Genomic DNA, 56,955 nt, shown 5'->3' with positions numbered 1-56,955 from the left:
ATACCTGGACTGAGGGACTTCCGTGAGGCCGCGCCGGGGACTGGACTGAGGAGTGAAGGAGCGAAGCGGATGAACGACGAGGGAAGGAGCCGGGTAAGAGCGGCCTCACCGCGACGCGCAGCGTCGCCGGTAGCAGGGAAGGAGCCGGGTAAGAGCGGCCTCACCGCGACGCGCAGCGTCGCAATCGGCACTGCCGAGCAGGCACTGCGGCGGCTGGAGCTCACCATCGTACGGCGCCTGGACGGGTTGCTACAGGGTGCCTACCAGGGGCTTCTTCCCGGTCCTGGCAGCGAGTTCGGCGACAGCCGGGTCTACGTGCCCGGCGAGGACGACATCCGGCGGATGGACTGGGCGGTGACCGCCCGCACGACGGTCCCGCACGTGCGCGACCTGGTCGCCGACCGGGAGCTGGAGACCTGGGCGCTGGCCGACCTGTCGCCCAGCATGGACTTCGGCACCGCCGACATGGAGAAGCGGGACCTGGTCGTGGCCGCCATCGGGGCGATCGGCTTCCTGGCGGGCCGGATCGGAAACCGCTTCGGCACGTACGTCCTGCACGACGAGTACGTCCACCGGATGCCCGCCAGGAGCGGCCGCCCGGCGCTGTACGGCCTGCTGCACTCGCTGATGGAGGCTCCCAGGGGTCGTGCCGTCACCGACGCCCCCGACCTGGCCGAGGCGATCGAGGTGATGGCCTCGGCACGGCGACGGCGCGGCCTGCGAGTGATCGTCTCCGACTTCCTCGACCCCGAACCCACGCTCGATCCCACCCTGGAGCTGCCCTGGGAGCGGCCGATCCGCAGGCTGGCCGCTCACCACCAGGTGATGGCCGTCGAGGTGATCGACCCCCGCGAGCTGGAGCTGCCGGCGGTCGGACTGGTCAACCTGACCGACCCGGAGTCGGGGCGAAGCCGCCAGATCCAGCTCACGCCCAAGGTCCGCCGGGCGTACGCGGAAGCCGCCGCCGCGCAGCGGGCGGCCAACCAGACGGCGTTGCGCCGCTGCGGGGTGGCCCACCTGGTGCTGCGCACCGACCGCGACTGGGTCTTCGACATCGCCCAGTTCGTACTGCGGCAGCGGCGCATGGCGTACCTGACCCATAGGCACCCGAGGTCGGGAGCGACACGGTGACTTTCCTCTCTCCGGCCTGGCTGTGGCTGTTCGCCGCGCTGGCGCTGCTCGTGGCGGGCTACGTGGCCGCCCAGTTCGCCCGGCGCCGCTACGCGCTGCGCTTCACCAACCTGCCGCTGCTGACGCTGGTGACCCCCTCGGAGCCCGGCTGGCGGCGGCACGTCGCCCCGCTGCTGTTCCTCGTCATGATGGGCCTGCTGATCGTGGGCTCGGCCCGTCCCGCCGATTCGGTACGGATTCCCCGCGACCGCGCGACGATCATCATCGCGCTGGACGTCTCGCTGTCGATGGAGGCCGACGACGTCCAGCCGAACCGGATCGCCGCAGCCAAGGAGGCGGCCCAGAAGTTCGTCGCGGACCTGCCGGAACGCTTCAACGTCGGGCTGGTCGCCTTCGCCCGCTCCGCCTCCGTCGTGGTCTCCCCCACCACCGACCACCAGGCGGTGAACACCTCCCTGGGCAACCTGAGCACCCGTGCGGGCACCGCGATCGGCGAGGCGGTGTTCAGCTCCCTGGACTCGTTGCGCTCCTTCGACCAGCAGGCGGTGACCGACCCCCCGCCCGCGGCGATCGTACTGCTGTCCGACGGCGACAACACCTCCGGCCGCTCGGTGGCGGAGGCGATCGAGTCGGCGATGAGCTCGCGCGTGCCGGTCTCCACGATCGCCTACGGCACCCAGGAGGGCACCGTCTCGATCGACGGGCGCGACGTGAACGTGCCGGTGAACAAGACCACGCTGCAGACCCTGTCGGACGGCACCGGCGGCCGGGCCTACGAGGCGGAGTCCGGCAGCCAGCTGCGGGAGGTGTACGAGCAGATCGGCACCTCGCTGGGTTACCGGACGGTCAACCAGGAGGTCACCCAGTGGTTCGTGGTGGCGGCGGTCCTGACCGGGCTGGTGACCGCCGGGGTGGCCCTGCTGCTGGGGTCGCGGCTGCCCTGAGCGGGTCCCCGCCATTGGTAACGTTCTACGACGTGGCACATTACTTCGAGGAGCGTCCCGAGACCGCCGGCCGTCCCGGCTCGGTCACGCTCGTGCTCCCCGACCTTCACCTGAAGCTGGAGACCGACAGCGGGGTCTTCTCCGCCGAGCGCGTCGATGTGGGCACCCGGATCCTGCTGGAGAGCGTGCCTCCTCCGCCGTCCGGCGGCGACCTGCTCGACCTGGGCTGCGGTTACGGGCCGATCGCGCTGACGATGGCCTCGCGCGCCCCCGAGGCGACGGTCTGGGCGGTGGACGTCAACCGCAGGTCCGTGGAGCTGTGCGCCAGGAACGCCAGGTCCGCCTCCCTCGGCAACGTGAGGGCGATGCACGTCGACGAGGTTCCGCCCCAGGTACGGTTCTCCGCCATCTGGTCCAATCCGGCGATCCGCATCGGCAAGGCCGCGATGCACGAGATGCTGACCCGCTGGCTGTCACGCCTCGCCCCCGACGGCGTCGCCCACCTGGTGGTCCAGAAGCACCTGGGCTCGGACTCCCTGCAGCGCTGGCTGAACGAGCGGGGCTGGCCCACCGAGCGGGTGGCCTCCCGCTCGGCGTACCGGATCCTCCGGGTGCAGGCCAGGTCGCAGGCGGACCCGGCGCGGTGAGCACGGTCATCCCGGCGGGCGGGACACGAGCCGCCCGAGAGACGAACGAGGAACGACGAGGAACGGTGAACGACCGATGACGGCGAACCCGCGCAGGCAGCTGCGCCCGACCGATGTCAAGCGCCTCAACCGCACCTGGCGAAGAAACACCGAGGGGCGGCTCGCACTGATCCTGGAGTCGGTGACCGGCCCGTTCAACGTCGGTTCCATCTTCCGCACGGCCGCCGCCTTCGGGGTGGAGCGGATCTGGCTGGCGGGCAACGCCACCCCGCCGACCAACCCAAAGGCGCAGAAGACCGCGCTGGGCACCGACCGCCTGGTGGCCTGGGAGGAGCCGGTGCCCGTCCTGGAGGCCGTACGGGCGGCCAGGGACGACGGGTTCACCGTGGTCGCGGTGGAGTTGACCGGCGACGCGGTGCCTCTGTCCGAGGCCAAGCTGGACGGCGACGTGTGCCTGGTGGTGGGCAGCGAGGACCACGGATGCTCCCCCGCGCTGCTGGAGGCCGTCGACGGCGTCTGCTACATCCCGCAGGTGGGCCGGGTCGGCTCGTTCAACGTCTCGGTCGCGGCGGCGATCGCGGTGGCGGAGGTCCGCCGCCAGGAGTGGTCGGGCAAGGCGCTGCCGGAGGACTGACCGTCATCGGTTCGGGCGCCCGCTCTCCTCCGTGCCCGAACCGGTGCCCGAACCGATGGCCGCGCGCCCTTCGGCTCCCTGCCCGTCCGGCCTCTGCCCGTCGTGCCCCCGGGCACCGTCGAGCGGGACCTTCTCGCCCCCGTAGACCCTGCTCATCCTGGCGCGAAGCCTGGCGAGCCGGCGGTGTTTTTTGGCCGCGGGGATCCCCTCCTCGTCCTCGACGGCCGTGGAGATGGTCGGGATCGGCCTCTTGCCCCGGATGAGGGCCTCGATGCCCTCGTTGGGCGGGACGTGCACCTCGATGTAGTCGCCCAGCGGCCGACGCTTGATCACGCCGGTCTCCACGCCGTGGCCGATCTGCGCGGCGTCGCGGCGCTGCAGGCCCAGGCAGATCCGGTAGGTGATGTAGTAGGCCAGGGCCGGCCCCAGGAAGATCATGACGCGGCCGGTGTAGGTCAGCATGTTCAGCGAGAGGTGGAAGAACGCGGCGATCTCGTCGTTCGAGGCTATCAGCCACAGGATCCCGTAGAACGTGATCGCGGCCAGGCCGATCGAGGTGCGGTGCGGGTTGTTCCGGGGACGGTCCACCACATTGTGCTCGCGGCGGTCCCCGGTGACCCACGACTCGATGAACGGATACAGCGCCAGGCCCGTCATGATGATGCCCGCCGGCACCAGCGCCGGGATCAGCACGCTCATCGGCAGCGTGAAGCCCAGGAAGTTGATCTCCCAGGAGGGCATCAGGCGGAGCGCGCCGTCCAGGAACGCCAGATAGAAGTCGGGCTGCGAACCAGCCGAGATGTTGGCCGGGGTGTAGGGACCGTACAACCAGATCGGGTTGATCTGGGCGAAGGTGCCCAGCAGCGCGATGACCCCGAAGGTGAACATGAAGAAGGCGCCCGACTTGGCCATGAAGGAGGGGTACGTCGGCCCGCCCACCACGTTGTCGTTGGTGCGGCCCTTGCCCGGCAGTTGCGTGTGCTTCAGCACCCAGGTGAGCATCAGGTGGGCGGTGATCAGCGCCAGCAGGACGCCCGGCAGGAGCAGGATGTGTATCGAGTAGAACCTGGAGATGATGTCCTCGCCGGGATACTGGCCGCCGAAGAGGAAGAAGGTGAGCCAGGTGCCGATCACCGGAAACGAGATCATCGTGCCCGCGGTGATCCGCAGGCCGACACCGGAGAGCAGGTCGTCGGCCAGGGAGTAGCCGGTCAGCCCCTCGGCCAGGGCCAGCATCAGCAGCAGCACGCCGATCACCCAGTTCAGCTCCCTGGGCTTGCGGTAGGCGCCCATGAAGAAGATCCGGAGCATGTGCGCCATCATCCCGGCGACGAACAGCAGGGCGGCCCAGTGGTGCATCTGCCGCATCAGCAGGCCACCGCGCACGTCGAAGCTGATGTTCAACGTCGAGGCGTACGCCTCGGACATCATGATGCCCCGCAGCGGGCCATAGGAGCCGTCGTAGACGATCTCGCCCATGGTGGGCCTGAAGAAGAACGTCAGGAACACGCCGGTCAGCAGCAGGACGACGAACGAGTAGAGCGGTATCTCGCCGAGCAGGAACGTCCAGTGGTCGGGGAAGAGCTTCCGCATGTTGCGCTTGAGAAAGGAGGCGGCGCCGAGGCGGTCGTCGACGAACCCGCTGACGCCCGCCACGGGCTTCGGAATGCTCCCGGTGCTCATGCGCGGCCTCCGTTCTCGTGGACCTCGGTCTCGACGTCGTGCTCCCGTGAACCGAGAACCAGCTGAAACGGCGAGGTCTGCCGTGGACGACCAGGTGTTTTTCATCATCCATGGTGATGAACAAGCCGATGAACAAGCCGAGGCAAAGACTCGCCGATCGGTCCGGTTCCGTGGTCTTGTGACCCAAATGTTCACCTGCCCGCGATGGCGAGCCCTGCTCACAGGGGGCATACTCCTGCACGTGCAGCGTCGTTATGCCTTCCTCGACCATCCCGCCCCACTCGCCTTCGCCCACCGGGGCGGGGCGGCCGAGGGAAGGGAGAACACCTTCGCCGCCTTCGAGCGGGCCGTCGAGCTCGGTTACACCTACCTGGAGACCGACGCGCACGCCACCTCCGACGGAGTGCTCCTGGCCTTCCACGACCACACGCTGGACCGGGTGACCGATCGCCGGGGACGGATCGCCGCGCTGCCGTACCGGCTGGTGCGCGAGGCACGGATCGGCGGCGTGGACGAGATCCCGCTGATGGAGGACCTGCTGGGCTCGTGGCCCGAGGCGCGTTTCAACATCGACGTCAAGGAGGCGGCGGCCATCGCGCCGCTCGCCGAGACGGTCAGGCGGACCGCCTCCCACAACCGGATCTGCCTCACCTCCTTCTCCGAGGAGCGACTCGCCCGCGCCCGTGCCGCGATCGGTCGCGAGGTGTGCTCCTCGCTCGGACCACGCGGCGTGGCGGCCCTGCGCGCCGCCGCCACCACCTCCGGATACGGCCGGCTGCTCGCCCGCCTGGCCCGCGCCGGGGTACCGTGCGCGCAGGTGCCGGTGGGCTTCCGCGGCCTGCGGATCACCACGCCCGCCCTGGTCCGCACGGCGCACGCGCTCGGCATGCAGGTCCACGTGTGGACCGTCAACAACACCGGGGTGATGGAACGCCTGCTCGACGCGGGCGTGGACGGCCTGATGACCGACAACATCTCCGGGCTGCGCGACGTGCTGGAGGCCCGTGGTCAGTGGCACCCCGGCCGTCTCGCCGCATGAACCGCGTGAACCGCGTGAGTCACATGAGCCGCCCCGGTGAGATGAGTGGCGTGCGGGCGCGTGACCGCCGGGACAGGCGGGACCCCGCGAGAGCACCGGCCCGGCCACCACGCGCCTGCCCTCTCGTGGCGACCTGAACGCACGACCGCGCGAGCGCCCCTGCCCCCCGCCCCCCAGCGAACCGAGGACCCCCATGACCTCCGAACAGGTCGTCGAGGAAACCCCCCAGGCCCGCCGCCGCGAACAGCGCGGCTGGTACTTCTACGACTGGGCGAACTCCGCCTTCCCCACCACCGTCCTGACGGTCTTCCTCGGCCCCTACCTGACGACGATCGCGGAGACCGCCGCCCAGGGTCGCCCCTACGTGGACGTGCTCGGGTTCGACGTGCGGCCCAGCGCCTACTACTCCTTCGTGGTGGGCACCGCGGCCATCCTGCAGATCATCCTGATGCCCGTGGCGGGCGCCCTGGCCGACCACACCGGCCGCAAGAAGGAGCTCATGGGGCTGTTCGCCTACCTCGGCGCCGGCGCCACCCTCTGCTTCTGGTTCGTCGCCGACGGACGCTACCTGCTGGGCGGCGCGCTGTTCCTGGTGGCCAACGTGGCCTTCGCCGCCGCGTTCGTGATCTACAACTCGTTCCTGCCGGAGATCGCCACGGCGGACGAGCGCGACCGGGTCTCCGCCCAGGGGTGGGGCTTCGGCTACCTCGGCGGCGGCCTGCTGCTCGCCTTCCACCTGGTGCTCTTCCTCAAGCACAGGTCCTTCGGCGTCACCGAGGCCGAAGCGGTACGCATCGCCCTGGCCTCGGCGGGCCTGTGGTGGGGCGGGTTCACCGTCATCCCGCTGCTGCGGCTGCGCAACCGGCGGGCGCTCGCCCCCGGCACCGAGACGACCGCCCAGGCCGTGACGGGCAGCTTCCGCCAGCTGGGCCGCACCATCAGGGAGCTACGGCGCTACCCGCTGACCTTGGGCTTCCTGGTCGCCTATCTCATCTACAACGACGGCGTGCAGACCGTCATCTCCTTCTCGGCCACCTATGCCGACAAGGAGCTCGGTCTTGGCCAGGAGGTGCGGATCGCGGCGATCCTGATGGTGCAGTTCGTGGCCTTCTTCGGGGCGCTGCTGCTCGGCCGACTCGCCGCCTCCTACGGGGCCAAGCGGGTCGTGATGGTCGCGTTGATCGCCTGGGTCGCCGTGGTGGCCGTGGCCTACTTCCTGCCCAAGGGGTCGGCCGGGCCTTTCTTCGCACTGGGATTCGCCATCGCGATCGTGATGGGCGGGACGCAGGCACTGTCGCGGTCACTGTTCTCACATGTGATCCCGCGGGGCAAGGAGGCGGAGTACTACAGCCTGTACGAGATCAGCGACAAGGGCTCGACGTTCCTCGGGTCGTTCACCCTCGGCCTGGCGCTCCAGCTGACCGACAGCTATCGCCTGGGCATCGTCTCTTTGGTGATCTTCTTCGTGCTCGGTTTCGTGCTGCTCGCCCTCATCGACCTGCCCAAGGCCATCAGGGCGGCCGGAAACCAGGTGCCGGAACGCCTCTGAGAACGCTCCGGAAAAGGGTTCCTTCACAGACCGGGTCAAGAACGTGCGATTGGATCACGCTGTCTGTGGGAATCCACACACGGTATCAAGCGTTGTACGCCGTGGGAGACGAACCCCTCACGACGGGGCCCTCAGGAGGCATTCAGACATGGGCGAGCGTGCGCTACGCGGTACCCGGCTCGGGGCGACCAGCTACGAGAACGACCGCAACACCGATCTGGCCCCGCGCCAGGAGGTGTCCTACACCTGCCCGAAGGGCCATCGATTCGACGTTCCGCTTGCCGCTGAGGCCGAGATCCCGGCGACCTGGGAGTGCCGCATGTGCGGTGCGACCGCCCTCCGGGTGGACGGCGAGGTGCCGGAGGCCAAGAAGGCCAAGCCCCCGCGTACGCACTGGGACATGCTGCTGGAGCGCCGCACGATCGAGGACCTGGAGGAGGTGCTCAACGAGCGCCTGGCGATTCTACGCGCCCAGCGCCGCAAGAGCGCCTGACGGATTCGAAGGGACGGAGACCTTCGGCCCCCTGACCAGGGGGCCGAAGGTCTCCGTCTTCTCCACTGCCTTCTCCGCTGCCCCGGTGACGACCGGGGCGCGAAGTGGCTCAGCCGATTAGTGCGGAATTGGTCCTTGGGGTCGGTTCGCTTTCTCCCTAAGGTCATTTCCATGACCACTCAGACCAGCAGAGAGACCACCGGCACCACCTCGACGACGGCCGGTGAGAAAGCCGCGGCGCTCCGGGCGCTGCACGTGCCGGGCCGACCGCTGGTGGTGCCCAACGTCTGGGACGCCGCGTCGGCACGTGCCGTCGAGGCCGAGGGGTTCCCGGTGATCGCCACCGGCAGCGCCGCCGTCGCCCCGGTGCTCGGCTACGACGACGGTGAGGAGACACCCGTCGAGGAGATGCTGGCCGCGATCGCCAGGATCAGCCGCTCGGTCGGCCTGCCCGTCACCGCGGACATGGAACGCGGCTACGGGCTGGAGCCCGCCGAACTGGTCGAGCGGCTCGCCGCCGCCGGGGCCTCCGGCTGCAACCTGGAGGATTCCGATCCGCGCACCGGTGCCATGGTCGATGTCGACGAGCAGGCGGCCTTCCTGGGCGCCGTCCGGTCCGCCGCGGCCGACGCCGGCGTGGACCTGGTGATCAACGCCCGGATCGACACCTACATGAACGGCACGGGAGACGCCGGGGAGCGGCTGGCCGAATCGGTGCGGCGGGGCCGCCGCTACCTGGAGGCGGGCGCCGACTGCGTCTACCCGATCTTCGCGGCCGAGGCCGAGGCCGTCCGCGCACTGGCCGAGCGGATCGAGGGGCCGATCAACATCCTGTTCCGTCCGGGTACGCCGTCGCTCGGCGAGCTGGCCTCCCTCGGGGTGGCCCGGGTGAGCTTCGGCCACGGCCTGCACAAGGCCGTGCAGGCGTACACGGCCCGGATGCTCACCGCGATCCGGGACGGTGAGAGCCCCTACTCCCCCGCGCTCTGATCCGGCGCCCCGCCGGGCTCAGAGGCTGAGCTTGCCCTCGGCTCCGCCGCACCACTCCACCAGCAGGACCGTGGCATCGTCCTGGAGCCTGCCGTCGTGGTGTTTCAGCACGCTGCGGACCAGGCGGCGCAGGGTCTCCGGCACGGGCAGGCCGTCGGCGTTGTGCCGGATGATGAAGTCGACGAAGCGCGGCAGACCGAACTCCCTGCCCGCGCGGTCGCGGGCCTCGACCATGCCGTCGGTGTAGAGGAGCACGCGGTCGCCTGGCTCCAGCTGCTCCCTGCACAGGGTCACCGGCAGTCCGAGGCCGAGGCCCAGCGGGTGGGCGGGCGGGCATCTCAGGGTGGTGACCCACCGCCCCCCTCTGATCACCACCGGCGGGTGATGACCCCGGTTGACCCAGGCGAACACTCCGGTGCGCATGTTCAGGTCGGCCAGAATGGCCGTGGCGAAACGGTTGCCCTGGCCGAACTCCTTGATCAGCACCTCCTCGATCCCCTCGCTGACCCGGACGAGGCCGACACCCTGGCGGCGCTGGTTGCGGCAGGCGGCCACCGCGAGGTTGGCGGTCAGCCCTGCCGACGCGTCATGGCCCATCGCGTCGAAGACCGCCAGCTGGACGGATTCGCCGTCCAGCCCGTAGTCGAAGGCGTCGCCACCGAGCTCGTACGCCGGTTCGAGCGCGGCACCGATCACCACCTTCTCGCCGGTGAAGGTGAGCGGCGGCAACAGGTTCCACTGCATCTCGGCGGCGACGTTCATCGGCCGGGTCCGCACCAGCCGGGCATAGGAGTCGCTCTGGGAACGCTTGCTCACCAGCATCAGCGCGACCACGGACGCCAGGTGCCGCATGTCCTCCTGCGACCGGTCGCCGTCGGTGTCCGGCCGGACACTGACGCGCAGCACCCCGAGGCGTTCCGTGCCGTCCAGCAGCGGCACCCACCATCGTCCCCCCTCGCCCGCGGCACCGGCGCCGGGCAGCACGCGCATCTCCTGGAAGGCACGCCCCGCCAGCGTTCCGTCGATCCGCAGCTCGGCCGACTCCCGCTCGGCGCTCTCCCCCCGGCCGGTCAGCGGGCGCAGCACGTCCTGCTGCAGGTCGGCCAGGTAGATCAGCACGTCGTACAGACCGACATGCGCGGCGTGCTCCTCGACGAGGGACGGCAGCCGCTCCACCGTGCCCAGATGGCTGGCCTCGACAAGTCCCGCGAGCATTCTCGCCCGTCCCCGGTGAGGCCCCACGTCGTTGCAGCCCACCTGCGGCGTGGATGGTGTGGATCCGTCCACGGCGACTCCTCGAGACCTCCAGCCCGCGCCGGACGCCGAACACGAACGGCTCATCCGACGCCTTCAGAAGAACCTCTACCCCCGCGAAGGGGATCAACCCGGCCCTTTCCCCGGGATCCGCATCCGCCGGCGGCCTGTCAGTCACCCCCGCACAGGGCCACGGCCTGCCGGTGCGGGTAGACGTGCTCCAGATCGTGTCCGGGCCGATCACTCCCGCCATCGGTGATCAGGACTCCATAACATCGCGATAGGGATTTTTTGGGAGATCCCTTAACGGGCGCCCCGCAAATACCTTGACAGCACCCCTCACAAGGAGTGTTCATGTTACGTCGAGGTACCCTCCTGGCCGGAGCCACCACCGTGGCCCTGTACCTGGCCGCCACCGTGGCGCCCGCCTCCGCAGCACCCGCCCCCCTCGCCCCCCAGCCTCCGGCAGCGATGCTCGAGGCCCTCCAGCGCGACCTCGGCCTCACCGCCGAGCAGGCCGTGCAGCGACTGGCCAACGAGCAGCGCGCGGCCGCCTCGGAGTCCGCCCTGAGCGGTGAACTCGGCGCCGACTACGCCGGTGCCTGGCTCAACGGCGACGCCTCCCAGCTCTCCGTGGCCACCACCGACGCCGCCGACGCCGCCGCCATCAGGGCCAAGGGCGCGCAGCCCGTGATCGTCGGCCGGACCCTGGCCGAACTCAACGCCGTCAAGGACGGTCTCGACCAGGCCTCCGCGGAGGCCAGGGCCGGCGCGTCCCTCTGGTACGTCGACGTCACCACCAACAGCGTCGTCGTCCTCACCGGCGACCAGGCCGCGGGCGAGGCCCTCGTCTCCGCCGCGGGCGTCGACAAGAACGCCGTCCGGGTGACGCTCTCCGCCGAGAAGCCCCAGCCCTTCGCCAACATCATCGGCGGCCTCGCCTACTACATCGGCTCCAGCCGGTGCAGCATCGGCTTCTCCGTCCGCAAGGGAACCACCCCCGGCTTCGTGACCGCGGGGCACTGCGGCCGGGCCGGCAACACCACCACCAACCCGTCCGGCACCTTCCAGGGTTCGTCGTTCCCCGGCAACGACTACGCCTGGGTCGCCACTCCCGGCCACACCGTGCAGCCGTGGGTGCGCGGTTCCGGCGGCGCGAACGTGATCGTCCGCGGCTCCACCCAGGCCTCGGTCGGCGCCTCGATCTGCCGCTCCGGCTCGACCACCGGCTGGCGCTGCGGCGTCATCAGCCAGCACAACACCAGCGTGACCTACTCGCAGGGCACGGTGAGCGGCCTGACCCGCACCACCGTGTGCGCCCAGCCGGGCGACTCCGGCGGTTCCTACATCTCCGGCAGCCAGGCCCAGGGCGTCACCTCCGGCGGTTCGGGCAACTGCACCGTCGGCGGCACCACCTACCACCAGCCGGTCAACGAGATCCTCTCGGTGTACGGGCTGACGCTCGTCACCGGCTGACCCCGCCTCCTCACCAGCTGCTCCCCGCGAGCAACCCCCCGATGGCCGAGGAGGCCCGCTAGAAATGTCTAGAATCACTCGCTTCGGTGTCGCCCTCATCCTGGGACTGGCCTTCCTGGTGGCCATCCCCGTCCAGGCCACGCTCGTCCACGCGGCTGACACTCGTACGGCGGCCGTACGCGTGCTCAGATACGACGCGAGCAGAGCCGCGGAGTTCCGGTCCGCCGTGGATCAGGCGGCACAGATTTGGAACTCCAGCGTCTCGAACGTGCGGCTGGTGGCCGGCAGCCCGGCGGACTTCGTGGTGCTCGCCGACAACGGCTGGCCTCGCGCGCAGCCCACCAGCCTGGGCCGCGGAACCGTGTGGATGGGACGGCAGGCGACCGCCGAGGGCCACAACCCGCTGCGTATCGCCACCCACGAGATCGGCCACATCCTGGGCCTGCCCGACCGGCGCACCGGCCGGTGCACGGACCTGATGTCCGGCGCGAGCGCGGGCACGAACTGCACCAACCCCTACCCGAACGCGGCGGAGAAGGCCGAAGTCCAGCGGAACTTCGCCGGGTTCGCCCCGGCGATCGACTTCGGTGAGATCTACGTCGACAGCCCGGAGCGCGTGGCGTCCTAGCTGATCATCCAGGTACCCACGGGCACCTCGCCGGTCCGGCCGAACCCATCGGCCGGGCCGGCGAAGGCGTGTCGGCTCGTGTTCGCCGGGAGCCCCGGCTCTGACCATGGGTCACGACAGGAGTTTCTCGAAGCAGTGGGAACCCGCGAGCCGTTCGTACGGAGGAAAGATCGGGACAGGGGTGTATCCCTCCCTCCGGTACAGCCTCACCGCGTCCGGCTGGCGGTCACCGGTCTGCAGGATGATCCGGGACGCGCCCAGCGCGCGAGCCGCGTCCTCCGCCGCGGCCAGCAGGGCTCGCGCCACGCGGGTGCCCCGATGCGAGGGGACCACGAACATCCGCTTGAGCTCCAGTTCTCCGCCGAGCCTGCGCAGCGCCACGTGCCCGACGGGAAGCCCCTCCGCCGAGTACGCGACCCCGCTGTAGGCGACGGTCTCAGGCTCGACGTCCATGCCCCGGGGCAGCAGGCCGGGGGTGGCGGCGAGCAGGTCGGCGTAGCGGGCGCCCATCTCCTCGGTCATGGCCTGGCGCAGCGCCACAGCCGCACCGTCGTCCCAGGGAACGGGCCTGACCGTGACCAGGCCGGCTCCCTTCGCGAACGCGGTCACAACAGCCCCACTTCCTCTCCGTTCCCGCGGTCACGGACCGTCCGGAACTTCCGCATGGCGCCGGCCCGGACCGGCGTCGCCCGCCAGGCCATCACATTCTCACAACTTTAACTCTACTTAAAAGGTAGGTAAAATAGGATTTTTTACCAATGTCCGCGGTGCCTCCCAGAGGATCGACCGCCGGGCGATGGGAAGGAACCGGAGGTGACCCGTTCCCATATCAGCGTCTCGGTGGACGCACACGCCCGGCCCGAGCAGGTCTTCTCCGTGCTGACCGACTGGTCGAGGCACGACGAGTGGATGGTCCTGACCCGGGCACGAATCACCGCCGGGAACGGCCGTAGCACCGGGAGCCGGCTGGCGGCCTTCACCGGCGTGGGACCTCTCGGGTTCCTCGACACCATGGAGATCACCGAGTGGGACCCGCCCAGGAGCGTGGGGGTCCGGCACACGGGGCGGCCGGTGCGCGGCACCGGGGTCTTCCGCGTGCTGCCCCGCGAGGGCGGCGGCAGCACGATCATCTGGGAAGAGGATCTCGACCTGCCGTTCGGCGCGGCCGGACGACTCGGCTGGCTGGCGGTCAGGCCGCTGAACGCCGCGCTGTTCCGGCTCTCACTGCGCCGCCTGGCCGCGCTCAGCGATCGGTGAGGCTCCGAGGACCGGCCGCCCCTTCGGAGGCGGCCGGCTCGTCACGGATGACCTCCCCGTGCAGGATCGGACCCGAGCCGGGCGGCCTCCCGGCGTCGCGCAGCACGTCGAAGGGCGAGCCGTCGCCGAACGGCGAACCGAGTCCGGCGCCCGCCGCGTTCCTGGCCATGATGGTGCGCACCCGGCGGGCGAAGAACCAGGCGCCGAGCCTGCGGACCACCGGCCGGGTGAAGGGCAGCAGGCACAGGACGCCCAGCACGTCGGAGAGGAAGCCGGGGATGAGCAGCAACGTGCCGCCCACGAGGGTCAGGCCGCCGCCGGCGAGTTCGCGGTCCGGCATCCGCCCGCTCTGCAGCGCGCTCTGAAGGTTGCGCCAGGCCCGGCGGCCCTCGCGGCGCACGATCCAGGAACCGAGCAGGCCCCCGGCGAGCAGAAGGGCCAGCGTCGTCCAGCCACCGATGACCTGACCGACCTGGATGAGCACCAACACCTCAAGGACCGGCACTACAAGGAAGGTCAGGACCAGCAGAAAGCGCATCTTTGCCTCAACTCATGCGACAGCCGTATGACATGACAACGCTGCGGAGCGGTCGTGCGTTCCGCGTTCGCTCAGCGTGGACGCGTCTTCGGCGGAGCCTTGGGACCGCACCCTCGCCGTACCCCGAGGATCAGCGACCGCGGCGGCGGCGCAGACGCGCGGGCAGGCCCATGACACCCCAGGCGGCGACCCGCCAGAAGGCTTCGACCACCACGCCGCGTCCCATCTTGCTGGTCCCGATGGTGCGGTCCACGAAGGTGATCGGCACCTCGGTGACGCGCAGCCCGTTGCGGACCGTACGCAGGGTCAGGTCCACCTGGAAGCAGTAGCCCTGCGACTCGACGTCCTCCAGGCCGATCTTCTCCAGGGTGGCGGCCCGGTAGGCACGGAACCCCGCGGTGGCGTCGCGGACCGGAAGGCCGAGCATGAACCGGGTGTAGACGTTGGCGCCGCGCGACAGGAACTCCCGCGAGGCCGGCCAGTTGACGACCTTGCCGCCGGGCACCCAGCGGGAGCCGATCGCCAGGTCGGCCCCGCGGGTCAGCCTGTCCAGCAGCTTGGGCAGTTCCTCTGGCCGGTGGGAGCCGTCGGCGTCCATCTCCACGAGGACACCGAAGCCCTCCCCCAGGCCCCAGCGGAAACCCGCGATGTAGGCCGCGCCCAGGCCCTGCTTGCCTCCCGGCCGGTGCAGCACGTGGACGTGGTCGTCATCGGCCACCAGCTTGTCGGCGACCGCCCCCGTGCCGTCGGGGCTGTCGTCGTCGACGACCAGGAGGTGCGCCTCGGGCACGGCCTCGCGCAGCCGCCGGGTGATCATCGGCAGGTTCTCCCGCTCGTTGTACGTCGGGACGATGACGAGCACCCGACCAAGCATCCGCTCCATCACGCGTCTCCCACCTGCTGATCGTCTTTTCGGATCACGGAGTGCCCCACGCCGCGCGTCCGGCGCCGCCAGGCGACGGCCACCGCGCCCGCACCCACAAGTATCAAGGCCCATTCGGGCAGCGCGCCCACGCGCGTGGCGATGGTCTGCGCGGTCCTGACGGGGACTGTCAGGACGTTCATGGCGGGCACCAGTTCCCCGGTGCGCCAGGCGATCGAACCGCTTGGAGTCACATATGCCGATATACCCGTAATTGCGGAAGTGATCACCGCCCGATTGTGCTCCACGGCCCGCAACTGGGACATGGCGAGTTGCTGCGGCGGCAGGTTGGTCAGTGCGTAGGTGGCGTTGTTGGTCTGCACCACCAGCGGCGAGGCGCCCGTCCTGGCGGTGTCGCCCACGATGCCGTCGAAGGCCACCTCGTAGCAGTTGATCGCGCCGATGGTCACCGGCCCCATCCTGAGGTCGCCGTCGCGGGTGCCCGCCACCGACTGCTTGCCGACCAGGGAGGCGCGTTCGAACAGGGCCAGCACGAGCTCCTTGAGCGGGGTGTACTCCCCGAAGGGGACCAGCTGCTGCTTGTCGTAGTGGGCGCCGGGCCCGGTCACCGGGTCCCAGACCAGACTGCGGGTCGCCCGGTTCTTCTCCCCGATCCCGACCACCGCGCCGACCAGGACGGGCACCCCGATGTCCTTGACCGCCGCGTCGATCTCGCTCCTGGCGAACTCGCTGCGCAGCGGATCGATGTCCGTGGAGTTCTCCGGCAGCACGACCAGGTCGGGGCGGGGGGTCCTGCCCTCCCTGATGTCCCGCGCCATCTGGTGCAACATCCTGGTGTGGTTGCCGAGGACCACGGCCGGCTCGTCGCCCAGCGGGTGCATGCCCCGGCCGGGGACGTTGCCCTGGATGACACCGACGGTCACGTTCTCGCCCTCGTCGCCGTACCTGGGGACGGCCAGCGCCCCGGCCGGCACGGCCAGCGCCCCGGCGAGCGGCCACGCGACGGCCCGCCCCCAGCGCGGGCCCCTGGCCCCTCCCTGTGCCGGAGACGTGCGCGGAGCCGTGAACGACCGTGACACCGCCAGCGCGAGCAGGCCACCGCACAGGGCCACCGCGAAGCTCACCAGCGGCGCCCCGCCGAGTGCCGCGTACGGAGTGAAGATCGACTCACCCTGGCTGAAGGCCACCCGCGCCCAGGGGAACCCGCCGAAGGGGAACTCACCCCTGGCCCACTCGGCCGCCACCCAGAGCGCGGCGCTCCACAGTGGCCACAGGCGCAGCCTGGCCACCAGGGCGGCGCCCGCACCCCAGGCGGCGTAGAAGACGCTCTCCATGGCGACCAGCCCCAGCCAGGCGTCGATACCGATCGGGCTCACCCAGCGCAGGCCGGGCAGCAGCAGGGCGAGCCCGGCCAGCAGGCCCAGCCAGGCGCCACGGCGCGGGCGGGTGCCGTGCACCGCCAGGAGCGCCAAGGCCATGCCGAGCGGAGCGAGGAACCAGAGCCCGAGCGGCGGGAAGGCGAGGAAGATCAGCAGGCCACCGGCCACCACGCCCGCGACGCGGGCGGGCAGTTCCAGACGGGAGGGGAGAGGCGAGACCGCCTCACCTGCCGGGTCGTCCGTCTCGGACGCCTCCGGCACCGGGGCGGCCGTCTTCTCCTGCACCACGGGCGGGGCTCCTTGCGATGTCGTACGGGCCGGCGACGCCCGGTCCTCCTGCCCGAACGCTACCGCCCAGCGGGCACGCCCCCAAAAAGTTCCACGACATATTCCTCATAAGCCCACCAGAACGCCCTGAAACCAGCAAACCCCCAGAAGGGCTCCCGTACCCGGCAACGGGGCGGTCCGAGGTGTCCTTCGACACCCCGGACCGCCCCGACGCTTGCGGCGCTCGCACGGGAGCGGGAAGAGAGCCCGGGCAACCCTTCGGACCGGTTCCGTCCCGTCGGCGGCGAGCGCGGATTGCCGTTGTCTACTGGGTGCCCGGACCCCTCCTGGGTCCAACCCCCCGCCCGGAAGGAGTGCCCCGCCTCGACGGACTGCCGGCCCTGCGTCTGGCTGAACGGACGGGGTCACCCCCGTCACGGGCGCAGGAAACGACGATGTCGGAAGGCGGCCGACCGGCCAGTCCCGTGCTGGACTGGGCAGCAAACTACCGAGCCCAGCGCAGATGTCAACCGTGTCACTAACAGCGGAAACATCAAGTTTTCGCAGCTGGGACATGATCGACGAGAGCCGTCAATGGTCTCATGTGATCCGATGTCTCTCAAGTCGAGCGAGGGCATCGGGAAGCGGACCGTCATGCACGACGCCAAGCCGCTGGGTCGCGCGGGTCAACGCCACGTAAAGGTCGCTGGCCCCGCGCGGGGACTCGCCCAGGATCGACTCCGGTTCGACCACGATGACCGCGTCGAACTCCAGCCCCTTGGCCTCGGCGACGGTCAGCACCGCCACCTGGGCGTCCAGGGCGGCGGACCCCGGACCGGCGACCGCGCCGTCGACGGAGCGGACCACCACCTCTCCGAGTTCCCGTGCGCGCGACTCGGGGACGATCACGACAAGTCGCCCACCCTCCACGATCTCGGCCTTGACGACGTCGCCGAGCGAGGCCGTCGGTGAGGCCGCCCACGGGCGCGTCCCGGTCTCCCTGACCGAGGCCGGGGCCTTCAGCGCCGGATCGACCAGGGTGAGCACGTCGGCGGCCACCGCCATCAGCTCCGCCGGGGTGCGGTAGTTGACGCTGAGGGTCTCCTCGCGCCAGCGCCCGGCCACGTAGGGGTCCAGGACCCGGCCCCAGGAGCGCGCCCCGGCCGAGGATCCGGTCTGGGCCAGGTCGCCGACGATCGTCATCGACCGCGTCGGGCAGCGTCGCATCAGCATCCGCCAGTCCATCGGCGACAGCTCCTGCGCCTCGTCCACGATGACGTGGCCGAAGGCCCAGCTGCGGTCCGCCGCGGCGCGCTCGGCGGTGGTCAGGAAGACGTCGTCGCCGAGATGACGGGCGGCGAACTTCTCGGCGTCCATGATGTCGGAGAGCCCGGTCAGCTCCAGGACCTCCTTGGCGTACTCGAGCTGGTGCTGCCGCTCGTCGAGCGCGGCGGCCCGCTGCGCCGCCTGCTCCTCCTCGGCCATCCAGGCCCCGGCCCGCAGCACCGCGGGGTCGATGTCGCCGAGCAGTTCGGCGGCCTCGTCCAGGAGCGGCACGTCGGACTCGGCCCACCAGTTCTCCCCCTTGCGGGGCGGCTCGCGCAGCATCAGTTCCCGCTCGGCCTCGCCGAACTCGGCGGCGGCGTGGTCGAGGCGCTCTCGGGAGGTGAACAACCCGATCAGGAGCTGCTGCGGCGTGACGTAGGGCCAGAGCCGGTTCAGGGCCGCCTTGACGGGCCGCTCGGTACGGAGCTCCTCGCGGATGTCGGCCAGCTCGTCGTCGTCGATCATCCCCTTGCCCAGCTGCCTGGCCGCCTGGCGGGCGAGCGCGTTGAGCAGGTGGCGGACGAAGATCGAGCGGGCCTCGTTGTGCGCCCGCCTGGAGCGGGCCGCCCTGTTGCGCGCCGCCTCCAGGACGTTGCCCTCCAGTCGCAGGGTGTAGCGGTCGAGGCGGATCTCGATCGGCTTGCGCGGCACCCGCTGCCGCTCGCGCACGGCCCGCGCGACGACCTGGGCCATCCGGGAGTCACCCTTGAGCCCGGCCACCTCCGAAGGCTCCTTGCGCCCGGGAACGACCCCCGGGTACAGCTCGGAGACCGTCGACAACAGCACGTCGGTCTCGCCCAGGGAGGGCAGCACCTGCTCGATGTAGCGCAGGAACGTCAGGTTCGGCCCGAGGATGAGCACCCCCCTGCGGGCCAGCTTCTCCCTGTGGGTGTAGAGCAGGTAGGCCGCGCGGTGCAGCGCGACCACGGTCTTGCCGGTCCCGGGACCGCCCTGCACGACCAGCACCCCGTCCAGGTCCGAGCGGATGATGCGGTCCTGCTCCGACTGGATGGTGGCCACGATGTCGCGCATCCGCCCGGTGCGCCGAGCGGCCAGGGAGGCGAGCAGGGCGGCCTCCCCGTTGAGGGTGGCCACGTCCTCGTCCGTGAGGTTGTCGAGATCCAGGAGGTCATCGTCGATCCCGATCACCCTGCGGCCCTTGGTCTGCAGGTGGCGGCGGCGGGTGACGCCCATCGAGGCCGCGGGGGTGGCGCCGTAGAAGGGCTGGGCGACCGGGGCGCGCCAGTCGATCAGCAGTCGGCGCTGGTCGTCGTCGGCCATGCCGATGCGGCCGATGTAGAGGGAGGTGTCGTCGGCGTTGTCGAGCCGGCCGAAGCACAGGCCGTTCTCGACCGCCCACAGGCGGCCCAGGCGCTCGGCGTACATCCCGGCGAAGGTGTCGCGCTCAGAGCGGTTCTGGTGCGTGCCCCCGCTCCCTCCCTGCGCGAGGACGCCGTCCAGCTGCCGCTGGGTGCGCTCGCGCAGCAGATCGAGCCTCGCGTAGAGAGCGGAGACATACTCCTGCTCCTTGGTCAGCTCGATTTGACGGGTTGCCGTCGCTCCATTATCGTTGCTAGTAATGGGATACTCCGGACCATTGCGCTAGTTGTTATGACAAACCATCACCCTAGCAGGTCCGTCGAGAAGTTTACCCGCCCCTGAGCCATCACAGCTTCATTGCGACGCCTCCTGCCCGCTTGACGGGGATCCGCCGGGTTCCTTACATTCACTCGGAGTTAGGAAAGTTTCCTAACTTCGCCTCATCGGTGAATGCGAGGACGCACACGGAGGGCCAGTGAAGCAGCCGACGCCGGGCACCCCGAGCCTGCTGCGCGCGATCAACGACCGCGCCGCCCTGCAGGCACTGCTGGAGCGCGGCCCGCTGACCCGCCCGGAGATCGGTGCCCTCACCGGCCTGTCCAAGCCCACCGCCTCGCAGCTGCTCATCCGCCTGCAGGAGGCGGGCCTGGTCGTGCTCAACGGCATCCGCGAGGGACTGCCCGGCCGCACCGCCGAGGTCTACCGGCTCAACCCGGCCGCCGCGTACGCCGCCGCGATGGACGTCACGCGCGCGGGCATCGACGTCAGGGTCGCCGACATCACCGGCGCCGTGGTCGGCGAGTACCACCTGCCCACTCCCGGCCGCTCCGGCGGCGACGCGGTGGATCGGGTCGCCGCCGCGCTGGAGGGCGCGGGTGCTCCGGAGACGCCGCGGTGCGTGGTCATCGGCGTGCAGGGCACGATCGACCCGGGCACCGGCAGGCTGGCCTACGCCACCAGCAGGGACATGCCCGGCTGGCACATCCCCGACCTGGTCCGCACCCTCGGCGACGGCCTGGGCGTACCGGTCGCGATAGAGAACAACGTCAACCTCGTCGCCCAGGCCGAGCAGGCGCACGGCGTGGGCCGGGGCCACCGGGACTTCGTGCTGCTCTGGGCCGACGAGGGCCTGGGCGCGGCGCTGGTCCTCGGCGGCCGGCTGCACCGGGGCGCCACCGGCGGCGCCGGCGAGATCGGCTACATGCCCACCCCCGGCGCGCCGACCGCCAGGGAGACCGGCCGCTACGCCAACCACGGCTACCAGGCACTGACCGGCGGCCCCGCGGTGCTCAAGATCCTCCGGTCGTACGGCGTGCGCGGCGGCGCCCCCGCGCAGGCGGTGCTGAACGCGGTGCGGGCCGCCGCGTCCACCGGCAGGCGCGCCGACGACGCCCGTGCCGGGCTGCGCGACATCGCCTCCCGGCTGGCGGTCGGGCTGGCCTCGATCACCTCGGTCATCGACCCCGAGATCATCGTACTGACCGGCGGGACCCTGCTCGCGGGCGGCGACACCCTGCGCGAACTCGTCGAGCACGAACTCCACGCGCTGACCATCCCCCGGCCACCGCTGCTGCTGTCAACCGTCGAGGGCAATCCCGTCCTCGCCGGCGCGCTGGATCTGGCCCTCGCGACCGCGCGCGAAGAGGTCTTCGGCTCCACAGTCCTCTCTTGATCCTCCCGCGTATCCCCCCCACCCCCAGGAGGCAGCCGTCGTGCACCGACGCTTTCTCACCCTCACCCTCGCCACCCTGACGGCCGCCGCTCTGACCGCCTGCACCGCGGGCACCGAGGGCGCGCCCACGCTCGGTTCGCGCCCCAAGCCCTCAGGCTCGGCCTCCGCCGCCCTGCCGGCCTCGGCCATCGAGCTGTGGCACGGATTCTCCGCACCCGGCGAGGTCAAGGCGTTCGAAGACGCCATAGCCGGATTCCGTACGAAATTTCCCCAGATAACCGTCAAACTGGTCAAGGGCGTCCAGGACGAGCAGATCACCCAGGCGGTGCGCGGCGGGAAGGCCCCTGACATCGCCTCCTCCTTCACCACGGACAACGTGGCCCAGTGGTGCCGCAGCGGAACGTTCCAGGACCTCACCCCGGTGATCGGACAGGACGGCATCGACCTGTCCGTGCTGCCCGAGGTCTCGCGCTCCTACACCGAGTACGAGGGCAGGCGGTGCGTGATGCCCCTGCTCGCCGACGCGTACGGGCTCTACTACAACAGGGCCCTGATGAAGGGCTCCGAGCCGCCCAAGACGCTCTCGGAGCTGACCGAGCTGACCAAGAAGCTCACGGTCCGTGACGCGGAGGGCAACATCGAGGTCGCCGGGTTCATCCCGAGTTTCCAGTACTACGAGAACTCCGCCTCGCACCTCGCCCCGATGGTCGGCGCCACCTGGTACAAGCCGGACGGCACCTCGGCGATCGGCTCCGACCCGGCGTGGCGGGAACTGCTGCGCTGGCAGAAGGACCTCGTCGACTGGTACGGCTACGACAAGCTGGAGAAGTTCCGCAAGAGCCTGGGCCAGGAGTGGTCGGCCGGCCACCCGTTCTACAAGGGCAAGGTCGCCATGGTCCTGGACGGCGAGTGGCGTAACGCCATGATCGCCGGTGAGGCCAAGGACCTCGACTACGGCACCGCACCGCTCCCGGTCTCCGACACCAGGCCCGACCTGTACGGCAGCGGCTTCACCGCGGGCACCGTGATCGGTGTGCCCAAGGGGGCCAAGAACCCGCAGGCGGCCTGGGAACTGGTCAAGTATCTGACCACCGACACCTCGGCGCTGGTCACGCTCTCCAACGCGCTGCGCAACGTGCCGACCACCAAGGCCTCGCTGGAGTCCCCCGACCTGGACAAGGACCCGAACTTCCAGACATTCCTCGACATCTTCGCCCATCCGAAGACGAGCACGGTCCCGGCGAACGTCAACAGCACCTTCAACCAGGACACGGTGCAGGAGTTCCTCGGCCGGTGGGAGAAGGGGGCGGTCACCGACCTCGACGCCGAGCTGGCCAAGGTCGACAAGCGTCTCGACGACAAGCTGAAGCTCTCCGGGGGCTGAGCCTCGATGAGCATCGTCCACACGGCGCCGCCCAGGTGGCGGCGCCGTGAGGGCCTGGTGGCCCTCCTCTGGATGTCGCCCTGGCTGGTGGGGTTCGCGCTGTTCTTCGCCTACCCCCTCGGTGCGACCCTCTACTTCTCCTTCCACCGCTACGACCTGTTCACCCTGGAGTTCGTGGGCCTGGACAACTACCGCTACTTCCTGGTGGACGACCGGGCCTGGGTCTCCATCAGGAACACGCTCTGGTTCGTGGTCTTCATGGTCCCCGCCCAGGTGATCTTCGGGCTGGGCGTGGCGCAGCTGCTCACCCGGCTCAAGGCGGGGGCCGGTTTCTTCCGCACCGTCCTCTACCTGCCCTCGCTGGTCCCGGTGGTGGCCGGAACCGTCTCCTTCGTGTTCCTGCTGAACCCCTCGGGCCCCTTCAACCAGTTCATCGAACTCTCCGGGATCACCGCGCCCGACTGGTTCGGCGACGCGAACTGGGCCAAACCCGGCCTGACCCTGCTGGCCATGTGGGGCATCGGCAACACAATGATGATCTTCCTTGCGGCCCTGCTGGACGTGCCGAAGCATCTGTACGAGGCGGCCGCGATCGACGGGGCCGGCGGATGGCGGCAGTTCAGGAGCATCACGCTGCCGACGATCTCGCCGGTGCTGATGTTCTCGGCGGTCACCGGCGTCATCTACGCCCTGCAGTACTTCACCCAGGCGATGATCGCCTCCCGGGTCGCCGCCGGGGTCACCGACTCCCCCGGCACCGCCTTCGTCCCCGGCTACCCCGAGTTGTCGACGCTGACGCTGGCGCAGTGGCTGTTCCACGTGGGCTTCCGCGACTTCAGCATGGGCTACGCCTGCGTGCTGGCCCTGCTGCTGTTCGCAGTCTCCACGCTCTTCACCCTCGTCCTGCTCCGCCGGTTCCGCGCGTTCGACCAGGGAGGGGACCGATGACCACCCTGACCATGAAGCGCGCGGCGCCGGGTTCCCCCGCGCGCGGCCCGCGTACCCGCAGGGTCCTGTACTGGATCGCCACCCATGCCGTCGCCGTGGCGCTGTCGCTGATGTTCGTCGCCCCGCTGGTGTTCGTGGCGCTGACCGCGGTCATGAGCACCGACCAGACGCTCACCGGCGACCTGTGGCCGGACACCTGGAACTGGGGCAACTTCGCCGAGGTGTTCGCCAGGTCGCGGCTGCTGGCCTGGCTGGGCAACACGTTCCTGTACGCCGGGCTCGGCACCGCGTTCATGCTGCTGTCGTCGATCCCGGTGGCCTACGCGATGGCCCGCTTCCGCTTCCGCGGGCGCAGGCTCGCCTTCCTCGCGGTCATCACGATGATGATGTTGCCGCCGCAGGTCGTCGCGGTCCCCGTCTACCTCATCTGGGCGCGCCTGGACCTCACCGGCACGCTGTGGCCGCTGATCCTGCCGATGCTGTTCGGGGACGCCTTCTCGATCTTCCTGCTCCGGCAGTTCCTGGTCACGATCCCCAGGGAGTACACCGAGGCCGCCCGGGTGGACGGGTGCTCGGACCTCCAGACCCTGATCAGGGTGATCCTGCCGATGGCGCGTCCGGCGATAGCGGCGGTGGGCCTGTTCCAGTTCTTCTACTGCTGGAACGATTACTACGGCCCACTGCTCTACGCCCAGATAAACGAGGAAAACTGGACGCTCTCCCTCGGGCTGGCGTCCTTCCGGGCACTGCACAGCGTGCAGTGGAACCTCACCATGGCGGCGACCCTGCTCGTCATGGCCCCGGTGATCATCGTGTTCTTCTTCGCCCAGAAGGTCTTCATCGAGGGCGTCACGCTGACAGGAGTAAAAGGGTGAAACTCGCCGTTGTCGGGGGCGGCTCGACGTACACGCCGGAGCTGATCGACGGGTTCGCACGACTACGCGACGAGCTCCCGCTGACCGAGATCGCGCTGGTCGACCCGGACGTCCGCCGGCTGGAGCCGGTGTCCGGCATGGCGCGCCGGATGCTGGCGCGGGCCGGGCATCCGGCCAGGGTCGTCGCCACCACCTCCGTCGAGGAGGGCGTCGCCGGGGCACGGGCGGTCCTGCTGCAACTGCGTGTCGGCGGCCAGGCCGCGCGTGACGTGGACGAGACCCTGCCCCTGGAGTGCGGCTGCGTCGGCCAGGAGACGACCGGGGCGGGTGGGCTGGCCAAGGCGCTGCGCACGGTACCGGTGGTGCTGGACATCGCAGAGAAGATCAGGGAACACGCGCCCGACGCCTGGATAGTCGACTTCACCAACCCGGTCGGCATCGTCACCAGGGCGCTGCTGGAGGCCGGGCACCGGGCCATCGGCCTGTGCAACGTGGCCATCGGCTTCCAGCGCCGCTTCGCCGCGAACCTGGGCGTCGCCCCCGAGCGGATCTCCCTGGGCCACGTCGGCCTGAACCACCTCACCTGGGAGCGGGCCGTCCGGCTGGACGGAGTCGACGTGCTGCCGCGGCTGCTGGAGAGCCACGCCGAGGAGATCGCCGAGGACGTCGGCCTGAGCGCCGCGCTGATCCGGCATCTGGGCGTGGTCCCCTCCTACTACCTGCGCTACTTCTACGAGCACGACCTGGTGGTGGCCGAGCAGCGGACCAGGCCGTCGCGGGCCGCCGAGGTCTCGGCGATGGAGACGGCGCTGCTGGAGATGTACACCGACCCGGCCGTGGACACCAAGCCGGAACTCCTGGAGAAGCGCGGCGGCGCCTTCTACTCGGAGGCCGCGGTGGCGTTGATCGCCTCGCTGGTCGGCGAGCGCGGCGACACCCAGGTGGTCAACCTGCGCAACGACGGCACGCTGCCGTTCCTGCCCGACGAGGCGGTCATCGAGGTCCCGGCCACGATCACCGCGGCGGGCGCGACCGCGCTGCCGGTGGAGCCGGTGGAGCCGCTCTTCGCCGGGCTCATCGCCCACGTCACGGCGTACGAGACGCTGGCGCTCGCGGCCGCGCTGCACGGCGGCGAGGACCGTGTCGCCGACGCACTGCTGGCCCACCCGCTGATCGGGCAGGCCGCGCTCTCGAAAGACCTGGCCCGGCGCCTGATCGAGGCCAACCGCGGGCACCTGTCCTGGGCGAACGCGTGAGGACGGTCCTGGCCGTCGACGGCGGCAACAGCAAGACCGACGTCGCGTTGGTCCGCGAGGACGGTTCGGTCATCGCCACCGGGCGCGCCGGCGCCTTCCAGCCGCAGACCGCGGGGGTGGGCGCCGCGATCGACGTGATCGGCGACGCCGTGCGCTCCGCGCTCGGCGAGGGGGCGGCCGCGCCGTACGCCGACCACGTGGCCGCCTACGTGGCGGGCGCGGACCTGCCGGTGGAGGAGGACGCGCTCCGCGCGGAGATCCTCCGGCGGGGGTACGGCACGGAGGCGACCGTCGGCAACGACACCTTCGCGCTGCTGCGCGCCGGGGCCTCGGGCCCCGCGGGCGTGGCCGTGGTGTGCGGCGCCGGCATCAACGCGGTGGCGGTCTCCCCCTCGGGGGAGGTGGCGAGATACCCGGCTCTGGGGCGGCTCACCGGCGACTGGGGCGGCGGCCTCGGCCTCGGCGAGGAGGCGCTCTGGCACGCCGTACGCGCCGAGGACGGCCGGGGTCCCGCCAGCGCGCTGACCTCCGCGATCCGTGAGCACTTCGGCACCCGCACCGTCGAGGAGGTGTCCCTGGCCATCCACTTCGGCGAGCTGCCCTACGGCAGGCTGAACGAGCTGGTACCGGTGCTGATGGCCGTCGCCGCCCGGGGTGACGGGGTGGCCCGCTCGCTGGTGGCGCGAATGGCCGAGGAGGTCGTCGTGCTCGCGGTGGTCGCGCTGCGCCGCCTGGACCTGCTCGCCGTGCCGATGGAGGTGGTCCTGGGCGGCGGCGTGCTCACCGCCCGCGACCCGCTGATGAGCGAGCTGCTTGAGCGGGGCTTCGCGGAGCGGGCTCCGCAGGCCAAGCCGATCGTCGCCGACGTCGCCCCCATCATGGGGGCCGCCCTCCTGGGGTTGGACGCCCTCGGCGCCACCGAGGAGGCCAGGGCCCGTCTGCGAGCCCACTTCCACGCCGCGACATGACCCGCGAGGCGCCGTTACAGGTACTGTCCGGCTTGGACCTCGCCCGGCTTGGACACCCGTACCGACACCACGTTGGCCAGGTTGACGACCATGCCGATCGTCTCGGTCTCGAAGCCGTATCTCACCTGGGTCAGCACCAGGCTGCGCCGTTCGTCCAGAGCACGGGAGATCGCCTCCAGCGCCTCGGCCTCCCCGTCGAAGTCCCCGCTCGTCACGGAGACGTCCTCACCTCCCACCGGATGGAATCGAATGATCAGCGCATTGTTGTCAGGCACGGCCGGCTCCTTTCGCCAGTGTCCACAAGAGGTAACTGCCCAGCGTCGAACTCTGTAGACGACCGCCGCCACCCGAGCTCCACGCGGAGGACCCGACCATCGCGGAGGTGCCCCGTCCCCATGCGGTGAAACGGAGATATCCGCGAGCTGAATCACCCACCGGAATTTCACCGGTCATGTCATCCCATTCGTGTCATAAATATTTGGTATAACGTGGCGAAAGCCTTATTCAGACGACCCTCACCTGCATGATTATTATCACGGTAGCCATATGGCAAAGTTATAGAAACATGGAGGGTATTGCGGCCTCACGTCCAATGTAAGCCTTGTGCACGTCCAGGCTGCCAGGTCCCGCCGGTTTCCCGCGGCGGTGTCGTGCGGCGCCGGTTTCGACCGGCCGCCCCGGCGCCGCGCGCGTTCGACAGGTCGCGTCCAGGCACGTCCCCCGGAGGCCAAGGAGGCCATTGTGGACGCCGAGAACATCCACCACCAGAATACCGGCGACGAGAGCGAGGGCATCAGCCGCAAGACCCTGCTGAAGGCCGCTCTCATCGCCCCGATTCCGCTGCTGGTCGGCCAGGCTCCCGCGCTGGCCCGCGACGCGCGGCGAACGAACGGGCTGCTCGCCCCCACCCCCTTCTGCGACGACGGCGACGACCCGACGATCGCCCAGACCGAGGGGCCCTACTTCAAGCCCAACTCGCCGCGGCGCACCTCACTGGCCGGGCCCGGCACACCGGGCGTCCCGCTGACCGTCAGCGGCTACGTGTTCGGCCGCTCGTGCCAGCCGATCGCCAACGCGCTCCTGGACTTCTGGCAGGCGGACACCAACGGCGCCTACGACAACAGCGGATTCGGCTTCCGCGGGCACCAGTTCAGCGACGCCCAGGGCGCGTTCAAACTGACCACGATCGTTCCGGGCCTGTACCCCGGACGCACCCGGCACATCCACGTCAAGGTCCAGGCCCCGAACCGGCCGGTGCTCACCACCCAGCTCTACTTCCCGAACGAACCGCGCAACAACACCGACACGATCTTCGACCCGTCACTGGTCATGACCGTGCGCACGGCCGGTTCCGGCAGGGAGGCGACGTTCGACTTCGTGCTCGACATCGTCGGCACCCCGTCGCCCAGCCCGACGCCGACCACGAGCCCCCCGCCGGGCGGGACGTGGCAGGCCGGAACGGACTACAAGGTCGGCGACCAGGTCACCTACGGTGGCGTGACCTACCGCTGCCTGCAGGGGCACACAGCCTACGCCGGATGGGAGCCGCCGAACGTACCGGCCCTGTGGCGGCGCGTCTGACGCACCGGACGGCCGGCATGACCGGCGACCACCCACCTCCGCTCGTGGACGTCGTGTCGCCGAGGCCCGGGTGCCCGGTCCGGCCTCTCCCCGGACCGGGCACCCGCCGGAGGTCTCCCGGTCAGTGTCCGACGCGCTTCTCCCTGCGCTCGATCGACTCCGCGACCCGCGCGTAGACGGCCAGCAGCAGGTCCCAGAAGCGGCCGACGTCGAGCGAGGTGCCGACCAGCGCGTTGGGGGCGCGGCCCCGGAGGTCGAAGTCGGTCACGGTCATCCCCGAGGTGAAGCGGCCCGCCGTCTCGACGTCGACGACCGCGGGTTCCAGGGTGATCAGCGACGGGTCGATCAGGTGGGCGACCGCGCAGGCGTCGTGGATCGCGGGCCCGCCGTCGGCGGTGATCATGCCGTAGAACCGCACGCACGGGATGAGCAGGTCGGCGCCGAGCCTGCCCATGGCCGCCATTCGGGCCGCCACCGCCTCCGTGGCCATGGCGGCACGGCTCACGTCAAGGCCGATCATGGTCACCGTCCAGCCCGCGCCGAAGACGATCGCGGCGGCCTCCGGGTCGGCGGCGATGTTGAACTCGGCCGCCGGGGAGAAGTTGCCCCGGGTGTACGATCCGCCGAGGATCGTGAGCCCCCGCGCCCAGCCGACGATCCTCGGCTCCCTGAGCACCGCGAGCGCCACGTTGGTCAGCGGGCCGATGGCGACCAGGGTCACCTCGCCCGGATCGGCCCTGAGCGTCTCGACGATGAAGTCGACGGCGTGCCCCGCGGCCGGCGGGAGCGTCGCCGGAGGCAGCAGCGCGTCCCCGAGACCGGAGCCGCCGTGCACGTCGGCCGCGTCCACCCGGGCGCGCAGCAGGGCTCCCGCGCTGCCCGCGGTGACCGGCACGTCGCCGAACCCCAGGAACTCGCGGAGCCGCAGCGCGTTGTCCGTGGTCCTGGCCAGGTCGACGTTGCCGCCGACCGTGGTGATCCCCAAGACCTCCAGGTCGGGGCTCCCATGAGCGAGGGCGAGCGCCAGGGCGTCGTCGATCCCCGGGTCACAGTCAATAATGATCTTCCTGGCTGACACCCGTTCAGCTTGGATTAACTACCCCATGCCCGGCAAATCGGCATTTAGTAGCCTGCGCCTTTCGGGCTCAGGCGCGCTCGTCGGGCTTACCGGCCTCCGTGCCGGCCGGCTCCGGAGGACGGTGCTCGTACGGCGTGCTGAGCACGACCGTGGTGCGGGTCGAGACGTTGGCGGCGGTGCGGATCTGGTTCAGCAGTTCCTCGAGCGCGATCGGCGAGGCCACCCGGACCTTGAGAATGTAGCTCTCGTCCCCGGCCACGCTGTGGCACGCCTCGACGGCGCTCAGGTGGGCCAGCCGTTCCGGGGCGTCGTCGGCGGCGGCCGGATCGATCGGCTTGATGGACACGAACGCGGTGAGCGGCAGCCCGACGGCGTCGTAGTCGACCAGCGCCGCGTAACCCCGCAGCACCCCGCGCTTCTCCAGCCTGCGCACCCGCTGGTGCACCGCCGACACCGACAACCCGGTCTCCCTGGCGAGATCGGTGAAGCTCATCCGGCCATCTCTGGCCAGCAACGTGACGATACAGCGGTCGATCTCCTCCATCCCGTAAACGGTAACGGCACCGGAGAGCACACGCACCGTCCGGATGTCACGGCACGGTCCCAACCACGGGCGACCTCAAGCCCGGTTCCCGTGGCGGCCGGATCGGAACGTAAAGTCGCGAGATGAGCAACCTGGAAACAGATCCGCGGGAATCGGCCTGCGGTGGCCTCGAGGACGTCTCGGCGGAGCCGGTGACCGAACTGCTGGCCGGCAGGGACGTGGTGCTGGGCGGCCCGCGGGCGATGAAGGTCACCAGAACCCTGCCGAACCGGGACATCAGAATGGTCGGCGCCTGGTGCTTCGTCGACCACTACGGCCCGGAGAAGACGACGATGAACGTCCCTCCGCACCCGCACACCGGGCTGCAGACCGTCAGCTGGCTCATGGCGGGCGAGATCCTGCACCGCGACAGCGTCGGTAGCGAGCAGCTGATCAGACCGGGCCAGCTCAACCTGATGACCGCGGGGCGTGCCATCTCCCACTCCGAGGAGTCGGCCGCCGAGGCCGACCTGCACGGAGTCCAGCTGTGGGTGGCTCTCCCCTCGGCCGCCCGCGGGACGGCCCCGGCCTTCGAGCACCACCCGGTGCTGCCCGAACTGACCCTGCCGGGCGCCGGGGTGACCGTCATCATGGGCGAGTTGGACGGCGTCAGGTCACCGGCGACGGTGCACACCCCGCTGGTCGGGGCCGAGGTGCGGCTGGAGGCCGGCGCGGCGATCTCCGTCCCGCTCCGGCCCGGCTTCGAGTACGCCGTGCTGGCCCTGTCCGGCACCGTGCGGGTCGACGAGACGGACCTGACCCCCGGGCCGCTGCTCTACCTGGGCGGCGGGCGCTCGGCACTGACCATGGGGGCCGAGGACGCCGGTCGGCTGCTGCTCATCGGCGGCGAGCCGTTCGAGGAGCGGATCGTCATGTGGTGGAACTTCGTCGGCCGCAGCCACGAGGAGATCGCCCGGTTCCGGCAGGAGTGGATGGAGGGCGAGGAGTTCGGCACGGTGCCCGGCGGCGCCATCCCGCTGCCCGCTCCCGAACTTCCGCTGACCGCCCTGAAGGCTCGCGGACGCCGCCGCTGACGGGCCGGTCCCCACCCCCGTCCAGGACGGCCCCGCCCGCCGCCGGGCGCTGTCCCGCGGCTCCCGCCGTGGCCGGGACCAGTGGGACCAGTGGCCGGGATCACCGGTCAGGCCGCGCCTCTCGACGCGAAGGAGGGAGCCGCGCCTCGCCGGAGCCCCGCGTGTCTCCGGCCCGGACCGGAGGGTGCGAAGCTGGTACGACCCGCGCCACGGGAGCGGTACGGGTCCATGACCGGTTCGGCCTGGGAGGTAAGTCGTGTCTGACGAGTTCGACGTGGTGGTTGTGGGCGCGGGCCCCGCGGGCGAGAACGTCGCCGACCGCGCGGTCAGGGGAGGGCTGACCGCCGCGATCGTCGAGAGGCGCCTGGCCGGTGGCGAGTGCTCGTACTGGGCGTGCATCCCCAGCAAGGCGCTGCTGCGCCCGGTGGAGCTGGCCGCCGAGGTCGCCCGGGTACCGGGCCTGACACTGGGCCCGATCGACACCGCCGCCGTGCTCGCCCGGCGCGACGAGGCGGTGTCCCACCTGGACGACAGCGGCCAGGTCGAGTGGATCAGGAGCGTGCCCGTGGAGTTCGTCCGCGGTCACGGGCGGCTGGACGGCCCAGGACGGGTCGCGGTGAGCGCGGAGGACGGCTCGGTCCGCACCCTGACCGCCAGGCACGCGGTCGTGCTGGCCACCGGCAGCGACGCGCTCATCCCGCCGATTCACGGCCTGGCCGAGGCCAGGCCGTGGACCAGCCATGAGGTGACGGCGGCCAGGCGCGTCCCCGAGCGGCTGGCCGTGCTGGGCGGCGGCGTGGTGGCCTGCGAGATGGCCCAGGCCATGCACGGACTCGGCGCGAGAGAGACGACGGTGCTGGCACGCGGCGGGCTGCTCGGCAGGATGGAGCCGTTCGCCGGGGAACTGGTGGCCGCCTCGTTCGCCGAGGCGGGCATCACGGTGCGCGAGGGCGTCCAGGTGACGAAGGTCGAGCGGCCCCGGCCGGGAGGCCCGGTCACCCTCCACCTGTCCGAGGGGCCGCCCGTCGAGGCGGACGAGCTGCTGGTGGCCACCGGCAGGCGTCCCGCGACCGGCGACCTGGGCCTGGAGAGCGTCGGCCTGGAGGCCGGGCGCTCGGTGGAGGTCGACGACAGCATGCGCGCGACCGGCGTCTCCGACGGCCGGCTGTACGCGGTGGGCGACGTCAACGGCCGCGCTCTGCTCACCCACATGGGCAAGTACCAGGCACGACTGTGCGGCGACGTCATCGCGGCGCGAGCCAAGGGCGAGCCCGACGACCTGCCGGGACTGCGCGACGTGGCGGACGGCTACGGCGCGCCGCAGGTCGTCTTCACCGACCCGCAGGTGTGCGCGGTCGGCCGGACCGAGTCCCAGGCCCGCCGCGAGGGGTTCGACGTCCGCGTGGTCGAGTACGACCTGGGCAGGGTGTCGGGAGCCTACCTGCAGGGCGACGGCTACCGCGGCATGGCCAAGGCCGTGGTGGACGAGCGGCGCCGTGTCCTGCTGGGGGTGACCTTCGTCGGCCCGGCCGTGGGCGAGCTGCTGCACGCCGCGACGATCGCCGTCACCGCCGAGGTGACCCTCGACCGGCTCTGGCATGCCGTGCCGTCCTTCCCCACCGTCAGCGAGATCTGGCTGCGGCTGCTGGAGACGTACGGGCTCTAGCCGGGTTGTGACGGAGGCTCGGGCGGGCGGCCCCGGTGATCTCCTCGGCCCGCGGAGCGTCCCGGGGCGCGATCGCCACGGCACGGCCGGACGGGGGCCGGACGGAGACCTGCCGGAGCACCCGTCAAACGACCACCAGCTCGCGGGTGCGGTGGTTGACCCGCTCGCCGCCCTCCTCCGTGCAGACGAGGATGTCCTCGATGCGGGCGCCGTGCGCCCCGGGCAGGTAGATGCCGGGCTCGACGGAGAAGGCGAAACCGGGCGCCAGCGGCTCGGCGTTGCCCGCGACGATGTAGGGCTCCTCGTGGGTCTCCAGGCCGATGCCGTGGCCGGTGCGGTGGATGAAGTAGTCGCCGTACCCCTCGGCCGCGATCACGTCTCGCGCGGCGGTGTCGATCGCCTCGCACGGCACCCCGGGACGCACCGCGTCGCAGGCCGCCTGCTGGGCGTGCCTGAGCACCTCGTAGTACTTCAGGAAGCCCGCCGGAGGCTCGCCGATGGCATAGACGCGGGTGGAGTCCGAGCAGTAGCCGTCGGGCATCTGCCCCCCGATGTCGACCACGATCGGCTCGCGCTCCCTGACGATCCGGTCCGACAGCTCGTGGTGCGGGCTGGCACCGTTGGGACCGGAACCGACGATGACGAAGTCGACGGTGGAGTGCCCGGCCGCGATGATCGCCTCGGCGATGTCCCTGCCGATCTCCCGCTCGGTCCGGCCGGCCCGCAGGAAGCCGGGCACCTGGGCGTGGACGGCGTCGATCGCGGCGCCCGCCTCGCGCAGCGCCGCCACCTCGGCCGGGCTCTTGCGCATCCGTAGTCCGCGCAGGACCGTCCCGGCGAGCACCTGCTCGGCTCCGGGGATCGCATCGCGCAGGCGCAGCGACTGCATCGCCCACATCCGGTCGGCGAGGCCCACCTTTCCAACCGCGCCCAAACGCCCGCCGACGACCGCGTACGGGTCGTCGGTCTCGTCCCAGGGGACGAACTCCACGCCGAGCCTGGACGCCGGAGAGTGTTCGGCGGCGGGCAACTCCAGGCGGGGCACCATCAGGAAGGCCTCACCCACGACCGGGAGCACCAGGCAGGTGAGCCGCTCCAGCGGCAGCGCCTCATAACCGGTCACGTAACGCAGGTCCGGGCCTGGCGTGAGCAGTAGCGCGTCGAGCCCGGCGGTCGCGGCGGCCTCGCGGGCTGCCTCCAGTCGGGTCACAGGATAGAGATCAGAGGAGTCCGTCGTCACACCGACCAATCTAATCCCGGGCGAAGCGGCGATGCATCCGGGAGCGGCCCCGGGACCGAAACTCAGGAAAAGGAAGGCACGAGGGCAACCCCGCCACTACAATCCGTTGAAGTACGATCACATTTTGTTGGCAAAATATCCGCAAAGCTATACATTTCGAGAGCGAGCTACATGGTCGGCGTAGTGGGCGGCCACCAGCCCCCCCTCCCCCCACGAAACGACCAGGTGACCGGTCCGGCTCCGTCGATCGCCGCTGAGATGGCGCAGCGGTTGCGAGACGAACCGGACGAGCACATGGCCGTGGAGCGGCAACTCCTCAACACCCGCCTGGCGCACGCGGAACGCCTGGGCGATATGGGCTGGACCGAGTGGAATCTCCAGACCGGAGAGTCGATCTGGTCCGATCAGATGTACACCATATTCGGCCGGGATCCCGGCGACGGCCCGATCCACCTGCGCGATCTGGCCGGCCACGTCGAGGCGACCGACCGTCCCGACCTCGATCTGCGCCTGTGGTCCGTCATGCACCGGGCCGAACCCGGGGAGGTCGAGTTCCGCATCCGCCGCCACGGCGAGCTCCGCCATCTTCGCGCCGTGCTCGATCCCGTCGTGACCGGCGGTCACGCCGCCGTGCACGGTGTCGTCCAGGACATCACCTGCCGACGTCGTGCCGAGCGCGTCATGTCCGAGGCGCGGAGCAAGCTGCTCCGCGTCCGCGAACAGGCCGAGAAGGAACACCACATGAGCCTCGCGCTACGCGAGGCGATAATGCCCGGCCTGGGAGAGACCATCGACCTGCCGCACGCGCGCATCGCGGTCCGCTATGTGGCGGCGGACGCCAAGCCCAGCCTCGGCGGCGACTGGTACGACGCCGTTCCCCTGCCCGACGACAGGGTGCTGCTGGCCATCGGCGACGTGGCCGGGCACGGGATGCCCGCGATCTCCCAGATGGCCCAGCTGCGGCACGCCCTGGTCGGCCTCGCGATGACCGGCCACTCCCCCGACCGGCTGCTGGCCTGGCTCAACGACCTTGTGCTGCACCGGATGCCGGAGACGACGGCGACCACGATCGTCGGCCACCTCGACCCGGCCACCAGGATGTTCACCTGGGGACAGGCCGGGCACCCGGCACCGATCCTGGTCCGCGAGGGGACCGCCACCCAGCTCGACCCGCCGGCCGGAGTGTTGCTGGGCGCCACCCCCGACGAGCCGTACGAGCTGGCCGGGGTCGAACTGCGGGAGGACGACCTGCTGCTGCTCTTCACCGACGGGCTGGTGGAGCGGCGCACCCGGGACATCGACGAGGGCCTGGCACTGACCATGGAGGCCGCGGCCCTGCTGAGAGGGGATCCGAACGACGGGCTCGATCAGCTCATCGAGGTGATCGGCGGCCCCAATCCCGAGGATGACACCTGCGTTCTGGCCATCGGGGTGCTCGGCTGATTGGTTAAATGGTCGCCATGCCCGGCCTGATGCTTCTTGACACCCCGTCGCTGTACTACCGCGCCTTCTACGGGATTCCCGAGTCGATGACCTCGCCCGATGGCATGCCCGTCAACGCGGTGCGCGGCGTCATCGACATGATCGCCATGCTGGTCCGCCAGTACTCTCCCCACGAGCTCGTGGCCTGTATGGACGCCGACTGGCGCCCCGCCTTCCGGGTGGCGGCCATCCCCACGTACAAGACCCACCGAGTCGCCGAGGGCGGTGCCGAGGAGACTCCGGACACGCTCGCCCCGCAGGTGCCGGTGATCGAGCAGGTGCTCGACGCGGTGGGCATCGCCCGCATCGGCGTGCCCGGCTACGAGGCCGACGACGTGATGGGCACGCTCACCGCACGGGCGAGCGGCCAGGTCGACGTCGTCACCGGTGACCGCGACCTGTTCCAGCTGGTCGACGACTCCCGGCCGGTTCGCGTTCTCTACACCGCCAGAGGAGTCAAGAACCTCCAGGTGGTCGACGAGGTCGCCGTCGCCGAGAAGTACGGCATCCCCGGCCGCTCCTACGCCGACTTCGCCACCCTGCGCGGCGACCCCAGTGACGGCCTGCCGGGCGTGCCGGGGGTGGGCGACAAGACCGCGGCGGCTCTGATCACCCGGTTCGGCTCCCTGGAGGCGCTGCTACGCGCCGTCGACGGGGACGGCGACCTGACCTCGGGGCAGCGTGCCAGGCTGTCGGCCGCCCGCGACTACCTGCGGGTGGCCCCCGAGGTGGTCCGGGTCGCCCGCGACGCGCCCCTGCCCGAGGCCGACCTCACGCTCCCGGCCAAGCCCCGCGACCCGGACACCCTGACGGCGCTGAGCGAGCGCTACGGCCTGGGCGGGCCGCTGGAACGCCTGACCTCCGCGCTCTGACCCGTCCGCCGAATGTCCGATCTGACCATTTCGCCCTAGTCGGTAGGGCGGGACCGCCGCAAGCCGGTAGGTTGCTCCCTGTGCCTCACAAGAGCATCCGGGTCCCCGGAGAGTCCCACCCCCGGCTCGACGACGGTTTCGAACGGATCCGCCGTGAGATGAAGCTGCCCGAGGGATTCCCCCGGGCGGTGGTCGACGAGGCCGAGTGGGTCGCCGAGGTGCCCACCCTGCCCCGGCTGGACCGGACCGACCTGCCACTGATCACCATCGACCCTCCGGGGGCGATGGACCTCGACCAGGCCGTGCACCTGGAGGAACGGCCCGGGGGCTACCGCGTCTGGTACGCCATCGCCGATGTCGGGGCGTTCGTCAGGCCCGGCGGGGCGATCGACGCCGAGGCCCGCACCCGGGGCGAGACGGTCTACATGCCCGACGGGCGCGTGCCGCTGCACCCGCCGCTGCTGTCGGAGGCCGCCGCCAGCCTGCTGCCGGGCGTGACCAGGCCCGCCGCGCTGTGGTGCGTCGACCTCGACGCGGAGGGCCGGATCGTGGGCGCGGACGTGACCAGGGCGCTGGTACGCAGCCGCGAGCGGCTCGACTACGACTACGCGCAGGCCGCGATCGACACCGGCACCGCCGACGGCACGCTGCGGCTGCTGGCCGAGATCGGCCGGCTCAGGCTCGCCCTGGAGCGGGCCGGCGGCGGCGTCACGCTGCCCACCCCCGACCAGGAGGTCGTTCCGGACGGGGACGGCTACCGGCTGGAGCTGCGCGCCCCGCTGGAGGCCGAGGCGTGGAACGCGCAGATCTCGCTGCTGACGGGCATGGCCGCCGCCTCGATGATGCTGGACGCCGAGATCGGCCTGCTGCGGGTGCTGCCGCCCGCCCCCGCCGAGAGAGTCGCCCAGGTCCGCAGGGTGGCCGCGGCACTCGGCGTGCCCTGGCCGGAGGGCGCGGGGTACGGCGACGTCGTGCACGCCCTCGACCCGAAGATTCCCGAGCAGGCCGCGTTCCTGCAGGAGTCGACGGTGCTGCTGCGCGGCGCCGGTTACGTGGCCTTCAACGGCGAGCCCCCCTCGCAGGCGGAGCACGCCGCGGTGGGCGCGCCGTACGCGCATGTGACCGCGCCGCTGCGCCGGCTCATCGACCGCTACGCCACGGAGATCTGCCTGGCCATCGCGGCGGGCGAGCCGGTGCCGCAGGACGTCCAGGAGGCCATGGACGAGCTGCCGGAGATCATGCACACCACCGGGCGGCGCGTGAACGGCGTCGAGCGGGCGTGCGTGGACCTGGTGGAGGCCTTCGTGCTCCGCGAGCGGGTGGGCCAGACGTTCGACGCGGTGGTGATCGACGTGGCCGAGGACCGGCCGTGGGGCCAGGTGCAGCTCACCGATCCGGCGGTGGTGGCCCGCTGCGACGGCGAAGGGCTCGGGCTGGGCAGGAGTGTGCGCGTTCGGCTGACACGCGCCGACCCGACCACCCGCGAGGTCCGCTTCAGCCTGGCCTGACCGCGCCTCGCCCCGGGAAACCAGCCATGCCCGGCACGCCCCTCGCGCGGCCTGGCTCAGGCCAGGGACGAGTAGGCCACCACCCCGCGACGCAGCGCGTCCATCGCCTTGCTCGCGTTCTGCTTGACCTTGCTCCCGGCCGGGGCGGCAGTGGAGATCTGGCCGAGAAGGTCGAGCAGCTGCTTCATCCAGCGTACGAAGTCTCCCGCTGCCAGCTCCGCGCCGCCGGCGCCGTCTCGGAGCACGGAGTCCAGGGTGTGGCCCCTGGCCCAGCGGAAGGCCGCCCAGGCGAAGCCGAAGTCGGGTTCCCTGATGAACGACAGGCCGTGGTCGCTCTCGATCGACTCCAGCTCACCCCAGAGACGGACCATGTCGGCCAGCGTCTGCTGCGCGCCGCCCGCGGGAATCCTGGGCTGGCGGGCGTCGTCGGCCTGTCTGGACTCGAAGACCAGCGAGGAGACGCACGCGGCCAGCTCGGCCGGGTCCAGGTCGTTCCAGAGCCCGGCGCGCAGACACTCGGCGGTCAGCAGGTCCAGCTCGGTGTAGAGCTGGGCCAGGCGGCGGCCCTCTGTCGTGACGCTCTCACCGTCGAGGTAGCCGAGCTGGTCGAGCACCCCGCAGACCTTGTCGAAGGTGCGGGCGATGACATGGGAACGGCCCTCGACCCGGCGGCGCAACCCCTCGGTCTCGCGGAGCAGCTTGTGGTAGCGCTCGGCCCAGCGGGCGTGGTCCTCGCGCTCGTCGCACCCGTGGCAGGGGTGCCGGCGGATCTCCCGGCGCAGGCGGGTGATCTCCTCGTCCTCGGTGGCATGGTCGCGCGCCCTGACGGGCTTGCCGAAGTCCCGGTCGCCGATCTTGGCGTGTACCGAGGAGACCAGGTTGGCCCGTTCCTTCGGCGAGCGGGCGTTGAAGTTCTTCGGGATGCGCAGATGCTCGACCGGTTCGACCGGGACGGGGAAGTCGGCCGGCGACAGCTTCTTGACCTGCTTGCCGATGGTCAGCACCAGCGGGGACGGGCCCTCGCCCCGGGAGTTGAGGCCGGGGTCGAGAACGACGGCCAGACCGGCGCGACGCCCGCCGGGAATCCTGATGATGTCGCCGGGCTTGAGCGCCTCCAGCGAGCGCAGCGCCTGCGTCCTGCGGGCCGCGCCGCGCTGGCGTGACAGCTCGGCCTCCCTGTCGGACAGTGCCCTGCGCATCGCGGCGTACTCCTCGAAGTCGCCCAGATGGCAGGTCATCGCCTGGCGGTAGCCCTCCAGGGCCTCCTCGGCCCGGCGCACCTGCTTGGCGATGCCCACCACGGCCCGGTCGGCCTGGAACTGCGCGAACGAGGACTCCAGCAGCGTCCTGGCCCGCTCCCTGCCCACCTGGCCGACCAGGTTGACCGCCATGTTGTACGAGGGACGGAAGCTGGAGCGCAGCGGGTAGGTGCGGGTACTGGCCAGGCCGGCGACCTGGAGGGGGTCGGTGCCCGGTTGCCACTGGACCACCGCGTGGCCCTCCACGTCGATGCCGCGGCGCCCGGCTCGCCCGGTGAGCTGGGTGTACTCGCCGGGGGTGAGGTCGGCGTGGGTCTCGCCGTTCCACTTGTCGAGCTTCTCGATCACCACGGAGCGGGCGGGCATGTTGATGCCCAGCGCGAGGGTCTCGGTGGCGAACACGGCCTTGACGAGGCCGCGGGTGAACAGCTCCTCGACGACCTCCTTGAAGGCCGGGAGCATGCCCGCGTGATGGGCGGCCAGACCCCGCTCCAGGGCGTCACGCCACTCGAGGTAGCCGAGCACGGCCAGGTCCTCGTCGGGCAGGTGCGCGGTGCGCTCGTCGACGATCTGGCGGATCTCGTGGCGCTCGGCGTCGGTGGTGAGCCGGATGCCGTCGTGCAGGCACTGCATGACGGCGGCGTCGCAACCGGCCCTGGAGAAGATGAACGTGATCGCGGGCAGCAGGGCGTCGGCGTCCAGGCGCTCGATGGCCGCGGCCCGGTCCGGCGGGCCGCTCCTGCGGGGCCGCGGGTAGCCACGGCGGCCCCTGCCGTACGCCTGGCGCTCCTCGTCCCTGGCGATGCGCAGCAGGTTGGGATTGATCTGGGGACGACGATCCTCGTCGCCGGTGACGAACAGGTCGTAGATGCGGTTGCCGACGAGCATGTGCTGCCAGAGCGGGACCGGGCGGTGCTCGTCGACGATGACGCTGGTGTCGCCGCGGACCTCTCCCATCCACTCGCCGAACTCCTCGGCGTTGCTGACCGTGGCGGACAGGGCGACCAGCCGCACCGACTCGGGCAGGTGGATGATCACCTCTTCCCAGACCGCGCCGCGGAACCGGTCGGCGAGGTAGTGGACCTCGTCCATGACGACGAATCCGAGCCCCGCCAGGGTGCCGGAGCCGGCGTAGAGCATGTTGCGCAGCACCTCGGTCGTCATGACGACGATGGGAGCCTCACCGTTGACGCTGTTGTCACCGGTGAGCAGGCCCACCTTGGTCGCGCCGTACCGCCTGACCAGGTCGTTGTACTTCTGGTTGGACAGCGCCTTGATCGGGGTGGTGTAGAAGCACTTGCGGCCCTCCGCCAGGGCCAGGTGCACGGCGAACTCGCCGACGACCGTCTTCCCCGAGCCGGTGGGGGCCGCCACGAGGACTCCGTCGCCCGCCTCCAGCGCCCGGCAGGCGTCGATCTGGAAGTCGTCCAGCTTGAAGTCGTACAGGCCGCGGAACGAGGTCAGCGCCGGCCCGCTCTCAGCCTGCCTCTGACGGAAGGCAGCGTATCGTTCCGCTGGGGTCGTCATACCTCCCAGCCTACCGATATCGGGATTCCGGTCCGTCCCCCTTTTTACCGGCGATCCGGCCGATCGCGCGGGCGGAGCCGCCCTAAACGAGGACCGCCAGCGCTCCGGGAACGACCTCGCAGGTCAACGGGGTGGGGCCGACCCGCTCGCCGTCGGCGTAGGCGATCACTCCGGCGGCCTCCAGCCGTACCCTTCGGGCGCGGTGCATGGTGACGGCGGGATGGCTCGCGTGCGAGCCCCGGTAGACGCGGGGAAAGGCACGCAGAAACTCCCCCCGAGGGACGGCGCCGAGGATCGTCACGTCCAGCAGACCGTCGTCGGGCACGGCATCGGGGCACACGCGCATGCCCGCGCCGTACGAGCGGGTGTTGCCGACCGCGACCAGCATGGCCTCCCGCTCGACGATCTCACCGTCCAGGTCGATCCGGAACGGGATGGGCCGGAAGGAGCGCAGTTCCTCGGCGAGGGCGACCAGGTACTTGGCCATGCCGGGCGGCCAGGTCATCTGGTTGGCCCGCTCGTTGACCCGGGAGTCGAAGCCGCAGGCCACCACCCCGGCGAACCACTCGTCCTCGCCCACCTTCGCGGCGTCGACGGTGCGCACCCGCCCGCGCAGCACGGTGTCGGCGGCGGCCAGGGGCGCCTTCAGCGGGATGCCGAGCGCGCCCGCGATGTCGTTGCCGGTGCCCACCGGGATGACGCCCAGCGGCACGCCGCTGCCCGCGACCGCCTGGACCGCCAGGTGCACCAGGCCGTCACCGCCGAAGGCCACCAGCGCCTCCGGTTCCTCGGCCACGGCCATACAGGCTCGGTCCAGGGCGTCGGCGGCGGAGTCTCCGAGGATCACCGAGACCTCGCGACCCCCCTGCCGCAACCGATCGAGCACCGGGGAGAGCAGTCCCCGTGAACGGCCGCCACGGGCGGCTGGATTGACGAGGACTGCGATCTCTGCGGGCACAGACCGGAACTTATCCCCTATTTACTGGGATCGGTGTCGGTCGTTCTCGAATCGATAGGAGCCGGATCGCCGACGGGTGCCACGTCGCCCACGGGCGAGGCGTCGTCGTCGAGCGAGGAGGCCTCGTCGTCGGAGAGGTGGGAGAAGTCCTCGCCCTTCGGCTGCCTCTTCTCCCGCAGGTACATGAACCCCTCGGCCAGGGCGAACAGCAGCACCATCGGCAGGGCGAGCGCGATCATCGTGAACGGGTCGCCGCCGGGGGTGGCGACCGCTCCGAAGACGAACATGAGAAAGATGACCATGCGACGGTGCTTGGCCACCAGCGCGTGCGGCAGCACCCCGATGATGTTCAGGAACACCATGAGCAACGGCAGCTCGAAGGAGATGCCGAACACGATGAGCATGATCAGCGCGTAGCTGAGGTACTCGTCGATCGTGATGCCGGTCAGCGTTCCCGGCGGGGCGAACCCGAGCAGGATCGACAGCCCCGTGTCCATCACGAAGTAGGCCAGAGCCGCCCCCGCGAGGAACAGCGGGACGGCCAGCATGATGAACAGGATCGAGTAGCGCTTCTCGTTGCGGTACAGGCCGGGGGTGACGAAACCCCAGATCTGCCAGAGCCAGATCGGTGAGGAGACGACGAGGCCGAACATCGCCGCAACCTTGAGGTTCACGAAGAAGGAGTCGAAGACGCCGAGGATCAGCATCGTGCACTGTCCGGGCCGCAACTCCTGCGCCTGGGGAAGCCCGCAGTAAGGAGCGGACACGAACTGCCAGATCGGGCCAAAGAAGATGAAACCAACCACGATGCCCGCGATCAGGCCGAGCATGGCGATGATCAGCCGGTTGCGCAGCTCACGCAGGTGCTCCATGAGCGGCATGCGACCGTCGCCAGAGTCAGCGGGCGGTTCCGCCCCGTTCCGGCCCGGTTTAGGCCACTTCAGCAGCGCCATTCACGAATCCTGGGGTGACGAGTCGGGGTTGATCGGGGTAGATCCTCAGGCTACCGTCGATCACTGCGTCTTGGGCGCTCCAGCCTGGGCTCGCAGCCTGGCCGCCTGCTCCTCAAGCTGACGGGCCTGCTCCTCGACGCTCAGCGCGGAGGCCGGCGTCGAAGTCGTGGCCGGGATCGGCTGCGGTGCCGGGGCGGCGGGCTGGGCATGGGCCTGGACGACCGTGGTGGTCGTGCCGTTGGCCTCGTCGTCATCGCGGAGCTTGGCGGTCTCCGACTTGAAGATGCGCAGCGACCGGCCGAGCCCGCGGGCGGCTTCCGGCAACTTCTTGGCGCCGAAAAGCAGCACCAGGATCAAGCCGATGATGATCAGCTCAGTGGGTCCGAGGTTTGGCATTACACATCCTTACGCCGAACGACGTGCATTCTCTGCATCCGATCGTACGCTGCCCCGAGGACAGACTCACCCCTTCGGAACACGTATCGTCCCCCCGCTCTCGCCGAACAGCACCCGGACGGGTTCCAGGCTCCCGTGCGCGCGGTCGATCTCGCGGCCGAGTTCGGTGGCCGCGCGCAGTACGCGAACGGCCAGAAACCCGAGGATTCCCAGCCCCACGAGGGCCAGCGAGAGCGCGGCGATGATCCAGCTCATGGTGGGAGATCCTAGTACCGCACGTCAGAAGATCGATTCGTAACGATTCAGCGCGGCCGTCGCGGCGGCGCGCACGCTCGCGTCCAGCGAGGCGGGCGAGATCACCCTGCCGGTGTCGCCCAGGCGCAGCGCCAGGCGTATCACCCAGCCCTGATCCCTGGCCCGCAGCGCCACCCGCACGCGGCCCTCGCCGAGCTCGGTGACCCGCTCGCACGGGTAGTACTCGGCGACCCAGCGGCCTGCGGCGGTCAGCTCCAGCTCCACCAGCTCGTCGGTCGGCGAGGGCCGGAACACCCCGGGCGTCACCTCGTCCGGCACGGCGTCGGCGGGCGGGTCGGCGGGCACGTCGAGCACGTCCACGGAGAGCATCCGGTCCAGCCGGAACAGCCGGACCGCCTCGGCCCGGTAGCACCAGCCCGACAGGTAGGGACGGCCGTCCACGACGACCAGGCGCATCGGATCGACCTCGCGCGGAGTGATCTCGTCGCGCCCCGGCACGTAGTAGCGCAGCGACAGCCGTCTACCGCGCCGCAGCGCCTCGTTGACGCTGGGCAGCGCGTCGGGCGCGGCGTCGACCTCCACCGCGACCTGGCTGCTGACCGCCGCCGCGCCCTCGCCCGAGGCCTGCTCGAACTTGGCGATGACCCGGGCCAGCGCGTCGCGCTCCCCGAACTCCGGCATCTCGGCGAGCAGGCGCAGCGCGACCAGCAGGGCGCTGGCCTCGTCCACCCCCAGCCGCAGCGGGCGGGCGATGGTGTCGGCGTTGTCGATGACGATCTCTCCGCCGTCCCACGACACGTCGATCAGGTCGCCGGGGGTGTGACCGGGCAGCCCGCACATCCACACCAGCTGCAGGTCGTCGATGAGCTGCTTCTCGCTCAGGCCGAAGATCTTCGCGACCTCGGGCACCTGTGCCCCGGGGTGCGACATCAGGTAGGGCACCAGCGCCAGCAACCTGGGCAGGCGATCGGCGGTGCTCACGCGAGTGCTCCCTTCAGGCGGCAGATCACCGCGTCGCGGGCGTCCGGCGGACCGACCACCTCCGCGTCGGCGGCGAAGCCCACGATCCACCCGGCCAGCCGGCCGGGATCGGTGAAGTCGACCTCCAGCTCGTCCCATCCGTCGCCGGCGGGCCGCACCGCCTTCGCCACCTGGCGCAGCCCCTGGCAGGTGTCCTGCCTGACCCGGACGAGAGCGGTACGCTCCCGGACCGCGGCGTCGCTGTAGACGACCATGGACTTGATGTCGACGCCCTCGGGCACCACCACGGAGCCCGGGCGGCCGACGGTGGTGACCGCCCCGCCGATCCGGCTGAGCCTGAAGACCCGCGGCGCGTCCCGGTCGCGGTCGTGACCGACCATGTACCAGCGGCCGCGGCGGCTGACCACGCCCCACGGCTCCACGGTGCGGGTCAGCACGTTCTGGCTGGCCGCCGCCCGGTAGGCGAAGCGAACCGCCCGCCGGTCACGCACGGCCTCCCAGAGCGCGGGAAAGGCGGGATCCTGGGTGTCGACGCGCAACTCCAGCGCCCCGCCGAGCACCCCGTACGCCTCGTCGGTCTCCACGCCCCCGGCACGCAGTTTCAGCAGCGCGCCACTGGCCGCCTCGGCCAGACTGGCCCGTTGCCACACCTGGGCCGCCAGACCCACCACCGCGGCCTCGTCCGGCTCCAGAGTGATCTCCGGCAGCTCGTAGGCCTGGCGGACGATCCGGTAGCCGGGATCCTCCTCCCAGGGGTCCTTTTGGACCTCGATCGGGATGCCGATCTCACGCAGCTCGTTCTTGTCCCGCTCGAACATCCGCTGGAAGGCCTCGTCGTTGTCGGCGTCGTAGCCCGGCACCGCCTGGCGGATGTGCTCGGCGCTGAGCGGCCGCCGCGTGGCCAGCAGGCAGATCACGAGATTGAGCAGCCGCTCGGTCTTCCGACGCGACATCCGGCCTCCTCCCTGTTCAAGTGACGCTACCCTTCCCCCGTGATCAGATGGCGCAGGGGCGAGGTCGTACGGATCCGGCGCGAATGGCCCGGGGCAATGGAACTCGACGTGACCACCGAGGACGGTGAGGCGCGCGCGCTCGCCTACCCGGCCCTGGTGGGACGCCCGGAGCCCGGTGACGTGGTGCTGCTCAACACGACCGCGCTCGCGATGGGTCTCGGTACGGGAGGTTACGCCATGGTGGTGGCTGTTCCCGACCGATTGCCACAAGATCCTCAAGGTCCCGGACACCTGGTGAAGGCACGCTACACCCCGTTGCAGACCACCGTACTAGGCGCGGACGAGCAGGACTCGCCCTTCCACCACCTCCTGCGGGACGCCGACTCCGTGGACGGCATGCCGGTGATCGTCGCCGACCTGCACTCGGCCCTGCCGGCGATTCTCTGCGGCCTGTACGGCTCGAATCCGCCGCGCACCGGGGAGTCCGGCGGGCACCGGCCCGCCAGGGTCGCCTACGTGATGCTCGACGGGGGCGCGCTGCCCGCCTGGTTCTCCATGTCGTGCGCGCGGCTGCGGGAGGCCGGCTGGCTGTGCGGGGTGGTCACGGTGGGCCAGGCCTTCGGCGGCGACGTGGAGGCGGTGACGCCGCACACCGGCCTGCTGGCGGCCCGGCACGTCCTGGGGGCCGACGTCGCGGTCGTCACCCAGGGGCCGGGCAATCTGGGCAGCGGCACCCGCTGGGGCTTCTCCGGCATCTCGGCCGGCGAGGCGGTCAACGCCGCCGCCGTCCTCGGGGGCCGCCCGGTCGCGGCGCTGCGGGTCAGCGAGGGCGACCTGCGCGAGCGCCACATCGGGGTCTCACACCACTCGCTGACCGCCTACGGCCGGGTGGCGCTGGCCCCCGCCCAGATCGCCGTGCCCGTGCTGCCCGGCGACTTCGGCAGGCGGGTGACCGAGCAGTCGCGCCCGCTCGCCGCGCGGCACGAGCTGGTCGAGGTGCCGGTGGACGGGCTGTACGCGGCGTTGCGGGAGTCTCCGGTCAGGCTGTCGACGATGGGCCGCGGCCTGGACGAGGACCTGGCCTACTTCCTGGCCTCGGCCGCCGCCGGACGCCACACCGCCTCGCTGCTGTCGTAGAAATCCTTGAACGTGAAGGCCTCAGACGTGGGGCCTTCCCTCCTGAACCGCTCCAGGCGTTCCATCCCCTCGGCCAGCCTCGGCTCGTGCCCCTCGGGAATCCACCACATCACCGAGGACGGCTCCGCCATGCGCAGGAACCATTCCCTGCGCCGCTGCAGGAACTCCAGGTGGCCGCTGCGATAGACGTAGTCCCACAGCGCCTCGCGCGACTCCCAGACCGAGAGGTTGACCAGCAGGTGGTCACCGTGGTCGTGCTTGACCGTGTCCTCGGGGGCGTCACCGCCCTTGAGTCTCCAGACGAAGCCGGGAGTCGCCTCGGCCAGCCGGTTGATGGGGTCGAGACCGGCGACGAAGGCGGCCAGCTCCGGGGAGTCGACGGGAGCGCGCATATGGGCGATGTTCAGTTGGGCCAGATGCATGAGCACAGCAGATCACCCCTGGCCCTTCTATGTCAATTCTCATTATTTTTAGAGAAGGTGACGCAGCACTCCTCCGGGCGCGGATCCAGACGGGCCGCCGAGCCGTCCTGGCCGAGCGCCTCCAGCAGCCCTCGGCACAGCCCCAGGTTCACCGAGCAGACCAGCAGCGGATGCTCCTCGGCAGGCACGTGGAACGGGCAGTTGCGCAGCCGCACCCTGCCCTCCTCCTCGTACGGCTCGTAGCCGCCCCGCCGCAGCGCCCCGATGAGATCATCGTCCTGTCGCGCCAACCCGGCCCCGGCCCGTCGCGCGACCTGCTCGGCCCGCTCCTCCCCGCCGAGCGACTCGACCGCCTCGGCCAGCACCAGGGCGAGCGTTCGGTAGTCCCTGGCGGGCACGCTGACCTGCCACTCCCCCCGCGCCCTGTGATAGACCTTCGCCGGCCGGCCGCTGCCGGGTCCCGTCCGCTCCGTCAGCCGTCTGAAGCCCGCGTCGAGCAGACCGGCCTCGACAAGTTTGTCGAGGTGGAAGGCGGCCAGAGTCCGCTGGATCCCCACCGCCCCGGCCGTCTCGTTGCGCCCCACCTCCCTGCCGCAGGAGGTCACATAGTCGTAGACGGCCCGGCGCACCGGGTCGTGCAGTACCGCCACCTTGTCGAGGTCATCACCGCTCACAGCCCGGATTGTAGGCGGGGGCGGCGAAGGTCACGTCCGGCGCACGGATCAATAGGCGGCCAGCACGTCGACGACGAAGACGAGCGTCTCGCCGGGTTCGACGGACGGCGGCAGGCCGTTCTCGTAGCCGAACCTGGGCGGGACGACCATCAGGACCCGGCTGCCCACCGGAACGCCGACCAGAGCCCGGTCCCAGCCCGCGATGACGCGGCCCTTGCCGATCTGGAAGGCCTTGGGGTGCCCAGCCGCCCAGGTGGAGTCGGAGACGTCCTTGCCCCAGACCCTGCTCTCGTACTGGGTGACGATGAGCTGTCCCGCACGGGTCTCGGCCCCGGCGCCCCGGACGAGGATCTTGCTCCTCAGGTCGGCGGGAGGCGCGCTGTCCGGCAGGGAGATGACCGGGCGCCCGCCGGAGGTTCCGGTGACCCTGACCCCGTCGAGAGCCCCGCTTCCGCCCTTCGCGGCGGCGCCGGGCGGGAACGCGCCGAGCACGTCGACCACGTAGAACAGCTCGTCCTCGACGGTCATCCCGCCGGGCGGGTTGGGACCGTACGCCTCCTCCGGCGGAACCGCGACGACCACCCGGCTGCCGACCTTGTGGCCGCGCAGGGCCTTGCCCACACCGGTGATCGTCTGGTTCAGCGGAAAGGACGCCGGGGCGCCCTGGTTGAAGCTGGAGGCCAGCAGGCGGTTGTCCTTGCCGTCCCACACGTGCGCGGTGTACTGGGCGACGACCAGGTCGTTCCCCCCGATCTCCGCGCCGGTGCCCGTCATCAGCTCGGTGAATTTCAAGCCGCCGGAGGGCGCGCCCTCGGGAAAGCGCACGGTGGGCCTGTCACCGAAGCTCCCGAGCACCTCGACCTCCGGTCCCGCCTGCCCGTCGCCGGAGGCGCAGGCGGTGACCAGCACGAGCGAAAGCGCGGCGAGCAGTGCCGTGGGACGCATCCGAACTCCCGGGGCCGGTGGCTGAGCCAACCCTAACGCCCTATTGGGAGAATTGTCAGTAGCTGAAGATCGCGATCGGAGAACGCGAACCCGGCCGTGCGCGCACGGCCGGGTTCGGGGGTGAGTCGCTCCTCAGGGAGCGTCAGTAGGCGGCCAGCACGTCGACCAGGAAGACCAGGGTGTCGGTTCCCTTGATCTTGTCGCCGGAGCCCGCCTTGCCGTAACCGAGGTCCGGCGGGATGCTCAGCAGCACCCGACTGCCCACGGGGACGCCGACCAGACCCTGGTCCCAGCCCTTGATGACCTTGCCGGTGCCGATCTGGAACATGATCGGCTGGCCACCGCGGGACCAACTGCTGTCGAACTCGACGTCCGAACCCCAAATCTTCCCGGCGTACTGGACCAGGATCGACTGACCGGACTTGACCTCGGGCCCGGCGCCCTTGATCACGGTCTTGGCGACGAGTTCCTTGGGCGCCTTCTCCTTGGTCTTGGTGGTGAGCTTCGGCGCGGTCTCGCCCCCGGGGTTCTCCACCTTGACACCGGCGACGCCGGGGTCGGTCGCGGTGCCCTGGGCCGCGTTCCCCTCGGGAACGCCGACCACGTCGACCACGAAGACCTGCGACTGGCCCGCGGGGGCCTGTGCCTGCTGCTCCTTGGGCAGCGCGTCCTTGGCGACGACGGACATGAACCTGCCGCCGCCCTTGGTCTCGGCGAAGCCCTTTCTGAGGATCTCCGGAACCTGCTCGTTGAGCGTGATGACCTGCGGGCCGCCCTCGTCGTAGGTCGAGCCGGCGAGCTTGTTCTCCTTGCCGTCCCAGGCGAAGACCGTGAAGTTGGCCACCACGTTGGTGCCGAGCTTGGCGGCCTCCCCCGTGGTGCCGGGGGTGAGCACCTTGTAGGAGGAGGTCTCGACGACCTTGGCCGGGAAGGACACGTTCGGCTTGGCGCCGATCTCCCCGGTCACCTGTAGCTCGGTGACTCCGCTGCCGGCGGAAGTCGAGGCGCCGGTGGACGCGTCCCCTCCCGAGCCGCATGCTGCGGCGAACATCAGAGGCACTGCGGCCAGTACGGCCATGCTGCGGCGGCGCATAGGTATCCCTCAAGCAGACGTCAGGTTCGCGCCACACTACCCGTACCGGCATACGGAGGAGGTAAGCATGGAAGGAGCTTGCCGAAGCGTGACCGTCACATTCCGGCGATGAGCTTGTCCACCCTCTCGTCGACACTGCGGAAGGGGTCCTTGCACAGCACCGTGCGCTGCGCCTGGTCGTTGAGTTTCAAGTGCACCCAGTCGACCGTGAAGTCACGGCGCTTCTCCTGCGCCTTGCGGATGAACTCCCCGCGCAGCCGGGCACGGGTGGTCTGCGGCGGCACCGACTTGGCCTCGAAGATCTTCAGATCGGAGGCCACCCGCTCCACCGCGCCACGCTTCTGCAGCAGGTAGAACAGGCCACGGCGGCGGTGCACGTCATGGTAGGCGAGGTCGAGCTGGGCGACCCGGGGGCTCGACAGCGGGAGGTCGTACTTCTTGCGGTAGCGCTCGATCAGCTGGTATTTGGTCACCCAGTCGATCTCGCGGGCCACCTTGTCGAGATTGCCGGTCTCGACCGCGTTGAGTGTGCGCTCCCACAGTTCCAGCACCCGCTGGCTGATCTCGTCGCCGCCGCGGCGGTCGACGAAGTCACGGGCCTTGGAGAGGTACTCCTCCTGTATCTCCAGCGAGGACGCCTCCCTGCCGTTGGCCAGCCGGACCCGCCGCCGCCCGGTCATGTCGTGGGAGACCTCCCGGATGGCCCTGATCGGGTTCTCCAGGGACAGGTCACGCATCACGGTGCCCGCCTCGATCATGCGCAGCACCAGGTCGGTGGCACCGACCTTGAGCAGCATGGTCGTCTCGCTCATGTTGGAGTCGCCGACGATGACGTGCAGGCGGCGGAACCGCTCGGCGTCGGCGTGCGGCTCGTCACGGGTGTTGATGATCGGGCGCGACCTGGTGGTGGCGCTGGAGACGCCCTCCCAGATGTGCTCGGCCCGCTGGGAGACGCAGTAGACCGCCCCGCGCGGGGTCTGCAGCACCTTGCCGGCCCCGCAGATGATCTGCCGGGTGACCAGGAACGGGATCAGCACGTCGGCCAGGCGGCCGAACTCGCCGTGCCGGCCCACCAGGTAGTTCTCGTGGCAGCCGTACGAGTTTCCCGCGGAGTCGGTGTTGTTCTTGAACAGGTAGATGTCGCCGGCGATGCCCTCCTCGCGAAGACGCTTCTCGGCGTCGACGAGGAGGCCCTCCAGGATGCGCTCGCCCGCCTTGTCGTGGGTGACGAGCTCCACGACGTTGTCACACTCGGGGGTGGCGTACTCGGGGTGGCTGCCCACGTCGAGATACAGGCGTGCCCCGTTGCGGAGGAAGACGTTGCTCGATCGGCCCCAGGAGACGACACGGCGGAATAGATAACGCGCTACCTCGTCGGGTGACAGCCGCCGCTGCCCCCTGAATGTGCAGGTGACGCCGTACTCGTTCTCAAGCCCGAAGATGCGACGATCCATTGCCTCACACTATTCGCCGAACCCCTCTCGTGGGAGGGATCATGGGGTTTTCGGTCGTACGGCTTATGCCCCGGGCTGTGAGCGGCTAAGCGCGGACGCGTCTCGGACTCGGATCGCCGCCGGGTGCGAGCGGCGCGCGGGCACCGGGCTCGGCGGGCCGGATCAGCCGCCGCCCTGCCAGAAGATCTCGACAACCTTGGTGATCCTGCCGTTCTCCGTGGTGATCAGGGCCGGCCGGTAGAGGCCCTCCACCCCGGCCAGGGACGCCGCCTCCTTGACGTTGTCGATCAACGCCTGGCGGGTGCATCTCTCGGTGCCGAGGTTGGTGGCCTTGTCATAGGTCTGCGACGAGCCATCGCAGCCACTGTCCGCGAGGAACAGCACGTCCTCGGCGATGGGCGCCGCATAACGGGTCACGTCGCCTTCCTCGGGGCCGTCGAAGTGGCCGTCCTCGCCGCCGCTCTGGGTGAAGCGGATCGGCCGGTACTCGGCCACGCCGCCCTCGTCCACGTCGGTGAGCCAGCCGCGCAGGACGCCCTCGAAGGGAGGCGGGCCGCCTTTGCTCCAGTCGTGCTCGGGGGCGACCTGGAACTCGGTGCCGAAGAGCTCGGGGGTGGCCGCGGGGCTGGAGGAGGTGGCGGGGCCGGGCGCTCCGGTCGTGGGGGTGGGCGTCTCACCACAGCCGGACGTCAGCACCACGGCCGCGAGCAGGGCGAGCGCGGCGGGACCGGCAGAGGGGAGGGCGAGCCTGGTCCAGGCCCGGGGGGCGGCGTTTCTCACACACACTGTGACCATCGGTGAGCGGGTTCGGTTGTCAGGAGAGGAGGTGATCCAGGACACACCGAGAGCGCCGCACCTGGCGGGGCGGCGCTCTCGGTGTCCCATGGTCGGTCGTCGGCCCCGGTCAGCCGCTCGCCCCGGTGTCGATGTCGCCGTCGGGCGCGGTCGGCGGGGCACCGGGCGTCTCGGGCGCGGAAAGGGGACTCTCCTGCTGGGCGGGCTGGGCGGCCACCTCGGCCGCGGGGGCCCCGTCGGACAGCAGGCGCTCCAGTCTCGGGCCGCTGAGCCGCAGGAACTTGCGATGCGGCCGGTTCCGGTCCAGGACCGCGACCTCCAGCTGGCTCGCGGGGAAGCGTTCGCCGCCCGGCTCGGTCAGGGCGAACAGCGCCGCCTCCAGGGCCTCGGACAGCGACAGGCCGTCGCGGTAGTGCTCCTTGAGCCGGCCGGCCACCGCCTCGGCCTGGCCGCCCATGGCCACCAGGCCCGCCTCGTCGAAGACCGAGCCGTCGAAGGTCAGCCGGTAGATGTGGTCCTCCTCGGAGGAGTCGCCGACCTCGGCGACCACGATCTCCACCTCGAACGGCTTCAGCGACTCGGTGAAGATCTGGCCGAGATTCTGCGCGTAGAGGTTGGCCAGGCCGCGGGCGGTGACGTCGTCACGGGCGTAGGTGTAGCCGTTGATGTCGGCGTAGCGGATGCCGCCGAGGCGCAGCGCCTCGAACTCGTTGTAACGGCCCACCGCGGCGAAGCCGATCTTGTCGTAGATCTCGCTGATCTTGTGCAGGGCGCGGGACGGGTTGGGCGCGACGAACAGGATGCCGTCCTCGTACTGCAGGACGACGACACTACGGCCCCGCGCGATCCCCTTGCGCGCGTAGTCCGCCTTGTCTCGCATCTGCTGCTCGGGCGAGACATATCCAAAAGGCATGGACACCTGGGGTGATCCTCTCGTGTTAACGCAGCGGGGCGATGGGGCCGTCGGGGAAGTTCGTTCTGGTGTCGATCACGGCCCGGACGAACTCACCCACCTCCTCGTCGGGAAGTCGGCGGTATCCGTCGGCGGTGATCACCGCGACGACGGGCCAGATCTTGCGGATCACATCGGGGCCGCCGGTCGCCGAGTCGTCGTCGGCCGCGTCGTAGAGGGCGTGAATCAGCGTCAGCACGGTGTCCTCGGGCGAGGCGCCCTCGCGGTAGAGCTTCTTCAGCGCACCCCGTGCGAAGATCGAGCCGGACCCGATCGCGTGGTGCTGGTGCTGTTCGTAGGGGCCACCGCCCACGTCGTAGCTGAAGATCCGACCACCGTCGACATCGGGGTCGTAGGCGGCGAAGAGCGGCACGACCGCGAGTCCCTGCATCGCCATCGGCAGGTTGCCGCGGATCATCGTGGCGAGCCGGTTGGCCTTACCCGCCACCGAGAGTGTGCGGCCTTCCCGCTTCTCGTAGTGCTCGAGTTCCACCCGGTAGAGGCGGGCCATCTCGATCCCGGCACTCGCCACCCCCGCGATGCCCATGCCCGAGTAGTCGTCCGTGCGGAACACCTTCTCCATGTCACGCTGAGAGATGATGTTTCCCGAGGTCGCCCGGCGGTCTCCCGCGATCACCACGCCACCGGCGCATATCGCCGCGACGATCGTGGTGGCATGCGGGATCTGGTCACCCACCGGGGTCGCCAGGGTCTCGTTACGGCCAGGCAACAAGTCCGGCGAATGGGACCTGACGAACTCGGTGAACGAGGAGCTCCCGGTGTCGGTAAAGATATGGTTCACCATGCCGGCGGGCAGGTCCCTGTGCGATCCCACGCGACTCCCTCCAAAGGTGCGGTCCTTTAAGGCCCGACCTTACTCATCTTGCCGTCCTGCTTGCACTTCCCTGGATCAGCTCAGCGCGAACCCACCTCCGCCGGGCTTTTGAATCTTTACGGGCGACTACATCCGTGTAGTGGCCGAGTCTTCGCGACATGCCCGCCCCTCGGCCCGCCTCCGGACGCACGGGCGGGCGAACCTTGGTGTCGACGCCTTGGTGTCGACGCCGGGCGCGAGCCGCACGGCCCGCCTCCGGGCACGCGGGCGGGCGGGCCGGAGACCCACCCGATGCCCGGGCCCCTCCTCCCACTGCTCCGCTCTCCCGCCCGGTGGAATCGAGCGGGAGCCACCTCGCTCGGCGAACATCCGACCGAAGTCGGCCTCGATGACGTCTCTCGGTGATGCCATGGCCCGGTTTCGCCGGTAGCCGCGCTCGCCGCCGTGGTTCTTGACTTCGCCTGCCCTTTTCATCCGGTCGCGACAGGGCCTGCGGTGAGAAGTCAGTCCATCTGGTCGTGCTCGGTCACGGCTGAATTCGGCCTACGGCCTGGCCGCCCGTCATCTCCGGCGATATTCGCGGCCGGTGGAACCCTCCGGCCGCTCCCCGCCGGCTTTTCCCGCGCGGCCCCCTACTCTCCGCCCTTTTGCACGTAGCTCCTAACGAATTCCTCCGCGTTCTCCTCAAGAACCTCGTCGATCTCGTCGAGGATCGCGTCGACGTCGTCGGAGAGCTTCTCGTGACGCTCCTGGACGTCGGAGGTCTCCGCCGCGGCGGTCTCCTCGACTTCCTTGTCGGTACGGCCGGTCTGCTTCTGGCCGCCGGTGTCCTTACTTGCCATCTGTGGCACCTCCGCCTGGGGGACGCATCTGACTCATATCTTCCCCGAACCGGACGACATTGCGCGCGGATCGTCCCGCGATCTTTACGGGAGCCCCCTGCTCCGTCCCGGGGTACCTCCCGCCAGGAAACCTCCCCAGGGGCTCCACGGCAAACCCCCTCCGGCCCGTTCTCCTGGACGAGATGCCGCCCGACTCGGGCAGGTCGCCGCCCTGGTCGGCCCTGTGTGACCACCATCACCCTCGAATCGGGGCTTATCCGGCGCCCACGGGAAGGTGGGGAACGTTCCAAGTAGGCCTATCGGATTGAAAACTGCGATCATTGAGGGGTGAGCACCATCATCGCGCGCAGGTACAAGCTCGTCTCCCGCGTCGGCCAGGGGGCGACCGGCGTCGTCTGGCGCGCATACGACCTGCTTCTGGAGCGAGAGGTGGCCCTCAAGGAGATACCCCTGCCACCTGGACCCGCCGCGGCCGAGCAGCGGCGGCGGGTGGTCCGGGAGGCGCGGATGGCGGCACGGCTGAGCCACCGTGGCATCGTGACGGTGCACAACCTGACCGAGGAGGCCGAGCGCCTCTGGATCGTCATGGAGTTCCTGGAAGCCCTCACGCTGCACGACACGCTCGTGCAGGCGGGCCCACTCCCGGTCGACCTGGTGGCCGCGATGGGGTGCCGCCTGCTTGACGCGCTGCGGCACGCGCATGACGGCGGAGTGATCCACCGCGACATCAAGCCGGCCAACATCATGCTGACCGGTGATCGGGTGGTGCTGGCCGACTTCGGGTTCGCGGCGCCGGAGGGCGCGGCGACGACCTCGATGCGGGGCACGCCGGCCTTCATCGCGCCGGAGGCGCTGCAGGGCAGGGGGGGCACCCGCGAGGCGGACATGTGGTCGTTCGGCGCGACGCTCTACATGGCGGTGGAGGGCAGGACCCCGTTCCGTACGGTGAACTCGATGGCATCGCTGGTGGCGGCGCTGCGAGAGCCGCCGCGCGCGCCGAAGCGGGCGGGCGCCCTGGAACCGGTGCTGCGAGGGTTGCTGCGCAAGGATCCACGGGCTCGGCTGAGTGCCGAGCGGACGTCGAAGATGCTGGAGGACGTGCGCTGCTTCAGCGCGGCCTGACGCGTTTCCCAGCGTTTTCCAGCGCGCCCACCGGCTTCTGGGCAGTTTCTCTGAATACAAAACAGGGATTTAAGGACGCGAAACAAAATTCCACCGTGCCCACGCAACTAAATTGTTACACTTAATTACCATAAGTAACCATATGGTGCACCGTTCCAGGTGAAAATATGAATCAGCTGAGGGGCCCGGCTTCTATGTGCAACGGGTGATTCATGGGAACAGGCGCAGAGAAGGCACGTCCACTGGGTGATCGTTATCACCTGACCTCGCCGATCGGGCAGGACGGCATGGGTATTGTGTGGCGTGCCCATGATTCCCTGCTCAGGCGGAATGTGGCGATCAAGGAGATCCAGCCGCGGTTCGGCGAATACGGGGCGGACATGCGTGACGCGCGGCGCCGGGCCCTGCGCGAGGCCCGCTCGGCCGGGCGGCTCAACCATCCGGCGGTGATCTCCGTGCATGACCTGCTCGAGGAGGACGGACGGCTCTGGATCGTCATGGAGCTGCTGGAGGCCCTCACGCTCAAGGAGACGGTGCGCCACATGGGCCACCTGCCGATCCACTGGGTGGCGTGGATCGGCTTCCAGTTGCTGGGCGGGCTGCGCCACGCGCACGGGGCCGGCGTCCTGCACCGGTCCATCAACCCGCGCAACATCCTGCTGACCGGTGATCGGGTGGTGCTGGCCGACTTCGGAATCGCGGCGCTGCACCGCGACTCGGGCACCTCCACGACCCTGCCGCTCACCCATGCTCCCGCCTTCATCGCGCCGGAACGGCTACGGGGCGGCCTGCCGACCCCGGCGGGCGACCTGTGGTCGTTCGGGGCGAGCCTGTACTTCGCGGTGGAGGGCCGGCCGCCGCGCTCCGGTCACCGCCCGACGCCCCATGGCCCGGCCGCCGGCCGGAACCCGGAGACGATGGTACGGGCGGGAGCGCTGCGTCCCGTCCTGGAAGGGCTGCTCCGGCGCGACCCGGCGGCCCGCATCAGCATGGGCCAAGCGGGTCGCATGCTGTCGGCGGTCCTGCACGCGGAGGGCGTGGCTCTGGCCCGGCCGCGACTGCCCGCGGCCCGGCTGCCACCGGACGCTTACGCGTAGCGCCTACGCACGTTCCGGCCAGGATCGCCACCGGGCCGGACCGCCGCTTCCGCATGGTCCTCGGATCGAGGGAGAGGCCGCCGGGAGCCTCTCCCTCGCGAAGCGTCACTACTCGCCGGTCAGCGCCGTCACCAGCTCCGCGGCGCTACGGCAGCGGTCGAACAGCTCGCCCACGTGGGCCTTGGTACCGCGCAGCGGCTCAAGGGTGGGCACACGCTGCAGCGACTCGCGGCCGGGGATGTCGAAGATGACCGAATCCCAGGAGGCCGCGGCCACCGACTCGCTGTACTGGCTCAGGCAGCGGCCTCGGAAGTAGGCGCGGGTGTCGTTGGGCGGCACCTCGACAGCCCTCTGCACCTCTTCCTCGGTGACCAGGCGCTGCATGCGCCCCCGGGCGACCAGCCGGTTGTAGAGCCCTCGGTCGGGACGGATGTCGGAGTACTGAAGGTCGACGAGTTGCAGACGCGGATGCGACCAGGAAAGACCGTCGCGGGTGCGATAACCCTCCAGGAGCTCCAGCTTGGCCACCCAGTCGAGCTCCCTGGACAGCTGCATCGGGTCGTCCGCCAGGCGGGTGAGAACCGACTCCCAGCGCTCCAGGACGTCCTTGGTGGGCTCGTCCATGCCGTTGACGCTGCGTTCCTCGGCGTACTTGCGCGCGAGTTCCAGGTATTCCATCTGGAGCTGCACCGCCGTCAGCCTGCGGCCGTCGCGCATGGG

The 56,955-nt window shown here is 70.4% G+C and carries 54 protein-coding genes (1 of these 54 only partly in view); 26 read left to right on the top strand and 28 right to left on the bottom strand.

All coding sequences use genetic code 11. From position 1 onward, the window contains the following. Positions 1–69 precede the first annotated feature (69 nt). From AB0K21_RS19545 to AB0K21_RS19530, 4 genes are all read left to right on the top strand, one after another. Positions 70–1,131, top strand: a complete 1,062-nt coding sequence (locus tag AB0K21_RS19545) for a DUF58 domain-containing protein (RefSeq protein WP_364151607.1) — start codon at positions 70–72, stop codon at positions 1,129–1,131. Continuing rightward, positions 1,128–2,075, top strand: a complete 948-nt coding sequence (locus AB0K21_RS19540) for a VWA domain-containing protein (protein WP_364151604.1) — start codon at positions 1,128–1,130, stop codon at positions 2,073–2,075. The genes AB0K21_RS19545 and AB0K21_RS19540 overlap by 4 nt, the downstream gene beginning before the upstream one ends. 32 nt (positions 2,076–2,107) lie before the next feature. Beyond that, positions 2,108–2,722, top strand: a complete 615-nt coding sequence (locus tag AB0K21_RS19535) for a methyltransferase (RefSeq protein ID WP_364151601.1) — start codon at positions 2,108–2,110, stop codon at positions 2,720–2,722. A 76-nt stretch (positions 2,723–2,798) separates the two neighbouring features. Beyond that, positions 2,799–3,356 (top strand): TrmH family RNA methyltransferase, encoded by a 558-nt coding sequence (locus AB0K21_RS19530; RefSeq protein ID WP_350919391.1) that lies wholly within the window; start codon positions 2,799–2,801, stop codon positions 3,354–3,356. Positions 3,357–3,359: 3 nt separating this feature from the next. On the opposite strand, the gene AB0K21_RS19525 is transcribed toward AB0K21_RS19530, so the two are convergent. Further along, positions 3,360–5,039, bottom strand: a complete 1,680-nt coding sequence (locus AB0K21_RS19525; RefSeq protein WP_364151598.1) for a ubiquinol-cytochrome c reductase cytochrome b subunit — start codon at positions 5,037–5,039, stop codon at positions 3,360–3,362. A 241-nt stretch (positions 5,040–5,280) separates the two neighbouring features. On the opposite strand from AB0K21_RS19525, the gene AB0K21_RS19520 reads away from it, so the two are divergent. From AB0K21_RS19520 to AB0K21_RS19505, 4 genes are all read left to right on the top strand, one after another. Beyond that, positions 5,281–6,078: a glycerophosphodiester phosphodiesterase gene (locus AB0K21_RS19520; protein ID WP_343974132.1), complete on the top strand. Its 798-nt coding sequence runs from the start codon at positions 5,281–5,283 to the stop codon at positions 6,076–6,078. 133 nt (positions 6,079–6,211) lie between these two features. Next, entirely contained in the window at positions 6,212–7,627 is a 1,416-nt protein-coding gene (locus tag AB0K21_RS19515) for an MFS transporter (protein WP_343974180.1), read from the top strand. Positions 7,628–7,775: 148 nt separating this feature from the next. Then, positions 7,776–8,120 (top strand): RNA polymerase-binding protein RbpA, encoded by a 345-nt coding sequence (locus tag AB0K21_RS19510; protein ID WP_030904469.1) that lies wholly within the window; start codon positions 7,776–7,778, stop codon positions 8,118–8,120. 171 nt (positions 8,121–8,291) lie between these two features. Continuing rightward, entirely contained in the window at positions 8,292–9,110 is an 819-nt protein-coding gene (locus tag AB0K21_RS19505) for an isocitrate lyase/phosphoenolpyruvate mutase family protein (protein ID WP_343974125.1), read from the top strand. Between the two features lie 18 nt (positions 9,111–9,128). On the opposite strand, the gene AB0K21_RS19500 is transcribed toward AB0K21_RS19505, so the two are convergent. Next, the gene (locus AB0K21_RS19500; protein WP_364151638.1) at positions 9,129–10,325 is read right to left on the bottom strand and encodes a PP2C family protein-serine/threonine phosphatase; all 1,197 of its coding nucleotides are present in this window, start codon (positions 10,323–10,325) and stop codon (positions 9,129–9,131) included. 393 nt (positions 10,326–10,718) lie between these two features. Between AB0K21_RS19500 and AB0K21_RS19495 the strand changes: the two genes are divergently transcribed. Continuing rightward, a complete protein-coding gene (locus tag AB0K21_RS19495) occupies positions 10,719–11,840 on the top strand; it encodes a S1 family peptidase (RefSeq protein WP_343974122.1) in 1,122 nt (373 codons plus the stop codon). A gap of 64 nt (positions 11,841–11,904) precedes the next feature. After that, positions 11,905–12,468, top strand: a complete 564-nt coding sequence (locus AB0K21_RS19490) for a snapalysin family zinc-dependent metalloprotease (protein WP_343974119.1) — start codon at positions 11,905–11,907, stop codon at positions 12,466–12,468. Between the two features lie 111 nt (positions 12,469–12,579). Here the strand turns inward: AB0K21_RS19490 and AB0K21_RS19485 are convergent, their stop codons facing one another. Then, complete coding sequence (locus tag AB0K21_RS19485; RefSeq protein WP_343974116.1) at positions 12,580–13,077, bottom strand: GNAT family N-acetyltransferase; 498 nt, start codon at positions 13,075–13,077, stop codon at positions 12,580–12,582. 204 nt (positions 13,078–13,281) lie between these two features. On the opposite strand from AB0K21_RS19485, the gene AB0K21_RS19480 reads away from it, so the two are divergent. Further along, positions 13,282–13,725, top strand: coding sequence for an SRPBCC family protein (locus AB0K21_RS19480; protein ID WP_343974113.1), 444 nt, complete (start codon positions 13,282–13,284; stop codon positions 13,723–13,725). On the opposite strand, the gene AB0K21_RS19475 is transcribed toward AB0K21_RS19480, so the two are convergent. From AB0K21_RS19475 to AB0K21_RS19460, 4 genes are all read right to left on the bottom strand, one after another. Continuing rightward, positions 13,712–14,263 carry an FxsA family protein gene (locus AB0K21_RS19475; RefSeq protein ID WP_343974110.1) on the bottom strand — a complete coding sequence of 184 codons (552 nt, stop codon included), beginning with the start codon at positions 14,261–14,263 and terminating at the stop codon, positions 13,712–13,714. The two genes, AB0K21_RS19480 and AB0K21_RS19475, sit on opposite strands and share 14 nt — an antisense overlap. Before the next feature lie 130 nt (positions 14,264–14,393). After that, entirely contained in the window at positions 14,394–15,146 is a 753-nt protein-coding gene (locus AB0K21_RS19470) for a polyprenol monophosphomannose synthase (protein ID WP_343974107.1), read from the bottom strand. Next, positions 15,146–16,813, bottom strand: a complete 1,668-nt coding sequence (gene lnt, locus AB0K21_RS19465) for an apolipoprotein N-acyltransferase (RefSeq protein WP_364151589.1) — start codon at positions 16,811–16,813, stop codon at positions 15,146–15,148. Before lnt ends, AB0K21_RS19470 begins: the two co-directional genes overlap by 1 nt. Positions 16,814–17,392: 579 nt before the next feature. Beyond that, positions 17,393–19,504, bottom strand: coding sequence for an ATP-binding domain-containing protein (locus AB0K21_RS19460; RefSeq protein WP_364151586.1), 2,112 nt, complete (start codon positions 19,502–19,504; stop codon positions 17,393–17,395). A gap of 409 nt (positions 19,505–19,913) precedes the next feature. On the opposite strand from AB0K21_RS19460, the gene AB0K21_RS19455 reads away from it, so the two are divergent. The 6 genes from AB0K21_RS19455 to AB0K21_RS19430 are packed head-to-tail and all read left to right on the top strand — an operon-like array spanning position 19,914 to position 26,541. Then, positions 19,914–21,110 carry an ROK family transcriptional regulator gene (locus tag AB0K21_RS19455; protein WP_364151583.1) on the top strand — a complete coding sequence of 399 codons (1,197 nt, stop codon included), beginning with the start codon at positions 19,914–19,916 and terminating at the stop codon, positions 21,108–21,110. A gap of 40 nt (positions 21,111–21,150) precedes the next feature. Then, a complete protein-coding gene (locus AB0K21_RS19450; RefSeq protein ID WP_343974092.1) occupies positions 21,151–22,494 on the top strand; it encodes an extracellular solute-binding protein in 1,344 nt (447 codons plus the stop codon). A 6-nt stretch (positions 22,495–22,500) separates the two neighbouring features. Next, the gene (locus tag AB0K21_RS19445; protein ID WP_343974089.1) at positions 22,501–23,442 is read left to right on the top strand and encodes a sugar ABC transporter permease; all 942 of its coding nucleotides are present in this window, start codon (positions 22,501–22,503) and stop codon (positions 23,440–23,442) included. Further along, positions 23,439–24,317, top strand: a complete 879-nt coding sequence (locus AB0K21_RS19440) for a carbohydrate ABC transporter permease (protein ID WP_343974086.1) — start codon at positions 23,439–23,441, stop codon at positions 24,315–24,317. Before AB0K21_RS19445 ends, AB0K21_RS19440 begins: the two co-directional genes overlap by 4 nt. Further along, positions 24,314–25,573 carry a 6-phospho-beta-glucosidase gene (locus AB0K21_RS19435; protein ID WP_343974083.1) on the top strand — a complete coding sequence of 420 codons (1,260 nt, stop codon included), beginning with the start codon at positions 24,314–24,316 and terminating at the stop codon, positions 25,571–25,573. The genes AB0K21_RS19440 and AB0K21_RS19435 overlap by 4 nt, the downstream gene beginning before the upstream one ends. Further along, positions 25,570–26,541, top strand: coding sequence for a BadF/BadG/BcrA/BcrD ATPase family protein (locus tag AB0K21_RS19430; protein WP_364151578.1), 972 nt, complete (start codon positions 25,570–25,572; stop codon positions 26,539–26,541). The genes AB0K21_RS19435 and AB0K21_RS19430 overlap by 4 nt, the downstream gene beginning before the upstream one ends. Positions 26,542–26,555: 14 nt before the next feature. Here AB0K21_RS19430 and AB0K21_RS19425 read toward each other — a convergent pair whose 3' ends face one another. Then, the gene (locus tag AB0K21_RS19425) at positions 26,556–26,816 is read right to left on the bottom strand and encodes a hypothetical protein (RefSeq protein WP_343974077.1); all 261 of its coding nucleotides are present in this window, start codon (positions 26,814–26,816) and stop codon (positions 26,556–26,558) included. 466 nt (positions 26,817–27,282) lie between these two features. On the opposite strand from AB0K21_RS19425, the gene AB0K21_RS19420 reads away from it, so the two are divergent. Continuing rightward, a complete protein-coding gene (locus AB0K21_RS19420) occupies positions 27,283–28,122 on the top strand; it encodes a carbohydrate-binding protein (protein WP_364151574.1) in 840 nt (279 codons plus the stop codon). 121 nt (positions 28,123–28,243) lie between these two features. Here AB0K21_RS19420 and AB0K21_RS19415 read toward each other — a convergent pair whose 3' ends face one another. Together AB0K21_RS19415 and AB0K21_RS19410 are read right to left on the bottom strand one after the other, a co-directional pair. Next, positions 28,244–29,200 carry a nucleoside hydrolase gene (locus AB0K21_RS19415; protein ID WP_343974071.1) on the bottom strand — a complete coding sequence of 319 codons (957 nt, stop codon included), beginning with the start codon at positions 29,198–29,200 and terminating at the stop codon, positions 28,244–28,246. Positions 29,201–29,267: 67 nt separating this feature from the next. Further along, on the bottom strand, positions 29,268–29,744 hold the full coding sequence (locus tag AB0K21_RS19410; RefSeq protein ID WP_343974069.1) for an Lrp/AsnC family transcriptional regulator: 477 nt from the start codon (positions 29,742–29,744) through the stop codon (positions 29,268–29,270). A 122-nt stretch (positions 29,745–29,866) separates the two neighbouring features. Here AB0K21_RS19410 and AB0K21_RS19405 point away from each other — a divergent pair, with 122 nt between their 5' ends. Beyond that, entirely contained in the window at positions 29,867–30,817 is a 951-nt protein-coding gene (locus AB0K21_RS19405; RefSeq protein ID WP_343974066.1) for a pirin family protein, read from the top strand. Between the two features lie 256 nt (positions 30,818–31,073). Next, positions 31,074–32,483: an NAD(P)/FAD-dependent oxidoreductase gene (locus tag AB0K21_RS19400; protein ID WP_364151571.1), complete on the top strand. Its 1,410-nt coding sequence runs from the start codon at positions 31,074–31,076 to the stop codon at positions 32,481–32,483. A gap of 124 nt (positions 32,484–32,607) precedes the next feature. Here the strand turns inward: AB0K21_RS19400 and AB0K21_RS19395 are convergent, their stop codons facing one another. Next, positions 32,608–33,693 carry a Xaa-Pro peptidase family protein gene (locus tag AB0K21_RS19395; protein WP_364151569.1) on the bottom strand — a complete coding sequence of 362 codons (1,086 nt, stop codon included), beginning with the start codon at positions 33,691–33,693 and terminating at the stop codon, positions 32,608–32,610. 255 nt (positions 33,694–33,948) lie between these two features. Here AB0K21_RS19395 and AB0K21_RS19390 point away from each other — a divergent pair, with 255 nt between their 5' ends. The 3 genes from AB0K21_RS19390 to AB0K21_RS19380 all read left to right on the top strand — a co-directional run bounded on the left by AB0K21_RS19390 (position 33,949) and on the right by AB0K21_RS19380 (position 37,585). Then, a complete protein-coding gene (locus AB0K21_RS19390) occupies positions 33,949–35,166 on the top strand; it encodes a SpoIIE family protein phosphatase (RefSeq protein WP_364151567.1) in 1,218 nt (405 codons plus the stop codon). A 29-nt stretch (positions 35,167–35,195) separates the two neighbouring features. Then, complete coding sequence (locus AB0K21_RS19385) at positions 35,196–36,077, top strand: 5'-3' exonuclease (protein ID WP_364151565.1); 882 nt, start codon at positions 35,196–35,198, stop codon at positions 36,075–36,077. Positions 36,078–36,157: 80 nt separating this feature from the next. Further along, positions 36,158–37,585 (top strand): RNB domain-containing ribonuclease, encoded by a 1,428-nt coding sequence (locus AB0K21_RS19380; RefSeq protein ID WP_364151563.1) that lies wholly within the window; start codon positions 36,158–36,160, stop codon positions 37,583–37,585. 56 nt (positions 37,586–37,641) lie between these two features. On the opposite strand, the gene AB0K21_RS19375 is transcribed toward AB0K21_RS19380, so the two are convergent. The 7 genes from AB0K21_RS19375 to AB0K21_RS19345 form a co-directional block, all read right to left on the bottom strand. Then, positions 37,642–40,371, bottom strand: coding sequence for a DEAD/DEAH box helicase (locus AB0K21_RS19375; protein ID WP_364151561.1), 2,730 nt, complete (start codon positions 40,369–40,371; stop codon positions 37,642–37,644). A gap of 82 nt (positions 40,372–40,453) precedes the next feature. Beyond that, positions 40,454–41,329 carry a YegS/Rv2252/BmrU family lipid kinase gene (locus tag AB0K21_RS19370; protein ID WP_343961214.1) on the bottom strand — a complete coding sequence of 292 codons (876 nt, stop codon included), beginning with the start codon at positions 41,327–41,329 and terminating at the stop codon, positions 40,454–40,456. Between the two features lie 17 nt (positions 41,330–41,346). Further along, positions 41,347–42,201, bottom strand: a complete 855-nt coding sequence (gene tatC, locus AB0K21_RS19365) for a twin-arginine translocase subunit TatC (RefSeq protein WP_343961212.1) — start codon at positions 42,199–42,201, stop codon at positions 41,347–41,349. 141 nt (positions 42,202–42,342) lie between these two features. Next, positions 42,343–42,678, bottom strand: coding sequence for a Sec-independent protein translocase subunit TatA (gene tatA, locus AB0K21_RS19360; protein ID WP_343961209.1), 336 nt, complete (start codon positions 42,676–42,678; stop codon positions 42,343–42,345). A 66-nt stretch (positions 42,679–42,744) separates the two neighbouring features. Next, positions 42,745–42,933, bottom strand: a complete 189-nt coding sequence (locus AB0K21_RS19355; protein ID WP_343961207.1) for a hypothetical protein — start codon at positions 42,931–42,933, stop codon at positions 42,745–42,747. A gap of 24 nt (positions 42,934–42,957) precedes the next feature. Continuing rightward, positions 42,958–43,914 (bottom strand): WYL domain-containing protein, encoded by a 957-nt coding sequence (locus AB0K21_RS19350; RefSeq protein ID WP_343961205.1) that lies wholly within the window; start codon positions 43,912–43,914, stop codon positions 42,958–42,960. After that, entirely contained in the window at positions 43,911–44,867 is a 957-nt protein-coding gene (locus tag AB0K21_RS19345) for a WYL domain-containing protein (RefSeq protein ID WP_343961203.1), read from the bottom strand. The genes AB0K21_RS19350 and AB0K21_RS19345 overlap by 4 nt, the downstream gene beginning before the upstream one ends. Positions 44,868–44,906: 39 nt before the next feature. Here AB0K21_RS19345 and AB0K21_RS19340 point away from each other — a divergent pair, with 39 nt between their 5' ends. Next, on the top strand, positions 44,907–46,004 hold the full coding sequence (locus AB0K21_RS19340; protein ID WP_364151556.1) for a DUF3866 family protein: 1,098 nt from the start codon (positions 44,907–44,909) through the stop codon (positions 46,002–46,004). Here AB0K21_RS19340 and AB0K21_RS19335 read toward each other — a convergent pair. The 9 genes from AB0K21_RS19335 to AB0K21_RS19295 form a co-directional block, all read right to left on the bottom strand. Next, positions 45,950–46,426 (bottom strand): DUF3291 domain-containing protein, encoded by a 477-nt coding sequence (locus AB0K21_RS19335; RefSeq protein ID WP_343961199.1) that lies wholly within the window; start codon positions 46,424–46,426, stop codon positions 45,950–45,952. The genes AB0K21_RS19340 and AB0K21_RS19335 overlap by 55 nt on opposite strands. Positions 46,427–46,458: 32 nt before the next feature. Then, positions 46,459–47,100 carry a transcriptional regulator gene (locus AB0K21_RS19330; RefSeq protein WP_364151552.1) on the bottom strand — a complete coding sequence of 214 codons (642 nt, stop codon included), beginning with the start codon at positions 47,098–47,100 and terminating at the stop codon, positions 46,459–46,461. Between the two features lie 48 nt (positions 47,101–47,148). Next, positions 47,149–48,045 carry an FKBP-type peptidyl-prolyl cis-trans isomerase gene (locus tag AB0K21_RS19325; RefSeq protein WP_343961194.1) on the bottom strand — a complete coding sequence of 299 codons (897 nt, stop codon included), beginning with the start codon at positions 48,043–48,045 and terminating at the stop codon, positions 47,149–47,151. A gap of 142 nt (positions 48,046–48,187) precedes the next feature. Further along, on the bottom strand, positions 48,188–49,138 hold the full coding sequence (locus AB0K21_RS19320) for an FKBP-type peptidyl-prolyl cis-trans isomerase (protein WP_343961192.1): 951 nt from the start codon (positions 49,136–49,138) through the stop codon (positions 48,188–48,190). Between the two features lie 95 nt (positions 49,139–49,233). After that, positions 49,234–50,592, bottom strand: coding sequence for a Pup--protein ligase (pafA, locus tag AB0K21_RS19315; protein ID WP_343961190.1), 1,359 nt, complete (start codon positions 50,590–50,592; stop codon positions 49,234–49,236). Between the two features lie 162 nt (positions 50,593–50,754). Then, complete coding sequence (locus AB0K21_RS19310) at positions 50,755–51,372, bottom strand: hypothetical protein (protein WP_364151547.1); 618 nt, start codon at positions 51,370–51,372, stop codon at positions 50,755–50,757. A 124-nt stretch (positions 51,373–51,496) separates the two neighbouring features. Beyond that, positions 51,497–52,300, bottom strand: a complete 804-nt coding sequence (gene prcA, locus AB0K21_RS19305) for a proteasome subunit alpha (protein WP_364151544.1) — start codon at positions 52,298–52,300, stop codon at positions 51,497–51,499. 25 nt (positions 52,301–52,325) lie between these two features. Next, positions 52,326–53,144 carry a proteasome subunit beta gene (gene prcB, locus AB0K21_RS19300; protein WP_343961223.1) on the bottom strand — a complete coding sequence of 273 codons (819 nt, stop codon included), beginning with the start codon at positions 53,142–53,144 and terminating at the stop codon, positions 52,326–52,328. A gap of 662 nt (positions 53,145–53,806) precedes the next feature. Then, positions 53,807–54,016: a ubiquitin-like protein Pup gene (locus AB0K21_RS19295; RefSeq protein WP_030904562.1), complete on the bottom strand. Its 210-nt coding sequence runs from the start codon at positions 54,014–54,016 to the stop codon at positions 53,807–53,809. Between the two features lie 327 nt (positions 54,017–54,343). Between AB0K21_RS19295 and AB0K21_RS19290 the strand changes: the two genes are divergently transcribed. After that, the gene (locus tag AB0K21_RS19290) at positions 54,344–55,138 is read left to right on the top strand and encodes a serine/threonine-protein kinase (RefSeq protein WP_030904564.1); all 795 of its coding nucleotides are present in this window, start codon (positions 54,344–54,346) and stop codon (positions 55,136–55,138) included. Between the two features lie 212 nt (positions 55,139–55,350). After that, positions 55,351–56,235, top strand: coding sequence for a serine/threonine-protein kinase (locus AB0K21_RS19285; RefSeq protein WP_364151539.1), 885 nt, complete (start codon positions 55,351–55,353; stop codon positions 56,233–56,235). Positions 56,236–56,343: 108 nt separating this feature from the next. Here AB0K21_RS19285 and dop read toward each other — a convergent pair whose 3' ends face one another. Next, positions 56,344–56,955 carry the 3' portion of a depupylase/deamidase Dop gene (dop, locus tag AB0K21_RS19280; RefSeq protein ID WP_343961180.1) on the bottom strand. 903 nt of this gene lie beyond the right edge of the window, so only the last 612 of its 1,515 coding nucleotides appear in the window; its start codon lies beyond the right edge, outside the window; its stop codon occupies positions 56,344–56,346.

Origin of the sequence: Streptosporangium sp. NPDC049248 (genome assembly GCF_040678965.1) — a bacterium.
GTDB lineage: Bacteria > Actinomycetota > Actinomycetes > Streptosporangiales > Streptosporangiaceae > Streptosporangium > Streptosporangium fukuiense.
Note: the sequence above shows the minus strand (reverse complement) of the source record. Positions and strands in the feature narration are given on the sequence as shown.

Coding starts and splice junctions, on each gene's coding strand:
- AB0K21_RS19295 (WP_030904562.1), bottom strand. CDS start 54,016: ATGGCAAGTAAGGACACCGGCGGCCAGAAGCAGACCGGCCGTACCGAC.
- AB0K21_RS19385 (WP_364151565.1), top strand. CDS start 35,196: ATGCTTCTTGACACCCCGTCGCTGTACTACCGCGCCTTCTACGGGATT.
- AB0K21_RS19500 (WP_364151638.1), bottom strand. CDS start 10,325: ATGCTCGCGGGACTTGTCGAGGCCAGCCATCTGGGCACGGTGGAGCGG.
- pafA (WP_343961190.1), bottom strand. CDS start 50,592: ATGGATCGTCGCATCTTCGGGCTTGAGAACGAGTACGGCGTCACCTGC.
- AB0K21_RS19475 (WP_343974110.1), bottom strand. CDS start 14,263: ATGCGCTTTCTGCTGGTCCTGACCTTCCTTGTAGTGCCGGTCCTTGAG.
- AB0K21_RS19440 (WP_343974086.1), top strand. CDS start 23,439: ATGACCACCCTGACCATGAAGCGCGCGGCGCCGGGTTCCCCCGCGCGC.
- AB0K21_RS19345 (WP_343961203.1), bottom strand. CDS start 44,867: ATGTCGCGTCGGAAGACCGAGCGGCTGCTCAATCTCGTGATCTGCCTG.
- AB0K21_RS19285 (WP_364151539.1), top strand. CDS start 55,351: ATGGGAACAGGCGCAGAGAAGGCACGTCCACTGGGTGATCGTTATCAC.
- AB0K21_RS19375 (WP_364151561.1), bottom strand. CDS start 40,371: ATGACGACCCCAGCGGAACGATACGCTGCCTTCCGTCAGAGGCAGGCT.
- AB0K21_RS19320 (WP_343961192.1), bottom strand. CDS start 49,138: ATGCGCCGCCGCAGCATGGCCGTACTGGCCGCAGTGCCTCTGATGTTC.
- AB0K21_RS19335 (WP_343961199.1), bottom strand. CDS start 46,426: ATGCATCTGGCCCAACTGAACATCGCCCATATGCGCGCTCCCGTCGAC.
- AB0K21_RS19545 (WP_364151607.1), top strand. CDS start 70: ATGAACGACGAGGGAAGGAGCCGGGTAAGAGCGGCCTCACCGCGACGC.
- AB0K21_RS19530 (WP_350919391.1), top strand. CDS start 2,799: ATGACGGCGAACCCGCGCAGGCAGCTGCGCCCGACCGATGTCAAGCGC.
- prcA (WP_364151544.1), bottom strand. CDS start 52,300: ATGCCTTTTGGATATGTCTCGCCCGAGCAGCAGATGCGAGACAAGGCG.
- AB0K21_RS19505 (WP_343974125.1), top strand. CDS start 8,292: ATGACCACTCAGACCAGCAGAGAGACCACCGGCACCACCTCGACGACG.
- AB0K21_RS19495 (WP_343974122.1), top strand. CDS start 10,719: ATGTTACGTCGAGGTACCCTCCTGGCCGGAGCCACCACCGTGGCCCTG.
- AB0K21_RS19325 (WP_343961194.1), bottom strand. CDS start 48,045: ATGCGTCCCACGGCACTGCTCGCCGCGCTTTCGCTCGTGCTGGTCACC.
- AB0K21_RS19355 (WP_343961207.1), bottom strand. CDS start 42,933: ATGAGCTGGATCATCGCCGCGCTCTCGCTGGCCCTCGTGGGGCTGGGA.
- AB0K21_RS19445 (WP_343974089.1), top strand. CDS start 22,501: ATGAGCATCGTCCACACGGCGCCGCCCAGGTGGCGGCGCCGTGAGGGC.
- AB0K21_RS19470 (WP_343974107.1), bottom strand. CDS start 15,146: ATGGAGCGGATGCTTGGTCGGGTGCTCGTCATCGTCCCGACGTACAAC.
- AB0K21_RS19490 (WP_343974119.1), top strand. CDS start 11,905: ATGTCTAGAATCACTCGCTTCGGTGTCGCCCTCATCCTGGGACTGGCC.
- prcB (WP_343961223.1), bottom strand. CDS start 53,144: ATGGTGAACCATATCTTTACCGACACCGGGAGCTCCTCGTTCACCGAG.
- AB0K21_RS19460 (WP_364151586.1), bottom strand. CDS start 19,504: ATGTACGCCGAGCGCCTGGGCCGCCTGTGGGCGGTCGAGAACGGCCTG.
- tatA (WP_343961209.1), bottom strand. CDS start 42,678: ATGCCAAACCTCGGACCCACTGAGCTGATCATCATCGGCTTGATCCTG.
- tatC (WP_343961212.1), bottom strand. CDS start 42,201: ATGGAGCACCTGCGTGAGCTGCGCAACCGGCTGATCATCGCCATGCTC.
- AB0K21_RS19525 (WP_364151598.1), bottom strand. CDS start 5,039: ATGAGCACCGGGAGCATTCCGAAGCCCGTGGCGGGCGTCAGCGGGTTC.
- AB0K21_RS19510 (WP_030904469.1), top strand. CDS start 7,776: ATGGGCGAGCGTGCGCTACGCGGTACCCGGCTCGGGGCGACCAGCTAC.
- AB0K21_RS19410 (WP_343974069.1), bottom strand. CDS start 29,744: ATGGAGGAGATCGACCGCTGTATCGTCACGTTGCTGGCCAGAGATGGC.
- AB0K21_RS19405 (WP_343974066.1), top strand. CDS start 29,867: ATGAGCAACCTGGAAACAGATCCGCGGGAATCGGCCTGCGGTGGCCTC.